Source organism: Candidatus Formimonas warabiya, from assembly GCF_002777255.1.
GTDB classification, from domain to species: domain Bacteria; phylum Bacillota; class Dehalobacteriia; order Dehalobacteriales; family Dehalobacteriaceae; genus Formimonas; species Formimonas warabiya.
In genome coordinates, this window is sequence record NZ_CP017634.1 from 4,786,310 (window position 1) to 4,843,980 (window position 57,671).

General features: G+C 47.1%; 54 protein-coding genes and 1 riboswitch (2 of these 55 running past the window's edge). Of the genes, 50 read left to right on the top strand and 4 right to left on the bottom strand.

Annotated features, from left to right (window positions below; translation table 11 throughout):
- From DCMF_RS21690 to lpdA, 18 genes are all read left to right on the top strand, one after another.
- Positions 1–239, top strand: partial view of a trimethylamine methyltransferase family protein gene (locus tag DCMF_RS21690; protein WP_148136361.1) — the final stretch only. It extends 1,225 nt beyond the left edge of the window; only the last 239 of its 1,464 coding nucleotides appear in the window; the start codon falls outside the window, past its left edge; it ends in the stop codon at positions 237–239.
- Positions 240–263: 24 nt separating this feature from the next.
- On the top strand, positions 264–1,724 hold the full coding sequence (locus DCMF_RS21695) for a trimethylamine methyltransferase family protein (RefSeq protein ID WP_148136362.1): 1,461 nt from the start codon (positions 264–266) through the stop codon (positions 1,722–1,724).
- A 14-nt stretch (positions 1,725–1,738) separates the two neighbouring features.
- Positions 1,739–2,797 (top strand): L-threonine 3-dehydrogenase, encoded by a 1,059-nt coding sequence (gene tdh, locus DCMF_RS21700; RefSeq protein ID WP_148136363.1) that lies wholly within the window; start codon positions 1,739–1,741, stop codon positions 2,795–2,797.
- Between the two features lie 59 nt (positions 2,798–2,856).
- Positions 2,857–3,483 carry a cobalamin B12-binding domain-containing protein gene (locus tag DCMF_RS21705; protein ID WP_148136364.1) on the top strand — a complete coding sequence of 209 codons (627 nt, stop codon included), beginning with the start codon at positions 2,857–2,859 and terminating at the stop codon, positions 3,481–3,483.
- A gap of 39 nt (positions 3,484–3,522) precedes the next feature.
- Positions 3,523–4,704: a glycine C-acetyltransferase gene (locus tag DCMF_RS21710; RefSeq protein WP_148136365.1), complete on the top strand. Its 1,182-nt coding sequence runs from the start codon at positions 3,523–3,525 to the stop codon at positions 4,702–4,704.
- A gap of 478 nt (positions 4,705–5,182) precedes the next feature.
- Positions 5,183–5,611 (top strand): GrdX family protein, encoded by a 429-nt coding sequence (locus DCMF_RS21715; protein ID WP_148136366.1) that lies wholly within the window; start codon positions 5,183–5,185, stop codon positions 5,609–5,611.
- 79 nt (positions 5,612–5,690) lie between these two features.
- Complete coding sequence (locus tag DCMF_RS21720) at positions 5,691–6,974, top strand: glycine/sarcosine/betaine reductase component B subunit (protein ID WP_148138023.1); 1,284 nt, start codon at positions 5,691–5,693, stop codon at positions 6,972–6,974.
- Between the two features lie 28 nt (positions 6,975–7,002).
- Positions 7,003–8,316, top strand: a complete 1,314-nt coding sequence (gene grdB / locus DCMF_RS21725; protein WP_148136367.1) for a glycine reductase complex selenoprotein B — start codon at positions 7,003–7,005, stop codon at positions 8,314–8,316.
- A gap of 176 nt (positions 8,317–8,492) precedes the next feature.
- Positions 8,493–8,759, top strand: coding sequence for a CRISPR-associated protein Cas2 (locus DCMF_RS21730; protein ID WP_148136368.1), 267 nt, complete (start codon positions 8,493–8,495; stop codon positions 8,757–8,759).
- A 549-nt stretch (positions 8,760–9,308) separates the two neighbouring features.
- On the top strand, positions 9,309–10,742 hold the full coding sequence (locus DCMF_RS21735; RefSeq protein ID WP_148136369.1) for a trimethylamine methyltransferase family protein: 1,434 nt from the start codon (positions 9,309–9,311) through the stop codon (positions 10,740–10,742).
- A 61-nt stretch (positions 10,743–10,803) separates the two neighbouring features.
- Positions 10,804–12,270, top strand: coding sequence for a trimethylamine methyltransferase family protein (locus DCMF_RS21740; RefSeq protein WP_148136370.1), 1,467 nt, complete (start codon positions 10,804–10,806; stop codon positions 12,268–12,270).
- 208 nt (positions 12,271–12,478) lie between these two features.
- Positions 12,479–12,568, top strand: a riboswitch (glycine riboswitch).
- Positions 12,569–12,628: 60 nt separating this feature from the next.
- Positions 12,629–13,315, top strand: coding sequence for a lipoyl(octanoyl) transferase LipB (gene lipB / locus DCMF_RS21745; protein ID WP_236860088.1), 687 nt, complete (start codon positions 12,629–12,631; stop codon positions 13,313–13,315).
- The gene (gene lipA, locus DCMF_RS21750; protein ID WP_148136371.1) at positions 13,315–14,256 is read left to right on the top strand and encodes a lipoyl synthase; all 942 of its coding nucleotides are present in this window, start codon (positions 13,315–13,317) and stop codon (positions 14,254–14,256) included. Before lipB ends, lipA begins: the two co-directional genes overlap by 1 nt.
- On the top strand, positions 14,253–14,933 hold the full coding sequence (locus tag DCMF_RS21755; protein ID WP_148136372.1) for an MBL fold metallo-hydrolase: 681 nt from the start codon (positions 14,253–14,255) through the stop codon (positions 14,931–14,933). The genes lipA and DCMF_RS21755 overlap by 4 nt, the downstream gene beginning before the upstream one ends.
- Before the next feature lie 26 nt (positions 14,934–14,959).
- A complete protein-coding gene (gene gcvH / locus DCMF_RS21760; protein WP_148136373.1) occupies positions 14,960–15,343 on the top strand; it encodes a glycine cleavage system protein GcvH in 384 nt (127 codons plus the stop codon).
- Positions 15,344–15,346: 3 nt separating this feature from the next.
- Positions 15,347–16,690, top strand: coding sequence for an aminomethyl-transferring glycine dehydrogenase subunit GcvPA (gene gcvPA, locus DCMF_RS21765; RefSeq protein WP_148136374.1), 1,344 nt, complete (start codon positions 15,347–15,349; stop codon positions 16,688–16,690).
- Positions 16,687–18,150: an aminomethyl-transferring glycine dehydrogenase subunit GcvPB gene (gene gcvPB, locus DCMF_RS21770; protein ID WP_148136375.1), complete on the top strand. Its 1,464-nt coding sequence runs from the start codon at positions 16,687–16,689 to the stop codon at positions 18,148–18,150. Before gcvPA ends, gcvPB begins: the two co-directional genes overlap by 4 nt.
- A 110-nt stretch (positions 18,151–18,260) precedes the next feature.
- The gene (gene lpdA / locus DCMF_RS21775; RefSeq protein ID WP_148136376.1) at positions 18,261–19,658 is read left to right on the top strand and encodes a dihydrolipoyl dehydrogenase; all 1,398 of its coding nucleotides are present in this window, start codon (positions 18,261–18,263) and stop codon (positions 19,656–19,658) included.
- 2 nt (positions 19,659–19,660) lie between these two features.
- Here lpdA and DCMF_RS21780 read toward each other — a convergent pair whose 3' ends face one another.
- The gene (locus DCMF_RS21780; RefSeq protein ID WP_148136377.1) at positions 19,661–21,244 is read right to left on the bottom strand and encodes a PucR family transcriptional regulator; all 1,584 of its coding nucleotides are present in this window, start codon (positions 21,242–21,244) and stop codon (positions 19,661–19,663) included.
- A gap of 463 nt (positions 21,245–21,707) precedes the next feature.
- Here DCMF_RS21780 and DCMF_RS21785 point away from each other — a divergent pair, with 463 nt between their 5' ends.
- The 18 genes from DCMF_RS21785 (at position 21,708) to panD (ending at position 41,911) form a co-directional block, all read left to right on the top strand.
- Entirely contained in the window at positions 21,708–22,892 is a 1,185-nt protein-coding gene (locus tag DCMF_RS21785) for a M20 metallopeptidase family protein (RefSeq protein WP_214658802.1), read from the top strand.
- Between the two features lie 134 nt (positions 22,893–23,026).
- Positions 23,027–23,959 (top strand): ectoine/hydroxyectoine ABC transporter substrate-binding protein EhuB, encoded by a 933-nt coding sequence (gene ehuB, locus DCMF_RS21790; protein ID WP_148136379.1) that lies wholly within the window; start codon positions 23,027–23,029, stop codon positions 23,957–23,959.
- Positions 23,960–24,083: 124 nt separating this feature from the next.
- On the top strand, positions 24,084–24,728 hold the full coding sequence (ehuC, locus tag DCMF_RS21795) for an ectoine/hydroxyectoine ABC transporter permease subunit EhuC (protein ID WP_148138025.1): 645 nt from the start codon (positions 24,084–24,086) through the stop codon (positions 24,726–24,728).
- 1 nt (position 24,729) lies between these two features.
- Entirely contained in the window at positions 24,730–25,380 is a 651-nt protein-coding gene (ehuD, locus tag DCMF_RS21800) for an ectoine/hydroxyectoine ABC transporter permease subunit EhuD (RefSeq protein ID WP_148136380.1), read from the top strand.
- A 64-nt stretch (positions 25,381–25,444) separates the two neighbouring features.
- Complete coding sequence (gene ehuA / locus DCMF_RS21805) at positions 25,445–26,296, top strand: ectoine/hydroxyectoine ABC transporter ATP-binding protein EhuA (protein WP_269467151.1); 852 nt, start codon at positions 25,445–25,447, stop codon at positions 26,294–26,296.
- A gap of 37 nt (positions 26,297–26,333) precedes the next feature.
- On the top strand, positions 26,334–27,506 hold the full coding sequence (locus tag DCMF_RS21810) for a M24 family metallopeptidase (RefSeq protein ID WP_148136381.1): 1,173 nt from the start codon (positions 26,334–26,336) through the stop codon (positions 27,504–27,506).
- Between the two features lie 34 nt (positions 27,507–27,540).
- Positions 27,541–28,998 (top strand): trimethylamine methyltransferase family protein, encoded by a 1,458-nt coding sequence (locus tag DCMF_RS21815; RefSeq protein WP_148136382.1) that lies wholly within the window; start codon positions 27,541–27,543, stop codon positions 28,996–28,998.
- Between the two features lie 27 nt (positions 28,999–29,025).
- Positions 29,026–30,120: a threonine aldolase family protein gene (locus DCMF_RS21820; protein WP_148136383.1), complete on the top strand. Its 1,095-nt coding sequence runs from the start codon at positions 29,026–29,028 to the stop codon at positions 30,118–30,120.
- Positions 30,121–30,219: 99 nt separating this feature from the next.
- Positions 30,220–33,069: a molybdopterin-dependent aldehyde oxidoreductase gene (locus DCMF_RS21825; RefSeq protein WP_148136384.1), complete on the top strand. Its 2,850-nt coding sequence runs from the start codon at positions 30,220–30,222 to the stop codon at positions 33,067–33,069.
- A 76-nt stretch (positions 33,070–33,145) separates the two neighbouring features.
- Complete coding sequence (locus tag DCMF_RS21830) at positions 33,146–35,392, top strand: pyridine nucleotide-disulfide oxidoreductase/dicluster-binding protein (protein ID WP_214658804.1); 2,247 nt, start codon at positions 33,146–33,148, stop codon at positions 35,390–35,392.
- 52 nt (positions 35,393–35,444) lie between these two features.
- Positions 35,445–37,277 (top strand): aldehyde ferredoxin oxidoreductase family protein, encoded by a 1,833-nt coding sequence (locus tag DCMF_RS21835; RefSeq protein WP_148136386.1) that lies wholly within the window; start codon positions 35,445–35,447, stop codon positions 37,275–37,277.
- Between the two features lie 3 nt (positions 37,278–37,280).
- Positions 37,281–37,553: a MoaD/ThiS family protein gene (locus DCMF_RS21840; protein ID WP_148136387.1), complete on the top strand. Its 273-nt coding sequence runs from the start codon at positions 37,281–37,283 to the stop codon at positions 37,551–37,553.
- A gap of 218 nt (positions 37,554–37,771) precedes the next feature.
- Complete coding sequence (locus DCMF_RS21845) at positions 37,772–38,287, top strand: HD domain-containing protein (RefSeq protein WP_148136388.1); 516 nt, start codon at positions 37,772–37,774, stop codon at positions 38,285–38,287.
- A gap of 93 nt (positions 38,288–38,380) precedes the next feature.
- Positions 38,381–39,565 carry a dihydropteroate synthase gene (gene folP, locus DCMF_RS21850; RefSeq protein ID WP_148136389.1) on the top strand — a complete coding sequence of 395 codons (1,185 nt, stop codon included), beginning with the start codon at positions 38,381–38,383 and terminating at the stop codon, positions 39,563–39,565.
- 4 nt (positions 39,566–39,569) lie between these two features.
- Complete coding sequence (gene folB / locus DCMF_RS21855; RefSeq protein WP_236860090.1) at positions 39,570–39,965, top strand: dihydroneopterin aldolase; 396 nt, start codon at positions 39,570–39,572, stop codon at positions 39,963–39,965.
- Positions 39,928–40,431, top strand: coding sequence for a 2-amino-4-hydroxy-6-hydroxymethyldihydropteridine diphosphokinase (gene folK / locus DCMF_RS21860; RefSeq protein WP_148136391.1), 504 nt, complete (start codon positions 39,928–39,930; stop codon positions 40,429–40,431). Before folB ends, folK begins: the two co-directional genes overlap by 38 nt.
- A 244-nt stretch (positions 40,432–40,675) precedes the next feature.
- Positions 40,676–41,521 (top strand): pantoate--beta-alanine ligase, encoded by an 846-nt coding sequence (gene panC, locus DCMF_RS21865; protein WP_148136392.1) that lies wholly within the window; start codon positions 40,676–40,678, stop codon positions 41,519–41,521.
- Between the two features lie 3 nt (positions 41,522–41,524).
- On the top strand, positions 41,525–41,911 hold the full coding sequence (gene panD / locus DCMF_RS21870; protein ID WP_148136393.1) for an aspartate 1-decarboxylase: 387 nt from the start codon (positions 41,525–41,527) through the stop codon (positions 41,909–41,911).
- Positions 41,912–41,975: 64 nt separating this feature from the next.
- Here panD and DCMF_RS21875 read toward each other — a convergent pair whose 3' ends face one another.
- Complete coding sequence (locus DCMF_RS21875) at positions 41,976–42,242, bottom strand: hypothetical protein (protein WP_148136394.1); 267 nt, start codon at positions 42,240–42,242, stop codon at positions 41,976–41,978.
- 289 nt (positions 42,243–42,531) lie between these two features.
- Between DCMF_RS21875 and DCMF_RS21880 the strand changes: the two genes are divergently transcribed.
- The 3 genes from DCMF_RS21880 (at position 42,532) to DCMF_RS21890 (ending at position 45,521) form a co-directional block, all read left to right on the top strand.
- Positions 42,532–43,734, top strand: a complete 1,203-nt coding sequence (locus DCMF_RS21880; protein ID WP_148136395.1) for an MFS transporter — start codon at positions 42,532–42,534, stop codon at positions 43,732–43,734.
- A 127-nt stretch (positions 43,735–43,861) separates the two neighbouring features.
- Entirely contained in the window at positions 43,862–44,056 is a 195-nt protein-coding gene (locus DCMF_RS21885) for a hypothetical protein (RefSeq protein WP_148136396.1), read from the top strand.
- Between the two features lie 67 nt (positions 44,057–44,123).
- Complete coding sequence (locus DCMF_RS21890) at positions 44,124–45,521, top strand: N-acyl-D-amino-acid deacylase family protein (protein WP_148136397.1); 1,398 nt, start codon at positions 44,124–44,126, stop codon at positions 45,519–45,521.
- A gap of 91 nt (positions 45,522–45,612) precedes the next feature.
- On the opposite strand, the gene DCMF_RS21895 is transcribed toward DCMF_RS21890, so the two are convergent.
- Positions 45,613–46,257: a hypothetical protein gene (locus tag DCMF_RS21895; RefSeq protein WP_148136398.1), complete on the bottom strand. Its 645-nt coding sequence runs from the start codon at positions 46,255–46,257 to the stop codon at positions 45,613–45,615.
- Between the two features lie 267 nt (positions 46,258–46,524).
- On the opposite strand from DCMF_RS21895, the gene DCMF_RS21900 reads away from it, so the two are divergent.
- The 4 genes from DCMF_RS21900 to DCMF_RS21915 all read left to right on the top strand — a co-directional run bounded on the left by DCMF_RS21900 (position 46,525) and on the right by DCMF_RS21915 (position 50,297).
- Positions 46,525–47,199: a response regulator transcription factor gene (locus DCMF_RS21900; protein ID WP_148136399.1), complete on the top strand. Its 675-nt coding sequence runs from the start codon at positions 46,525–46,527 to the stop codon at positions 47,197–47,199.
- Positions 47,189–48,553 carry a sensor histidine kinase gene (locus tag DCMF_RS29365; protein WP_214658805.1) on the top strand — a complete coding sequence of 455 codons (1,365 nt, stop codon included), beginning with the start codon at positions 47,189–47,191 and terminating at the stop codon, positions 48,551–48,553. Before DCMF_RS21900 ends, DCMF_RS29365 begins: the two co-directional genes overlap by 11 nt.
- A gap of 98 nt (positions 48,554–48,651) precedes the next feature.
- Positions 48,652–49,614: a biotin--[acetyl-CoA-carboxylase] ligase gene (locus DCMF_RS21910; protein WP_148138028.1), complete on the top strand. Its 963-nt coding sequence runs from the start codon at positions 48,652–48,654 to the stop codon at positions 49,612–49,614.
- A 140-nt stretch (positions 49,615–49,754) separates the two neighbouring features.
- Positions 49,755–50,297, top strand: coding sequence for a biotin transporter BioY (locus DCMF_RS21915; protein WP_148138029.1), 543 nt, complete (start codon positions 49,755–49,757; stop codon positions 50,295–50,297).
- A gap of 259 nt (positions 50,298–50,556) precedes the next feature.
- Here DCMF_RS21915 and DCMF_RS21920 read toward each other — a convergent pair whose 3' ends face one another.
- Positions 50,557–52,299, bottom strand: coding sequence for an IS1634 family transposase (locus tag DCMF_RS21920; protein ID WP_148132591.1), 1,743 nt, complete (start codon positions 52,297–52,299; stop codon positions 50,557–50,559).
- 333 nt (positions 52,300–52,632) lie between these two features.
- Here DCMF_RS21920 and DCMF_RS21925 point away from each other — a divergent pair, with 333 nt between their 5' ends.
- The 7 genes from DCMF_RS21925 to DCMF_RS21955 form a co-directional block, all read left to right on the top strand.
- On the top strand, positions 52,633–53,319 hold the full coding sequence (locus tag DCMF_RS21925) for an AzlC family ABC transporter permease (protein ID WP_214658807.1): 687 nt from the start codon (positions 52,633–52,635) through the stop codon (positions 53,317–53,319).
- Positions 53,301–53,627, top strand: a complete 327-nt coding sequence (locus DCMF_RS21930; RefSeq protein WP_148136401.1) for an AzlD domain-containing protein — start codon at positions 53,301–53,303, stop codon at positions 53,625–53,627. Before DCMF_RS21925 ends, DCMF_RS21930 begins: the two co-directional genes overlap by 19 nt.
- A gap of 147 nt (positions 53,628–53,774) precedes the next feature.
- Complete coding sequence (locus DCMF_RS21935) at positions 53,775–54,539, top strand: type III pantothenate kinase (RefSeq protein ID WP_148136402.1); 765 nt, start codon at positions 53,775–53,777, stop codon at positions 54,537–54,539.
- A gap of 31 nt (positions 54,540–54,570) precedes the next feature.
- A complete protein-coding gene (dusB, locus tag DCMF_RS21940; RefSeq protein ID WP_148136403.1) occupies positions 54,571–55,557 on the top strand; it encodes a tRNA dihydrouridine synthase DusB in 987 nt (328 codons plus the stop codon).
- A gap of 222 nt (positions 55,558–55,779) precedes the next feature.
- Positions 55,780–56,322 (top strand): transcriptional regulator, encoded by a 543-nt coding sequence (locus DCMF_RS21945; protein WP_148136404.1) that lies wholly within the window; start codon positions 55,780–55,782, stop codon positions 56,320–56,322.
- Between the two features lie 3 nt (positions 56,323–56,325).
- Positions 56,326–57,243 (top strand): quinate 5-dehydrogenase, encoded by a 918-nt coding sequence (locus DCMF_RS21950; RefSeq protein WP_148136405.1) that lies wholly within the window; start codon positions 56,326–56,328, stop codon positions 57,241–57,243.
- A 36-nt stretch (positions 57,244–57,279) separates the two neighbouring features.
- Positions 57,280–57,671 carry the 5' portion of a saccharopine dehydrogenase NADP-binding domain-containing protein gene (locus DCMF_RS21955; protein WP_148136406.1) on the top strand. 691 nt of this gene lie beyond the right edge of the window, so the window shows 392 of its 1,083 coding nt (coding positions 1–392); it begins with the start codon at positions 57,280–57,282; its stop codon lies off the right edge, out of view.

Below are 57,671 nucleotides of genomic sequence, written 5' to 3' on the forward strand. Positions count from 1 at the left end.
CGGAGGAGCATACCTTGAAATATTTCCGGGGAATTTATGCCCCCCAATTGTTGACCAGGCAGTCTTTCGATACCTGGAAAAACGAGGGAGGCAAAACCTTGGGAAATAAAGTTGAAGACAAAGTGCGGCAGATTCTCCAAGAATATGCTCCGAAGCAAGTCGCGCCAGATGTGGACGGGAAATTGAAGGATCTGTATCAAAGATATGTGGCAGAAGCAAAGAAGAGGCATGGTCACTAATAAAAAGGTAAAGGATGGAGTGAAATGATTCAGAGTAATTACACTGCCTTTCTCACCCCCCAACTCCGGGTATTAAGCGATGATCAGGTATATGAAATTCATTTGGCCACTTTAGAATTGTTGCAGCGTACCGGTGTGGACATCTATGAAGAACAGGCCAGAAGGATCCTGAAAGATGCGGGATGCCTGGTGAGAGGGCAGCGGGTGAGATTTCCCTCCGACTTAGTGGGAAAATGTATTACCAGTGCTCCTGAAAGAATTAGTATCTACAATCGGGAAGGATTGCCGGCAATGTGCCTGGAAGGCCGTAAAGTATATTTCGGCACCGGTTCGGATTGCCCCTATATTTTGGACCCATTTACCAATGTGCGCAGGAAAACAGTTAATGATGACATTGCCAAGTCCAACCGTTTAGCTGACTATTTGGAAAATGTAGACTTTGCCATGTCCCTAGGGATGGCTTCTGATTACCCCGTTCATTTAGTAGATACCGTCCAATTTCATACCCAGTTGACGAACACCAGGAAGCCGATTGTTTTTGTGGTCCAGGATACAGAAAATCTGGAATATTGCATGGAGATGGCTGCCGTGGTTGCAGGCGGCACAGAGGAACTGAGACTGAAGCCCTTTATTATTAGTTACTCCGAGCCAACAAGTCCCTTGAGCCATCCTAAAGAATCCATAGAAAGATTAATCATGTGTGCCGAGAAAGGGATTCCCTTAATTTATACGCCGGGAGCCCAGGCAGGGGCTACAGCTCCTGCAACCTTGGCCGGGGCCTTGGTCTGTGCCAATGCAGAAATATTAAGCGGCTTAGTGATCCACCAGTTAATTCGTCCGGGAGCTCCTTTTATTCACGGCGGAGTGGTCACGATCATGGACATGAAAACGGCTAATTATTCCCTGGGAGGAGCTCCGGAATGGTACTTGTGCAACGTGGCGTTAAAAGAAATCAGCAGTTTTTACAAATTACCCCTGTTTGGGACAGCCGGTTGCACGGATGCCAAAATTTTCGACCAGCAGGCAGCTATTGAAATTGGCCAAAACATTCTTATTGCAGCCATGTGCGGGGCGAATCTAGTTCATGACCTAGGCTATATGGAGTGCGGCTTGTGTGCTTCCTGGGAACAAGTGGTCGTAGCCAATGAAATCGTGGGACAGGTAAAAAGGTTCATGAGAGGAATCAGGATAGAAGCAGAGACTTTGGCTCTTGAGGTTTGTGACCGGGTTGGTCCGGGAGGACACTTTCTAGGTGATGAACACACCTTTAAATATTTTAAGGAAGAGCACTGGGCACCTTCTCTCTTTGACCGGCGCTACCACTCCATGTGGGCAGCTGAAGGTGGACTGACTTTAGGGGAAAAGGCTAAGCAGAAGGCGGAGCAAATATTGGAAGAACATATCGTGCCTGATTTGGCCCTAAACGTACGACAGGAGCTGGACCGGATCTTGTTAAAGGCAAAAAGTAAGTGGGGAGAAGAGTAAGGAGGCAAGGTGTTGTGAAAGGGACAATGAAAGCCATTATAAAAGCCGGGCCGGCACGGGGAGCGGAGTTACGCATGGTGGATATACCCTCTATAGGCACCAAAGACGTACTCATCAAAGTAAAAGTATGTTCCATCTGCGGTACAGATCTTCATATTTATCAGTGGAACGAATGGGCCAGTAACAGAATTAAACCTCCCCTGATTTTTGGACATGAGTTTGCCGGTGTGATCGTGGAAAAAGGCTGTGAAGTTCCGGAGGTATTTAGCATTGACGATTATGTTTCCGGTGAGTGCCATGTGACCTGCGGTGTTTGTGCTCAATGCCGTACTGGTCAGGGACACATCTGTCAGGACTATAAAATTCTTGGAGTGGACTTTAACGGAGCTTTTGCCGAGTATGTACGGGTTCCTTATAGCTGTTTATGGAAAAACAACCCCCAGGTTTCTCCTGAATTGGCTTCGATTCAGGATCCTTTTGGAAATGCTCTTATGACGGTTTCGGCATGCGATATTAGGGGCAAATCGGTGTTGGTTAACGGATGCGGGGCGATTGGACTCTTTGCCGTGATCATAGCCAGGTTTTACGGCGCCTCAGCGGTTTATGCCGTGGATGTTAACAAATATAAGCTGGACCTGGCGAAAAAATTGGGTGCCGGATATTGCCTTAATCCCCTTGAAACGGATGTTCATGCCAAAATAAAAGAATTGACAGAAGGTTTGGGTATTGATGTGGTTTTAGAGATGGCCGGGACGGAAAAGTCTTTTGATTTAGCCTTTAAAATTTTAAAAAATGGCGGCCACATTTCTATTTTAGGCATTCCTGATAAACCCTTGATGGTTGATTTTGCCGATAAAGTAGTCTTTAAAGGGGCCACCCTTCACGGCATTACGGGAAGAGAAATCTTTAAGACATGGTATCAAACAGCCGCTTTCCTGAACAATCCTGAAGTTGATATCACGCCGGTTCTCACCCACCGCTTTACTTTTGAAAATTTTCGAGAAGCTTTTGAATTGATGGAAAGCGGCAAGTCGGGAAAAATTGTGCTTTATCCTGACGCGATACCGAAGTAGTTTGACTAACTCATTCAACCCAAATTTAAATGAATAAGTAAATAGGAGGAGATTTTGTGATGTCAAGTTTTGAACAATTGTCTAAAAACGTTATTTCCGGAAACCAAACTCAGGTAAGAGATTATGTTAAAGCTCTGATAGACGCGGGTACCAATCCCTTAGATATCATCAACCAGGGTTTGATCGCCGGGATGAATGTAGTGGGAGCGCGCTTCAAAAACGGAGAAATGTTCGTTCCTGAAGTGCTTATGTCCGCAAAATCCATGGCTGCCGGCATCGAAATCGTCAAGCCTTTAATCGCTGACAAAGATATGCCCAGTAAAGGAAAAATCTTACTTGGAACCGTGAAAGGTGATCTCCATGATATTGGGAAGAACCTAGTCGGTATGATGATGGAAAGCGGCGGCTTTCATGTGGTTAACTTAGGGATTGACATTGCTCCTGAAAAATTCGTTGCCGCCATTAAAGAACATCACCCGGATATCGTTGCCTTGTCAGCACTCCTAACCACCACCATGCTGCACATGAAAGACACCATTGAATTAATTAAAGAAGAAGGATTAAGAGTAAAATGCATCGTGGGCGGCGCGCCCATTTCCCAGGACTTTGCTGATGAAATCGGTGCCGACGGGTTTGCTCCCGATGCCGCTTCTGCTGTAGAATTGTGCGCAAGACTGATTGGATAAAGTCCAATAGTTGGTGAAACGAAAGGGATGTTTAGCAAGATGAAAACGGCTTTTAATTATATAAGCAGGGAAATAGAAGCCATTAAAGAAGCAGGGACTTACAAAGAAGAACGTGTGATATTTTCACCGCAAAGCAGCAGAATAGATACTGCCAGCAAGAAGCAAGTTTTAAATATGTGTGCCAATAATTATTTGGGTTTAGCGGACCATCCTTATTTGATTGATGCGGCAAAAAAGAGTTTTGATCAGTGGGGCTTCGGGCTTTCTTCCGTTCGTTTTATTTGCGGCACCCAAGGGGTGCATAAGGAATTAGAGCATGCTCTTAGCAGCTTTTTGGGCATGGGGGACACCATATTATATTCTTCCTGTTTTGATGCCAACGGAGGTTTATTTGAAACCTTACTGGGAGAAGAAGACGTTATTATTAGCGATGAATTAAATCATGCCAGTATTATTGATGGAGTTCGTTTATGCAAAGCTAAACGTCTAAGATATCAAAATAATGATATGGAAGACTTAAGAGCTAAGCTCGAAGAAGCAGGAAACGCTAGAATTAAATTGATCGCAACAGATGGTGTTTTCTCTATGGATGGGTATATTGCCAACTTGTCCGGCATTTGTGATTTGGCAGAGGAATATGACGCATTGGTGATGGTGGATGACAGCCATGCGGTTGGTTTTATGGGAGATAAGGGCCGGGGCAGCCATGAATATTGTGGTGTCATGGGGCGTGTGGATATTATTACAGGTACTTTGGGGAAGGCGTTGGGTGGGGCGTCCGGTGGATATACCAGCAGTAAGAAAGAAATCATTCAACTACTTAGGCAGAGAAGCAGACCTTATCTTTTTTCCAATACTCTGGCTCCGGCTATTGCCGCCGCCGCCCTGGAAGCCTTGAATATGCTGGGCAGTTCAACGCAATATCGGGATAGACTACACGAGAATACACGTTATTTTCGAGAGGAGATTGCGAAGATAGGTTTTGATGTGCTGCCTGGTGTTCATCCGATTGTACCAATTATGCTGTATGATGCTAGTATAGCAGCAAAATTTGCCGGACGGATGCTGGAAAAAGGGGTATATGTAATCGGTTTTTCTTATCCAGTTGTAGCTCAGGGCAGAGCCAGAATCAGGACGCAGGTATCTGCGGGCCATAGCAAAGAAGATTTGGACTTTGCTGTGTCTTGCTTTAAACAAGTTAAGGAAGAAATGGGCCTGTAAGAGTGAAAGGCGATTCCCATGGATAAAATTTTCCGGAAACCGTACCGACGGGGCAAACCAGATAAACTGGTTAATCTTTTATGTTCAAGGACAGAGGCACAGCAGTTAAATACTGTTGTGCTTTTTAATTTTCTCCTGTCTCCAGATCATTTAGACGATTAAAAAGAATATTTTTGAGAATGCTAGACAGGAGAGAATTCCAACGGAGAGCGAAAAAGCAAACTTTGGCTGGCCGGGTCAAGAGTGAGCCTTTCAGGCGAAGAGACCGCATTCCGGACTCAACTCTGGAAAGTGATGGGACACCGGAGGAGTAAACTGGTCAACAGTTCATCCTTCGGGTGAATGGACAGAGGGGCGGCAGCTGAGGAGGCTGCTTAGCCCCTGTCTTATTTAGATATGAAATGCCCCGTTGAATATTTTGATTTAAATCCTTGATTTTAGTTGGGACAGAAAATAAAAATTTTAGCCGGGTGATGGGATGGAAAGGGCCTTTATTATCAGCAATAACCCTAAAGTATGGCAGGCCTATCCAGGCTCTCAAAAGATAGAGGGATCTTTACGGCAGGTTCTCGTGCACGCGAGAAACCTGATTCACCTGGGGTGCAGCGTGATCAATCATCCTTTGGCGGGAAGCGTGCAACTAAATGAAACTCCTTTTAAATCCCTTATTCTGACAGCTAAGAGTAAGACCGTTGATGACCGGTCGGTAAGATTAATGGAGTCGGCAATGGAAGTGCTGAATCATTCACCGGCCCTGGAAAGAAAATGGAGTGAAAGGGTGATCCGTGATTTTCAGCGGATGGACTTAAGCCTGCTCCAATCTGCCGTGGATAGTTTGCCTGCGGGATTTATTTTAGAAGGAGGATCCTTGCCCCTTCCGGAGCGGGAAGAGGAAAGAAATCTCTAAATTCGGGAAAGCTTTCTCTTGATGACGGGGAAGCAGAATTGGATCAATGAAGGGAAAATTTGAGCTGGGGGTGAAGCTGGTGCGTCTGGAACTGGGTGATATTTATATTACAGATGTTCAATTCGGCAGTCGGACTGAAGTTTTGAAGAATGTGCTCTACATCAACAAGGATGAGCTGGCTCAGGTGGCGGGAGATGATGAACGGATTGCCTCGATAGAGGTTGATTTGGCAAAGCCGGGGGAAAAAACCAGGATTATGCCGGTAAAAGATGTGATTGAGCCTCGGGTGAAAGTGTCCGGAAGGGGAGGAATATTGCCTGGATTCATTAGTGCTGTGGAAACTGTGGGCGAAGGAAGGACCCATGTTTTGAAAGGAGCGGCTGTCATTACTACGGGAAGAATTGCCGGTTTCCAGGAAGGAATTATTGATATGTCCGGGATCGGGGCCAGGTATACGCCTTTTTCCGAAACCCGGAATATTGTCCTTAAAGTGGAGCCCGGGGCAGGTATCCACCAGCACGAACATGAGCTGGTGGTAAGAATGGCGGGCTTTCGGGCTGCCGCTTACCTGGGAGAGGCAGGGCGGGGCGAGAAGCCTGATCAGGTTCAGGTCTATGAAACAAAACCGATCCTGGAACAGGTTCAGGAGTATCCCGGCCTTCCCAAGGTTGTCTATGTCTATATGCTCCAGAGCCAGGGATTACTCCATGACACCTACCTTTATGGGGTAGATGTGAAGAAAATAATCCCTACCTTCATCTATCCCACAGAGGTGATGGACGGAGCAATTGCCAGCGGAAACTGTGTATCGGCCTGTGATAAGAACCCTACTTATATTCATCAAAACAGTCCTGTGATCCATGAACTTTACGAACGCTATGGCAAGGATATCAATTTTCTGGGCGTAGTTGTGACCAACGAAAATGTGACGCTGGCGGATAAAGAACGCTCTTCCGACTATACCGCGAAGCTGGTGGAATTTCTGGGCGCGGATGCCGTCATTGTCTCAGAAGAAGGATTCGGCAATCCTGACGCCGACCTGGTGATGAATTGCGCGAAGCTGGAGAAGAAAGGGATTATCACCGTTTTGATTACCGACGAATATGCGGGACAGGACGGGGCTTCTCAGTCCCTGGCAGACTCTACCCCCCTTGGCAATGCCGTGGTGAGCGCAGGAAATGCCAATCAGGTGATCACCCTCCCCCCTATGGAAAAAGTGATCGGCTACCCGGAAGTGGCGGACAAAATTACCGGCGGCAGTGCAGGCAGCCTTTCCCAGGATGGCAGTATTACCGCGGAGATCCAGGTGATTACGGGGGCCACCAATGAATTGGGCTTTGGAAAACTGAGCGCCAGAGGTTAGAGGTTATTAATAGAAAGAGGGAAGCAGCGTGAGCAAAATTAAGGTTGTCCATTATCTAAACCAGTTTTTTGGACAGATGGGCGGGGAAGAAAAAGCGGATATCCCTCCCCAACTACGGGAAGGTGCGGTGGGGCCGGGTATGGCCTTGAACGGCGCCATGGGAGAAGGAGGGGAGATTGTCGCCACCGTCATTTGCGGGGATTCCTTTTTTAATGAAAATATGGATGCCGCAGGCGGGGATGTAGTGGCCATGATCAAGAAGTATCATCCGGATGTGGTGATCGCCGGCCCTGCCTTTAACGCCGGACGTTACGGGGTCGCCTGCGGTGCTGTAGCCAAAGCAGTTTCTGAAAAGCTTCAAGTGCCGGTAGTCTCCGGGATGTATCCGGAAAATCCCGGGGTGGATCTTTATCGCAGATATGCCTTTATTGTGGAAACAGGAAATACCGCAGCCGGCATGCGCAAAGCGATCCCCTCCATGGCGAAGCTGGCGCTAAAACTCGGTCAAGGATCCCCAGTGGGCAGCCCTTTGGAAGAAGGCTATATTCCCCGGGGGCTTCGGGTTAATTTTTTCGCAGCAGAGCGGGGGGCCAAAAGAGCCGTAGACATGCTGGTGAAGAAGATAAAAGGAGAAAACTTTGAGACCGAATATCCCATGCCCGTGTTCGACCGGGTGGCTCCCGGACCGCCTGTGAAAGACCTGGCCAAAGCAACCATTGCTCTTGTTACTTCCGGAGGGATTGTGCCGAAAGGAAATCCGGACCGCATTGAAGCCTCCAGTGCATCCAAATACGGCAAGTACAGCCTGGCAGGAGTAAGGGATTTAACGGCGGAAGCCTATGAAACTGCCCATGGCGGTTATGACCCGGTTTATGCCAATGAGGATGCGGACCGGGTCTTGCCTGTTGACGTGTTAAGAGAGCTGGAGGACCAAAGTGTTATCGGCAAACTCCATGAATATTGGTATGCGACGGTGGGGAATGGCACATCTGTGGCCAATTCCAAAAAATATGCGGCCGCTATTGCTCAGGATTTGCAGGCCGCCGGCGTGGACGCTGTAATTCTCACGTCCACCTGAGGAACCTGTACCCGTTGCGGGGCAACGATGGTGAAAGAGATTGAAAGTACAGGGGTGCCGGTGGTGCATATGTGTACCGTAGCACCGATTTCTCTCACGGTGGGGGCCAACCGGATTGTACCCACCGTCGCTATTCCCTATCCCCTGGGGAATCCTTCCTTGTCAAAAGAGGAGGAAAAATCCCTGCGCAGAAAGTTGGTTAAAAAAGCGCTCCACGCCCTTACCGTGCCGGTGGAGGGGCAGACGGTTTTTGATCAAGAATAGGGTATCTTTTGCTATATCTTCAACGTCCACATAAATTAATAAAGAAGTGAGTCTGAAACGGCGGCACTTCTTTCTTATTTCCCTGATTTTATCTGTAAAAAGGGTTGGTCTATACAGGAGATTCCATATTGTGGTAGAATGATATACATATATTTTTAGGAGGAGGTGAATATGCCATGGCTGCTGTAATTGTGACGTGTGACATTTGTCAGAAAGACAAGGATTGTTCCGGTTTAATCAAAGCCATTGAAAGTTATGGCATCCGGACCCGTGTTACAGATTCATCTTGGATCATTATTTCCGACTCTTCTGTTTTCGCCATGAGAAGGTATTTTCAAAAACATGCCGATGCAAATGACAGAATTTTTGTTGCCGGTCTTTCTAATGAAGCAGCTTGGGTGAATACGATTTGTGATCAGAACTGGCTCAAGTGCCACCTCTAGCGGGATCGCTTTGATAACAAAAATGGTCCAATGCTGGGCAGACTTTTTTATACTTTCAAAAATTATAAATTTCAAAAGGTTGAAAGTATAAGTGCAACTAGGGCTTCTGCTGTCGCCAGAGGCTTGGCGCAAGCCAAGTTTTCTAGAGCAAAAAAATCTATCCTTGGGTGTGTTTACATCATCTTGAATCGGGTTAAAATAAAAAAACCGGGTATATGGAAACCCGGTTTTTCTTATAATTGGCAAGTATGCCATCATCCACGGTCCGGGCAGTTGAAATTTTTATAATACTTGAAGGAAATTCCAAAAAAATGAAGAAATAACCAATGAATGTTAGTAATATACTTTTAGAACTTAAGAGAAAAAAATAGTGCTGTAGCGATTTGTTTTACAAGAATTCCCAAGGTATTTTTTGGCCTTAAACGGGGCCTTGACATCAGAGCATTGTGCGGAGCATCAAGAAAAAGGGGAGGTGGAGCCTTTATTATTGGATAATTGTATCTCGGAAAGCCGTGAAAAAAAGCGTGTTTAAGAAAGGAGAGACCGCAAGTGACCAATAAGAGTTTATATGTTCAAGCCAATTATGAAGTGAACCGGACACCCCAGTTTAAGGTGTTAAGCAATGACCAATGTGAGGAAGCCTACTTGGGTGCACTTGAGATTTTAGAGAGAACCGGAGTAGAGATAGATAGCGCAGAGGCGCTGAGATTATTCCAGGACAACGGGGGCTGGGTGGACGGGAACCGGGTTCGTTTTCCTTCGGCTGTAATCGAGAGGCTGGTGAAGAATGTGCCTTGCCGCCTGGTGATCAGCAACAGGACGGGAAAACGCACCTTGTTTTTAGAGGCACAGAATATTTATCTGGGTCCCGGTTCTGGCCAAAGCTTTGTGCTTGACCCCCTCACCGGAGAAAGAAGGGCTTTCCAAAATTCAGATGATGAAAAAACGGCTCTGGTTTGTGATGCGTTATCCAATATAGACTTTGCCGCGGGACAAGGCGTTTATGCATTTGCCGATTTAGTAAAAAATACCGTCAAGCCGATCATTGTGCAGGTTTCCACTGTGGAGCAATGCACCGATATCATGGATATTGCCGTTGCCGTGGCCGGCAGTAAGGAGGCAGTAGAGAGAAATCCCTTCTTCATGCTCCGGGTGGAATCAACCGCACCCCTAAAAGGTGCCGGAGGGGCTATAGATGCGGCAATCTTTGCCGGTAAAAACCAAATCCCTGTAATCTATTCCACACAAGCTTTTTCAGGGGATACGGCGCCCGGAACCATGGCCGGATCTCTGGTGCTGGTTTTAGCCGATTGCCTGGTGGGTTTGGCTGCCCATCAGTTGACGAAGCCGGGGGCCCCAATTGTGATGGGGGGACTCATCTCTGCTCTGGACAAGGGTACCAATACCCGGTCTTACGGGTCTCCTGAGCATGGCCTGCTCTCATCCGCTTTCGTGGATGTGTGCCGCTATTTACACATTCCCAGCTTTGTCATGGGCGGATGCACCGATGCCAAAGCCATTGATGCCCAAGGAAGTGTGGAGGCCGTATTTTCCCTGTTATCCGGGGGGCTAAGTGGGGCCAATCTGATCCAGGGATGTAATATAGTGGAGTCCGGAAATACCGCTTCTTTAGATTTACTGGTCATGAACAATGAAATTATCGGCATGGTGAAAAGAGTCTTAAAAGGGATCCCGGCAACGGATGAAACCATGGCGGTAGATGTCATTGACGAAGTAGGACCGGGAGGCCATTTTTTGGGCGCGGAACACACCCTTACGAATTTCCGTGGGGAAACATGGTGGCCTTCTTTGTTGAACAGAAACCGTTATGACGATTGGGTGGCCGGTGGAAAGAAGACACTGAGCAAACGGGTGAATGAAAAGACCCAAAACATTTTGCATACGCACCAACCGGAACCCCTGCCGGAAGATAGACTGGCCGGAATAAACAAAATTTTGGCTGCCCTGAAAAGCAGGGCTTAATTTGATAAATTCTTGCCGCCGCTTGTAACGAAGGCTTGTAACGAAGAAAGGAGAAATTCGGATGAAATCGAGAAGCAATTACAAGGCAAATGCCAGCACGGTGTTTAATATTCTCTCTCCCGGTCAATGCGGGGAAATCTATCTGGCCGCCCAAGAGGTGCTGGAACGCACCGGGGCTACTTATTATGATGAGGAAGCGCTGGGAATTTTAAAAAAAGCAGGCTGTTTTGTAGCGGGCAATCGGGTCAGGATTCCTTCTTACCTGGTGGACCGGGCCTTGGCCACGGTACCCCACCGGGTTACCTTGTGCAACAGCCGCACCGGTTCCCGGGATGTGCTTTTAGAAGGTAACAATGCCTACTTTGGGACAGGATCCGATACCCCTTTTTATATTGACCCCTTTACCGGGGAAAGAAAGCGGTCTACGGTAGAGTCGGTGGGGTGGGCGTGCAAAGTCATTGATGCTCTTCCCAACATTGATTTTGTCATGTCCCTGGGTATTGTGCAAAATGTGCCCCTCTTAATCTCAGACCGGTACCAATTTGAAGTCCAGGTATTAAATACGGGCAAGCCGATTGTGACCACGGCCCATGATATTTACGGATTTGCCGATATTATTGAGATGTGTGAAATCATTGCCGGCGGGGAAGAAGAACTGCGCAAAAATCCTTTTATGACGCTGTATGCGGAACCGATTTCTCCCCTGCAGCATGCTTGGGAAGCAGCGTCAAAATTGGTCCTGGCCGCTAAAAAAGCCCTTCCGGTGGTTTATACCCCCTGTGTGATGGCAGGAGGCACCGTTCCTTCCACCATGGCGGGAGTGTTGGTCCAAGGAATCGCGGAAAGTTTAAGCGGTTTAGTACTCAATCAATGTACCCGGGAAGGAGCTCCCTTTATTATGGGCGGGGTATTCACCGTGATGGATATGGGCACAACCATTTTCTCTTACGGTTCGCCTGAGTTTGACCTGCTCATGTCGGCCCTTGCCGATATGGCCCACTATCTGAGATTGCCCATGTTCGGTACGGCCGGTTGTACGGATTCTTGTATTCCGGATGAACAGGCCGGACTGGAGGCTGCTCTTTCTATTGCCATGACGGCCATGTCCGGACCAAACCTGAATCATGACGTGGGTTATGTAGAGTACGGAAGTACCGCGAGTTTGGAGCTTCTCACCATGGCGGACGATATCATCGGCATGGCCCGAAGGCTGGTGAAGGGTATTAAATTTGATGATGAAAGGCTGGCAGTGGACCTGATTGATCAGATTGGCCCGGGAGGCAGTTTCCGAGAGCAGGACCATACGGCAAAATTCTCTGAGGAGGAAAACTGGAAACCCGGTTTAATCAACCGCCAGGGCTATGAGGCCTGGAAAGAGGCGGGAGGCAAAAGCATGACGGAAGCGGCCAATGAAAAGGTCAAAGACATTATTCTCAACTACGAGCCGGAACCGCTGCCTGAGGGAATTCAGAAAAGAATTAAAGAGGTTGTGGAAAGAGCTAACCGCAACCTGAAAGCGAAAGCTTAGAAGCAAAAAAAGTCATGGGGCGATAGGGAAGGTGATAAGTTTTTATTGACGGTTTAATGGGATGGTAGTAAGATAGAAGTAATGAAAAAGGTTTTTATTTATCATCAGTAGAGAATGAGGGATACGGGAGAGCCAAAAGGCACCGAAGAAGTAAGCTTCTGATTTTGCCAAATCCGAAGTGAAACTTTCAGGTTTCAGGACCGGATCCGGACTCGACTCTGGAAAGTCAAATGACACCGAAGGAGCAAACCGTAGAAAAACGGGTTAATCTCTCAGGTCAGAAGACAGAGGCGCGGCAATAATATTTTGCTGCGCCTTTTATTTTTCTGAACTAGACCAGGGCCGGTAAGGAGGTTTGATGATGCTGCCGTTAACGGTATCCCTGCTGGGAACCATCGACTATCAAGAGGCTTTACATCTTCAAGAGCGCCTGTTAAAACTGCGGCAACAGGGAACAATCAACGATGTTTTGCTGCTTCTGGAGCACCCTCCCACCCTGACACTGGGCTTAAAGGCCGACGGCTCCAATATTATCGCTCCCCAAGAAGCCTTAAAAGCCCGTGGGGTTCAAGTATTTAAAGTAAACCGGGGCGGTGATGTCACCTACCATGGGCCCGGTCAAATCGTCGGGTACCCTATTCTAGATCTAAAGGGTTTTGGCAGAGATGTTCCGGGGTATTTCCGCAGGATTGAAGAGACCTTTATTCAGCTCATGCAAAAGGAATATGGCATTCAGGCGGGCAGAAATGCCAAGTATCCCGGCGTATGGGTGGGCGATGACAAAATTACGGCCATCGGCTGCTCCCTTAAACGCTGGGTCACCATGCATGGTTTTGCTTTTAATGTCAATACCGACCTGGACCATTTCCAGTGGATTCATCCTTGCGGCATTTCAGACAAAGGGGTGACATCTTTACATAAAATCGTGGGCTGCCCCCAGAATTTGGCTGTTGTTCATGAACAGGTGATCAAGTATTTCTGTGCGGCATTTGATGTGGAGCCCCAGATCATCGATACAGAAACTTTATTCCAGATGGCAGGTTAATGGGAAAGAGAAGGGAAAGGGAAAGGAAGGTTTCTATGCATACGCGTAAACCGGATTGGCTGAAGATCAAATTACTTGGGGCAGAAAAGGTACCCGAGACAGAAAGAATCCTGAGAAGGCTCTCTTTACATACCGTGTGTAAGGAAGCAAACTGCCCGAATCTCATGGAATGTTTCGCCAAAAAGACGGCCACTTTTATGATTTTGGGTCAGGTATGCACCAGAAACTGCACCTTTTGTAATGTGATAAAAGGAGAAGCACAACCTGTTGACCCCGACGAACCCGCTCATATCGCTGAGGCGGTAAAAGCACTCCAACTGAAACATGTGGTCATTACCTCCGTGACAAGAGACGATCTTGCCGACGGCGGGGCCGGTCATTTTGCCCAAGCTATTAGATGCATCAAAAGGATAAATGAAAGCATCCTGGTAGAAGTACTGATCCCCGATTTCCGGGGTGATCAAAAAGCATTATCCGTCGTGGTGAAAGCCAAACCGGATATCCTGAATCACAATGTGGAGACGGTGCCAAGATTATATCCGTCGGTACGCCCTCTAGCAAATTATCAGCGGTCACTGGAACTTCTCAGAGTAGTAAAGAAGCTGGACCCCGGTATTTATACGAAATCCGGGATCATGGTGGGGTTAGGGGAAGAGGAGCAAGAGATCAGAGATCTGATGCAAGATTTGCGTGCCGTTGATTGTGATCTGCTCACGATCGGCCAATATCTGGCCCCCTCGAAGCAGCATCATGCCGTCGTGGCCTATATTCATCCCGAAATTTTTGCCCAATACAAAAGCTTAGGGGAAGGCATGGGGTTCAAATATGTTGCTTCCGCCCCCTTTGTGCGCAGCTCTTACCATGCGGATGAAGCAGGGGAAATCCTGAAAGCAACTCCTATGGACCGGTACCGGTCCATCTCCTCAGGACAGGTGGAATGATGCCTGAAATTCGATCTTTGGTAACTCCAATTTCCTTAGGGCAGGTTTCCGTATTTGTCCTGAAAGGGACGAAATTGATCTTAATCGATACAGGTTTTTCGGGAACGGAAGATCTGCTTTGCCAAAAAATGATCCAAAAAGGGTTGGACCCTAAAGACCTGGCCCTGATTGTGCTTACCCACGGTCACGATGATCATTTTGGCGGCGCCGGGGGATTAAAAGAACGGACCGGGGCCCCGGTTGCCATTCATTCATGTGATGCCGATCATTTAAGAAAGGGTATCAACGGGAAACTTCAGCCCACACGCAGACTGGGCCGGTTGTTGACCGCTCTGGAAAACCGGGAACCCCTGGGCATGGGTTTGGAACCCGATATTCTTCTTGATGAGGAATTCAGTTTGGCTGCCTATGGGGTGCCCGGGAAAGTGATAGCGACTCCGGGCCATACGCCGGGATCTGTCTCTGTGATTCTAGAGAGCCGGGAGGTAATTGTGGGGGACTTAATGATGGGTTTTTTCCCCAAAACCAGACCGGAGCTGCCCCTTTTTGCCGATGATGTGGCACAGGTGGAAGAAAGCATCCGAAGGATTATGCACGATGAACCCCGGAAAATATTTGCCTCCCATGGAGGACCCTTTGAACCGGAAGCAGTAAGGGAGAGATTTGGCGTTAAATAACAAAAATAAACAAGGAGGGTTTAAACATGCAAGTTGTTCAGGGATTAAAGTATACTAAGACCCATGAATGGGTAAAGGTGGAAGGAAGTAAAGGGTTGGTCGGGCTCACTGATTATGCCCAGGGCCATTTGGGCGAAATTGTTTTCGTAGAACTGCCCCAGGTAGGTGACGAGTTAAGCGCCGGCAGCCCGTTAGGCGTAGTAGAATCGGTAAAAGCAGTTTCCGACGTTTATGCTCCCGTATCGGGAACCGTAAGAGAGATTAATGAAGAACTGCTGGATAACCCGGGAAACATCAACCAGGATCCCTATGGCAGCTGGCTTGCTTCCCTGGAATTAAGTGATCTGTCCCAGCTGGAGGCACTGTTGGATGCGGCGGAATATGAAAAGCTCTGCGCAGAGGAGGACTAAACCGTGTCCAGATACATTTCGAATACGGCGGAACAGCAGGGGGAAATGCTGAAAGAAATTGGCCTGGATACGACCGAGGATCTTTTCCAGGATGTTCCTCCGGAGGTACGCTTAAAGAGGAAGCTGGATCTCCCGGAAGAGCTGTCGGAAATGGAGCTGGTCAGACACATGAGGAACCTGGCCCAAAGAAATTGTAGCCTGGAAGAATATCCTTGTTTTCTCGGCGCCGGGGCTTATGACCATTTCGTGCCCAGCGTGATCGACCAGCTGATTTCCCGGCAGGAGTTTTATACCGCCTATACCCCTTACCAGCCGGAAATCAGCCAGGGCACCCTGCAGTCCATTTTTGAGTATCAGACTTTTGTGTGCGAGCTGACAGGAATGGATGTGGCCAATGCCTCCATGTATGACGGGGCCAGCGCCTTGGCGGAAGCGGCCTTGATGGCCTGCCAGTCTGTCCGGCGTCAGGAAATACTGGTGGCGAAAAGTGTCCACCCGGAAAGCAGGGAAGTGATCGATACCTATTGTAAGTTCCGGGGCATCCGGGTTCAGGAGGTGGGGTACCAGAACGGGCAGGTAGACCTGAAGGACTTGGAGAGCAAGATCACGGCCAATACGGCGGCGGTAATTGTGCAAAGCCCCAATTTCTTCGGCATTATGGAATCCTTAAAAGAAATAGCAGAATTAGCCCATGGCAATAAGAGCTTGTTTGTAGTTAGTGTGGATCCAGTTTCTCTGGCGGTCCTGAAATCTCCCGGCGAACTGGGCGCCGACATTGTGGTCGGCGAAGGGCAAGCATTGGGGAACCCGGTCAGTTTTGGCGGGCCTTATCTGGGCTTCTTTGCCGCCACGGAAAAACTGATGCGGAAAATGCCCGGCCGGATCGTGGGAGAAACGGTAGACAAATTTGGCAACAGGGGGTTTGTGCTGACGATTCAGACCCGGGAACAGCATATCCGCCGGGAAAAGGCCACATCCAATATCTGCTCCAATGAAGCACTCAATGCCTTAACGGCCACCATTTACTTAACCCTGCTGGGAAAGCAGGGCTTGAAAGAAGTGGCCCATTTATGCCTGCAAAAAGCCCATTATACTTTCGACCAACTGGTGAAAACGGGGAAATTTTCTCCGGCCTTTACTGCTCCCTTCTTTAAAGAATTTGTTCTGAGAACGGATACGCCCGTACAAGAATTGAATCAAAGGTTGTTGAGGGAAAAAATAATCGGCGGCTATGATTTGGGCCGGGACTACCCGGAACTTGCTCCGGGGTGGTTAATTGCCGTTACGGAAAAAAGAACCAGGTCAGAAATTGATGCTCTGGTACGAAAGGCAGGGGAAATGGCATGAAAGAGAAATCTTTAATCTTTGAAATCAGCAGGCCGGGACGCAAGGCCTATGGGCTGCCCCGGTGCGATGTCCCTGAAGCACCAGTGGCCCAAATGATTCCTTCGGAATACCTGCGCGCTGTTTCTCCGGAACTGCCTGAAGTAAGCGAGCTTGATGCCGTACGCCATTTTACCCGGCTGTCCCAGCGCAATCACGGGGTGGATTCCGGCTTTTATCCTTTAGGCAGTTGTACTATGAAATATAATCCTAAGATCAATGAGGCCCTTTCCCGTCTGGACGGTTTTACCAAATTGCATCCCTACCAGCCGGAAGAGACGGTTCAGGGAGCTTTGGAATTGATGTATCTGACGGATCAGATGCTGGCGGAAATTGCCGGCATGGACAGAGTTTCCCTCCAGCCCGCGGCAGGAGCCCACGGAGAAATGACCGGATTAATGATCATCAAAGCCTATCATCAATACCGGGGCGATCACAGGCGCACCAAAATAGTGGTGCCGGATGCCGCCCATGGGACCAACCCGGCGTCCGCGGCGGTAGCCGGATTTGATGTGATCGAGGTGAAATCCAGCGCCCGGGGCGGTGTGGATTTAGCGGCCCTCAGGAGCCTGATGAGTGAGGAAATAGCCGGCTTAATGCTAACCAACCCCAACACCTTGGGCCTGTTCGAGGAAAATATCCGGGAAATTGCGGAGATTGTGCACCAGGCGGGGGGGCTCCTCTATTATGACGGCGCAAACGCCAATGCCATTATGGGCATTACCCGCCCGGGAGATATGGGTTTTGATGTGGTGCACTTGAATCTGCATAAGACCTTTAGTACGCCCCACGGTGGAGGGGGGCCCGGTGCCGGGCCGGTAGGCGTGAAGAAAGATCTGGTGCCTTTCTTGCCCAAACCCCTAATTGAATGTAAGGACGGCAAGTATTATTTTGACTATGACCGGCCCCTTTCCATCGGTAAAGTGAAAGCCTTTTACGGTAATTTTAATGTCGTTGTCAAAGCCTATGCTTTTATCCGGAGTATGGGACCGGACGGCCTGAAGCAGGCATCCGAGGCGGCGGTGCTCAATGCCAACTATCTGGCCGCCAAACTCAAGGACGTCTATCAATTGCCTTATGACCGCATCTGTATGCATGAGTGTGTCCTGTCCGGGCAAAGCCAAAAAAACAAGGGCGTATCCACCTTGGATATTGCCAAGCGGCTGCTGGATTTCGGATTCCATCCCCCCACCATCTATTTTCCTCTCATTGTCCACGAGGCATTGATGATTGAACCTACGGAATCGGAGAGCAAGGAAACCCTGGACGAATTCATCCAAGTGCTCCGCCAGATTGCCGGAGAAGTTGATACGGATCCGGACATGGTTAGATCCGCTCCCCATCAGACGGTGGTAGGGCGTCTGGATGAGGCCGCCGCCGCCCGGAATCCGGTGGTGCGCTGGAAGCCGGGGAAACAAGGCTAGAATAATAGGGCAGTAAGTTGAGAAGTCCCTGACGGGGCTTCTCAATTTACGTAATTTCTCAAGAAATGCGTTTAAAGAGCCGTAAAGCCTAAAAGACAGGAGGTAACACGATGGAAAGAGATATCGTGATCATGGGGGGAGGGCCCGGAGGATATGTGGCGGCGATCCGGGCTGCCCATCTGGGCGCTAAGGTAGCCCTGGTAGAAGAGGACAAATTGGGCGGAACTTGTTTGAACCGGGGGTGCATTCCCACCAAGTCTTTGTATAAAAACGCCCAGGTGCTCAATACCTTAAAAAAAGCCGGAGAGTTCGGCATCCGGCTGCAGGGGTATGACCTGGATATGAAAAAAGTTCAGGACAGAAAAAAAGAGGCGGTCAGCCGCCTTTGTTCCGGGATTGGCCAATTGCTTAAAGGGTTTGGTGTAGAGGTGCTGCCCGGAAGAGGCAGCCTGATGGACAAATCTACGGTCTCTGTGGTCACTTCTTCCGGAAATAGAGAATGCGCAAAAGCAAAGAATATTATCATTGCCACCGGGTCCATACCGGCCCAAATCCCTGTCCCCGGTCTGGATCTTCCCGGGGTGATGACCAGCACGGAGGCTTTAGAGCTGGATCATGTGCCGAAAAGTATGGTGATTATTGGGGGAGGGGTTGTAGGCATTGAGTTTGCGGGAATATACCAGTCTTTTGGGACTGAAGTGACGGTGGTGGAATTTCTCCCCCGCATCCTCCCTGGGGTCGATGATGAAATTGTAAAAAGACTTACCATGCTGCTGAAGAGAAAAGGCATCAAAATTGAAACCGGCGTAAAAGTAAAAGAGATTCGCCGGGAAAGTGGCGGGCTGCAGGTTTTGGCCGAAGGGAAAAATGCCGAAGTGGCATGGAATGCAGAAATAGTACTGGTGTCTGCCGGCAGGTCGGTTAACACGGCAGGGCTGCACCTGGATGAAGTAGGAGTATCCTACAGCCGGGGCGGAATCACAGTGGACAGTCATTTTGCCACATCTGTGCCGGGAATTTACGCGATTGGTGATGTGATTGGAGGCCAAATGCTGGCCCATGTGGCCTCAGACGAAGGAAAGGCGGCGGTGGAAAACATTTTGGGGTTATCAGGGCATATCAACTATGATGCAGTTCCCTCCTGTGTCTTCACCTTCCCGGAAGTAGCCGCCGTAGGTTTGACGGAAGAGGCGGCTAAAAGCAGGGGCATTTCTTACCTGGTGAGCAAATTTATGTTTGCTGCGAACGGGAAGGCCTTAACCATGGGTGAGACCGACGGCCTGGTAAAGGTACTGGCGGATGGAAATACGAAAAAAATTATGGGCGTACATATCTTAGGCCCACATGCCAGTGATTTGATTCATGAAGGTGTTCTGGCCGTGGAACAAGGTCTGACTGCCGAAGAGATTGGCCGGGCCATCCATGCCCATCCCACATTAGCCGAGTCTTTTCTGGAAGCGGTTTTGGGCATTGAAGGCAAGGCTATTCACATGATGCCGCAAAAGTAGCATCAGTTTCTAAGTTTATATAATTTTAAACCCAGCATGATGTTGATGATTTCTTCCGAGTGTCTTAGTTTATAACCGATTAATTTTTCAATGGTATTTAGTCTGTACCGGATGGTATTATGGTGCACATACAGGGCTTTTGCCGTTTCCCGATAATTACACATTAAATTTACAAAGGAATCTAATGTTTTTAACAGTTCTGTGCCGTTTGTTTTGTCATAGCTCACAACAGGTAAAATATATCTTTTTAAAAACTCTTCCGTTTCCTGAGACTCAATGAGGGGAATGAATAATAAATAAGGTCCTAATTCCCCATACTTACAGATCTTTTTTAATAATTTACTGAGCTGACAGGCAATATTTGCTTCCCGAAAGGAAGCAGCAATTTTCTCTATTCCCTGATGGGTATCTCCTATGCCGATGGCAAGGGTAATGGACTTGTTTTTGGCCTGGATGTCTTCTTGAATATTCTCCATGTGCATCATCACACTATCCAGCTTATTTGACACTAAAAAAATCAGGGTATCGTCACTATCAATACCGGCCAATGTCTCTTTGGCGAAATAGAGGGTAATATTATTTTTTATCTTATTGAGAATCAGGTAATTCGTTTCCCAGGCATCGGTGCTGCTTTTTTGATCACGTATGATTTTGACCACAATCACGGTATTGGTTTGGGAAATATTCCAGCCAAACTTTTCCCCTTTTTGCTGCACATAACTATAACAAGATTCCCCTTGGATCAGTTCTCGGATAAATGCATCTTTGAAACGCTGATCGGTCTCGTTGATCGCTTTTAATTTTTGAATATATAATGCAGTCACCGTACTGGCATGCTCGATGGCGATTAAGTCTAATCCACTTAGTTCCTTGGTTTTCCAGACAATAATATACCCTTCAATATTCTTTGCCACTTCGATCGGGAAGATGATCCCCTCAACGTGATTAATGTTGCTGATTATTTTATCAAATGGTGCCTGGTGGGAAGCCCTGATTAAATCCCATAGTTGTCCCTGATTGATATGATGCCGGAAAAAATAGGGCCATGTAACCGAACCTTTATTAATTAACTCGATAATCGTAATCGGATTATGGGTCAATTCCGAAAGTAATTTGGCGATGGAAGAAATTTTTTTCCCTTCCAAAACCTGCTGGGTAAAAGAACGACGAAAAGCATTGGCTTTTTCTAATAAGACCAGCTGTTGATTAAGAATTTCCGCCATGATCGGATTTATCACATCGACCCAGGCTTTATCGTAGGGAATAATTAATAAAGGCAACCCCCTTTTGTTAGCCATATCAATCACATCCTGGCATAAACCGTTTACGTATCTTTTCAGTTTAATTCCTAAAGCGGAGACATTTTTTTCTGCCAGGTCACAAATCAGTTTGATTTGGTCACAAGACTCCTGAAATACGTAAAGAGTAGTAATGACAAACTCATGCCCTTTTACCCATTCTGCCGCATCCGGAGCATCGAAAACGGTCACATGATTAACCTGTTTATCTAAACCTTGCTGACCGGCAGCAACTTCAATTCCTTTTAAGACCTCCAGGTTAAGAATATCTCTCACGGTAAAATTCACCAGTATTTTTACCTCCTTTGCTCAATGCCGGAGTAACGGGGTAAATCGATTTAGATGAATCCGGATGCCAATACATAATTAAATCTACGACACATGACCACTATTTTCCTTTTCACTCTTTTTAAAAGTTGGAATATTTTTGATTTATAAATAAATTAGTAAAATAAAAATCACAAAACTTTTCGATAAATCACAATAATAGTTGTTATGATAAAAACATAGCGGCTATTATTATTTTTTATCTTTTCACCGGCATCGATAACAGAGAGAATGACAAATATTTTGTTGCTCTCTCTGTTTTTATTATCCAAAAATACAAAACCCTGCCATGATTCTTGTACAGGTGGATGACAGGATACCAGAAAATTTTGTCAAAATTTTTGCACAAAAGAGAATCATTCCAAGGGAATAAAAAGCCAGAGGAATTGGGAGACCCCCAAAATCATTGATGGAGGAGGGCATAATGAGCACCATAATGAGCGACAGAGTATGGGCGAATCGCTATGAACAAGAACTGGTCTTTTTAAGAAGACATTTTCATAAGTACCCGGAATTATCCAATGAAGAAGGGAAAACAGCAGAATTTATCAGCAAATATTTAGTTGATTGCGGACTGGAGATTCACGAGAGCCTGGCGGGGCATGGCGTGATCGGGATTTTAAAGGGTCTTGAAGGACCATCCATCGGTTTTCGCTTTGATATGGATGCCCTACCCATTGAAGAAGAGACGGACCGGGATTTTAAATCGGTTTATCGCAACAAAATGCATGCCTGCGGGCATGACGGTCATATGGCAGTAGGGTTAATTGCCGCTAAAATCCTATCCCAAATGAGAAGCCGGCTGAACGGAAATATCCTCTTCATTTTTCAGCCTGCGGAAGAAAACTTGCCGGAGGGCGGGGCCAAACGGCTGGTGCAGGACGGGAAAACGCTGTTGAGCGGTTTGACCGGAATATTTGGTTTTCATTTTTGGCCCGCTTTAAAAACGGGAGAAATTGCGGTGGTGCCCGGGGCCCTGATGGCGGCAGGAGATGTTTTTGAAGTAGAGTTCACCGGGAAGGGCGCCCACGGAGCTACACCGCAGCATTCTTCAGACGTATTGATGATGGCGAGCAACGCGGTAATAGCGCTAACCAGTGTGGTTTTAAGAAATATTGAGCCTGGTGTTCCGGCCACTTTGTCTGTGACGGTTCTGGAAGGAGGAAAGACCGCTAACGTATTGCCGGCTAATGCCCTGATCAGGGGGACAACGCGCTATTTGTGCCGTGATTTCAGAAATCTGTTTCCCGAAAAGATTAAAGCAGTGCTGGAAGGAATCTGTAAGGCCTATAACGGAAGTCACGTGCTTAATTATACGTACGGGTATCCACTACTGGAAAATGATTTCCGGATGACGCAGATTATCAAAGCGTGTGCTGGGGAAATGGAAAGTGGGATCGATGTGATCACGGAAGTGAAACCGTCGTTGGCGTCCGAGGACTTTTCCGTCTATCTTAAAACAACGCCTGGCTGTTACTACTGGGTAGGCTGCAGCAGAGAAGAGGGAAATTGGGAAAATTGTTTACACAGTCCCAAATTTGATTTGGATGAATCGGCTTTGAAAATAGCAACAGAAATGATTTTGACCATCTGCAAGAGGTTCATCTAAACAGAGGAGTATGATGGCAAAATATTCTTCATCCTGTAAAGCATCATCAACCACTAAAAGTAAGGAGGTGAACCGTTTATTCAGTATTTTGTTTTTGTGCCAGTTGGTATTTGAAGTTGAGGGAGGGGACGAAAATGAAGAAACGAGCAGCCCTAGTCATGTTGGTGTTCATTTTTCTTGTTGCCGTAGTTTGCTTGGCCGGGTGTGGTTCGAGTACGCCTGATGCGGGAACGACTGATGCGGGAACGTCGGACTCCACCGCTCAAGAAACAAAACAGACCACGTTGGAAAAGGCGAAAAGTCAGGGTTATGTCACGGTTGGATTTGCCAATGAAGCACCCTTTGCTTTTGCTACCCCGGAGGGCAAATTGACGGGACAAAATGTGGAAATTTGCCGGGCGGTACTAAAAAACCTGGGCATTAACGAAATGCAAGGCGTACTTACCGAATTTGGCTCCCTGATCCCGGGCTTAAAAGCTGGACGTTTTGACATGATTACGGCGGGAATGTATATTACCCCAGAAAGAGCCCAGGAAGTTGCTTTTGCCGATCCGGAATACACCATTGGCGGCGGTTTAGCCGTGAAGAAAGGAAATCCTTTAAATCTGCACAGTTATTCTGACATTGCCGCGAACCCCAATGTCAAGATTTCGGTCATGGGAGGCGTTTCTGAGATTGATCAGTTAAAAGCCTGTGGCGTGAAAGAAGATCAAATGGTTATTTCACCGGACAATCCGGCGGCCTTGGCGGCCCTGATTGCCGGTCGGGTAGACTGCTTTACCGCTACCTCACCCTCAGTTAAGAATGTAGTGGAAACAGCAAATAATCCGAATATTGAAATGGTCATGGACTTTAAAATTGCCGAAGTAAACGGGAAAAGACAGCAAGGATTTGGGTCATCCGCATTTCGTCAAGAAGACACCGACTTTGTAGAAGCATATAACGCAGAATTGAAAAAGCTGAAGGAATCAGGAAAAGTCTTAGAGATTCAAAAAGAATTTGGCTTTACTGAGGCTGAATTTGCCGCCCCGGAATTAACTGCGCAATTTGCCATTGATAACTGGTAATAGGGCATCCAAAGGTGCTTCTCACGAAGCACCTTTGGACCTGTTCTCATGTTAAGGGGAAGGCCCCTGATTAAGCATTTTAAAAGTTTTGCTTAAGACCAAGCTTGAAGAGGAGGTGGTCGAAATTAGCTATCTGGATATTATTCCGTTCCTATTGAATGGACTGGGTGTAACCATTCAACTTACGGTAATGGCGGCTATTTTAGCTTTTATGGTAGCATTTATTGTCGGACTGGCCCGGCTATCAAAATACCGGATCATGCGGATTGCGGCTAAGATCTATGTGGAGTTTTTTCGGGGTACTTCCTTACTGGTGCAATTATTTTGGGCATATTTTGTTTTGCCCTTATTTGGTTTGGAATTAACTGCCATGCAGGCCGGGGTAATGATTATGGGATTAAACTATGGCGCTTATTCTTCGGAAATAGTGCGCAGTGCCATCTTGGCGATACCAAAAGGACAAACTGAGGCAGGCGTGGCCTTGAATCTGTCTCCCCGCCAAATCATGTTTCAGATTATCCTGCCGCAGGCATTTTTAATTATGCTGCCCCCTTTTGGCAATAACCTGATTGAATTGTTAAAAGGGACAGCTTTGGTCTCCCTGATTACCCTATCGGATTTAATGTTTCAGGGAGTCAAGATGAATATGACAACGATGCGCACGACAGAGGTATTTACCTCCATCTTGCTGATCTACTTTGTGCTGGCTTACCCTCTTACTTTAGGTGTGCGTTGGTGTGAGAAAAAGTTATCTGCGGGGAGGGCATAAAATGTGGGATTGGCAATTTGTTTCTGACATATTACCTGAACTGGTCAAGACCCTAAAGATAACGATCAGTGCAACTTTCGCCGGTTTTTTCCTGGCTTGTATTTTAGGGATATTTCTCACCCTGGGCAGACGGGCAAAATTTAAACCGGTTTCTCTGGCAACAGGTGGGTTTGTAGAATTTGTACGGAGTACCCCCTTATTGGCGCAGCTCTATTTTATCTTTTACGTTTTCCCTTTGCATGGACTGACCCTTTCTCCTTTTGCCGCCGGGGTGCTTGGTCTGGGCATTCACTACAGTACTTACCTTTCCGAGGTTTACCGGTCCGGTATAGAAGCGATTCCCCGCGGACAATGGGAGGCTGCGGCTGCTTTGAATTTTTCCAAATTGCGCACCTGGATCAATATCATTCTGCCCCAAGCCATTCCCCCGGTAGTTCCGGTGATGGGTAATTACTTAATTGGCATGTTTAAAGACACCCCCCTGCTTTCGGCCATTACTTTGGTGGAACTTCTGCAGATGGCAAAAATAATTGGTTCCCGGACTTTCCGCTATATGGAGCCAATTACATTGGTCGGGGTATTTTTCTTAATCCTCAGTTATGTGTCCTCCTTAGGGGTACAGCATTTAGAAAGAAGATTAAATCGCAGGTAATTGTCTGTAATGAATGGTCAGCAGGGAACCCAGTATTTAAGACAAGGTGGAAAGGGCGTGCAATATGAGTATCGGTGCAATTCCAAACGGAGAGATAAAAGAAAGAGAAAAAAACCAGTATATGGTCAGGTATCAAAAGGTGAGCAAATCCTTTGGGAACCTAGAGGTCCTGCGGGAGATTGATCTTGATATCACGCCTACAGAGAAGGTTGCCGTCATCGGGCCAAGCGGTTCCGGCAAGACCACATTAATCCGGTTGCTCATGACTTTGGAAAAGCCTACTTCCGGTGTCATTGAGGTAGATGGCGAATTATTATGGCATGAAGAAGTGAAGGGAAAGCTGGTTTCCGCCGGTGAGAAACACTTGCACCGGGTACGCGGTAAAGTCGGTATGATTTTTCAGCAATTTAACCTTTTTCCCCATATGAAAGTGCTGAGAAATGTTACAGAGGGGCCGGTTCATGTGCTGGGGATGAAGAAGGAAGAGGCGGAAATTCAGGCTGTGGAAATGCTGAAAAAGGTGGGATTAGGAGAAAAAACAAACAATTATCCCTCCCAACTGTCCGGCGGGCAGCAGCAGCGGGTGGCCATTGCCCGGGCTCTGGTGATGCGCCCCAAGGTGATGTTGTTTGACGAAGTGACTTCCGCCTTAGACCCGGAACTGGTGGGGGAGGTGCTGGCCGTAATTAAGGAAATCGCCTCAGAAGGCGAAACTACCATGATTTTGGTAACTCATGAAATGGAATTTGCCCGGGATATCGCAGACCGCATTATTTTTATTGACGGGGGCTGCATTGCGGAGCAAGGCCCGCCGGAACAAGTTCTGGGAGATCCCCAGTGTGCCCGGACCCGTGAATTTCTAAGCAGGTTCAGACAGGCAGCAGGAAAGAGGAACCAAGGAATAGGCGTCTTATGACGACTTTAAAAAAATTAATCATGAGAGAGGGGTTAATATGTTAGCTTTTGAAAAAACAGAATACATGGCCAGGGTTAATCAGACAAAAGAGCAGATGGCAGCAAAAGGGATGGACGTATTGCTGGTAACGGACCCGGCTAATATGTGCTACCTGTCAGGCTATGATGCATTATCATTTTACACGCCCCAGGCTGTGGTGGTAAGCACCCAACAAGACCAGCCGGTTTGGATCGGCAGGTTTCAAGATTTGGTCTGCGCTCAGGAAACTTGCTGGATGGATCAAGGAAATTTCATTGCCTATCCGGACTATTATCTCTGGGAACCGACCGAGAAACATGTGATGGACTTTGTGGCGGATTTTCTGAAAGGTAAAGGCCTGGCCGGCTCCGTGATGGGAGTGGAGATGGACGCTTATTATTTTACCGCCTTTTGGTTTGAAAGGTTAAAAAAGGATTTACCCAACGCCGGCTTTTTAGATGCCACATTATTGGTGAACCGGATCAGGGCGGTTAAGTCGCCCCAGGAAATTGTTTATATGAAAAAGGCTGCCGCCATACTGGAAAAGGGCATGCAACGGGCTGTTGATGTCATTAATGAAGGAGTAAGAGAATGTGACGCCGCGGCGGAAATTTATCATGATTTAATCAGCGGGACGGCAAGCGCCGGGGGAGATTATCCCTCCCTTGCTCCGATTATGCCTTCCGGGAAAAGGACCGGAGGCGCTCATTTGACCTGGACGGAAGAGAAATATCAAAAAGATCAGATTGTTTATGTGGAGTTTGCCGGCTGTTATAAGCGTTATCACGCACCTATGGCCAGAACTATTTATATCGGCAATCCTCCTCCGGAAATCGAAGAGACGGCCAAAGTAGTGGTAGAAGGGCTGAATATGGCCATGGAAACGGCAAAACCGGGAGCAACCTGTGAAGAAATTGAAAGAGCCTGGAAAAGCGTCATCACCAAATATGGGATAGAAAAGGAATCCCGCATGGGATACGATATTGGGCTGAGTTATCCTCCGGTCTGGATGCAGCATACCATGCACATGAGGCCGGGGGATAAATCAGTGCTCAAACCCAATATGACCTTCCATTTAATGCCCGGAGTCTGGCGGGGGGATTTTGGGGTAGCCATTACGGAGTCGATCAGAATCACGGAAAACGGCTGTGAAACGTTGGCGGCTTTCCCCAGGAAGCTGTTTGTAAAGTAAGAGCATAAACATACAACTTGGAGGAGGAGAAAGGATGAGAATTACTAAATCGAATTTCCAGGAACAAACAACGCCGCGTTATATCTATCTTTCCGAAGACCAAATGTACGAGATTCATATGGCCACGCTGGAAGTGCTGGAACGCATTGGGCTCCGGGTAGATCATGAAGAGGCGCGTCGGTTATTGAAAGATGCCGGTGCTTATATGGGGGAAAATCATGTGGTGAGGTTTCCCGTGTTTTTAGTGGAGGAGGCTTTGCAGAGTGCTCCGTCCCGTGTCGTATTGTCTAACCGGGATGGGGAGCGGGTGATGTTCTGCGAAAAGAATCAGAGCTATTTCGGACCGGGATCGGACCTGCCCTGGACCATCGACCTCTACACGGGAGAAACCAGGAAGAGTGTGAAACAGGATATTGTTAATGCTTCCCGCATTGTCGATGCCTTAGAGAACCTTGATTTTATGATGTGTTATGCCATTGCCGGCGATGTGACCAACCAGCTTTCTTACGTGCATGAATTTCACGCCATGGTGGAAAACACCAGAAAGCCTATTGTGTTTACAGCCCGGGACGGGGAAGACTTTATGCAGATTGTGGAAATGGCGGCGGTTATAAGGGGCGGTTATGAGCAGTTGAAGCAGAACCCCTTTATTGCCTGCTATTCTGAACCGATCTCTCCTCTCATTCATGCCCGGGAAGGCCTGGATAAATTGTTGTTATGTGCTGAGTATGGGATTCCGGCCATCTATACTCCGGGTGCGGGAGCAGGCGCCACGGCTCCATGCTCCTTGGCCGGTCTCTTAACCCAGGTGAATGCGGAGATATTAAGCGGTCTTGTGATGCACCAGTTGAAATCAAAAGGGGCGCCCTATATATACGGAGCTGCCTGCGGGGCCATGGACATGAAAACCACCATTATTCCTCATGGTTCCCCGGAATTCCAAATCTATGGCACGGCACTGGCCCATCTGGCCCGGTTCTATAACCTGCCCTGCTGGAGCACGGCGGGAAACTCCGACGCTCCGGTTTTGGACCAGCAAGCAACCATGGAATGGGGGTTCAATATCTTTATGGCTCAGTGCAGCGGCGCCAACATTATCCATGATATCGGGTACCTTAACACCGGTCTGCTTGGGGCGCTGGAGGCGCTCGTAATCTGCAACGAAATTATCGGCCTGGCCCGGTTTGTTAATAGAGGTATTGTGGTGAACAAGGAAACATTGGCTGTAGAGGTCATGGAAAGAGTAGCGAAGGGCGGTAACTATTTCGAAGACGAGCATACATATAACCATTTCAGAGATTTCTGGAACCCAGATTTATTAAACCGGGTGAGACACGATACCTGGAGAGCAAACGGCGGGTTCACTTTGGGAGAAAAGGCCAACAAAAAAGCCAAAAAGCTCCTTGCGGAATATGCGCCTAGTCCTCTTTCCGGTGCAATGAAAGAAAAGTTAGGAGAGTTGATGGCAAAATACGAGGCCCAATATAAATAACTTTTAAATTAAGGGTGGGAACAAGAAATGAGTATCAGTTATGGGGCAGAGGGCCAAGGGGAAAGCACCGGTAACAAAGAAGTTACAGTGATCGACATGAGGAGTGATACCTTAACCACTCCGACCAAAGAAATGCGGGTAGCCATGGCCTATGCAGAGGTGGGTGATGATGTTTACGGGGAAGACCCTACGGTTAATGCGCTGGAGAAAAGTGCCGCCGCCCTGGTGGGGAAGAACGCAGCCCTGTTTGTCCCCAGCGGCACTATGGGAAATCAGATTGCCATTCTTACCCACACCAACCGGGGTGATGAAGTGATTGTGGATGCCGGTTCTCATATTGCCATTTTTGAAGTGGGCAGCGCCTGTATGTTTGCCGGCGTGCAATTGGCCCCGGTGCCAGACCTGATGGCCGGCGAGACGGCGGAAAAGATCAAAAATGCTTTCCGGGTGCCGAATATTCATTATCCTACGAGCAGACTGGTTTGCTTGGAAAACACCTTTAACCGGGGCGGAGGTACAGTCATGCTCCCGGAAGAGATGGAGACAGCTGCTGATGCCGCCAAAGAATTAGGCTTACGCGTGCACTTGGACGGGGCCAGGATTTTTAATGCGGCTGTAGCAAGCGGCCGGGATGTAAAGGAATTTACCTGCCATTGTGATTCGGTGCAGTTTTGTCTTTCCAAGGGATTGAGCGCTCCGGTGGGATCCATTTTGGCTGGAGAAAAAGAATTCATCGAAAAAGCGCGCAAGTATCGGAAGGCCCTGGGCGGAGGCATGCGTCAGGCTGGGGTGCTGGCTGCTGCCGGGTTAATGGCTTTGAAAATGACGGATCAGTTAAAAGAGGACCATGCCAACGCGAAAATATTGGCGGCAGGCTTTTCCCGGATCAAGGGCTTAAAAGTTGATCTGGAAAAGGTGCAGACAAACATGGTATTTCTTGATACTACAGGACTTACTCTGGATGGGGCAGGATTTGCGGAGGCGTTGGAGCGGGAAGGGGTGAGGTCAATCCCGGTGGGCGCACAATCGATCAGATTTGTCCTCCATAAAGAGGTTTCCCAAGAAGATGTTCTGGAGGCTGTCAGGAGAGCAGAAAAAATTGTTACAGATAAGTACCGGTGATCATTTACAAAGATTAATTCATATCAAGGACGGGCATGACCGGAACTTGTGCAAGTTGGCCTTTTTTGAAAGTATCGTAAAAGGAAAGGTAGATGAAAGATGGCGCTAAGAAAAATCTGGTTAAATCTGAATGGTGCGGATAGAATGACCATTTGTGATCCGGAAAAGGATACGCTGGCTGATGTCATCCGCCGGATGGGCCTGACTGGTACAAAATTAGGGTGCAAAGCAGGCCAGTGTGGGGCATGTTCGGTTTTGCTGGATGGAAAAGTAGTCCGTTCCTGCGCTAGAAAGATTAAAAACATTCCCGATTACAGTAAAATAGTTACCATCGAAGGAATTGGCACCCCTGCAAGCCTACACCCCCTACAATTGGCATGGATGGTCTATGGCGGTGTCCAGTGCGGTTTTTGCGCGCCGGGCTTCATTGTTTCCGCCAAGGGCCTTTTGGATGAAAACTCCCATCCCAGCCGTGAGGATGTGCGCAGCTGGTTTCAAAAGCACCGCAATGCATGCCGGTGCACCGGCTATAAGCCCCTTGTCGATGCGGTGATGGGGGCAGCCAAGGTACTGCGCGGCGGAATGACCATGGAGGAATTAGCGTTCAAAATTCCTGAAAACGGACGTATTTATGGCACGAATGTCCCCCGCCCGGCAGCATTGGCCAAGGTGTGCGGTGTTTGTGACTATGGTGATGATATTCAGCTGAAGATGCCGGCCGATACTTTACATCTGGCTGTTGTTCAGCCAGATCTGTCCCATGCCAAAATAATAAACCTGGATTATGCTGAAGCGGAAAAAATGCCTGGGGTAGTAAAAATTGTTACTTATAAGGATATCAAGGGAAGCAATAGGATTACCCTTGGGGCGCCTCATCCCCGGTCTAAAGTAAACGGCTTTGAAAGATGTATTTTGGCCGAGGACAAGATTTTTAGACGTGGTGATGTGGTTGCCGTAGCGGTTGCAGATAGCGAAGCGCATGCCCGTGCTGCGGCTAAAACAGTGAAAATCGAGTATGAGCAGCTTCCGGAATATCTGAATCTTCTGGATGCGATTGCACCTGATGCCCTGCAAATACACAAGGAAATGCCCAATTTATACATTGAGCTGCCCTTGTTGAAAGGAAAAGACACCAGACCGATCATGGAATCTGCCCAACATGTGGTGGAAGGGAGTTTTTATTCTACCCGCCAGCCCCATCTCGTTATCGAACCTGATGTGATCCAAGCGTACTGGGATGAAAACGGCTGCATAACGATCCACTGTAAGAATTTATTTATTCAGGTGCCCAAATTTACGATTGCTGACGGCATAGGGCTGCCGCCGGAGAAGATCAGGGGAATTCAGAATCCGACCGGCGCAAGCTTTGGTTACTCTTTTTCACCCGGCGGGCAAGCTATTGTGGCAGCCTGTGCCATGGCTGTGAACAAACCGGTAACACTCACCATGAGCTATGAAGAGCATCAGCATTTCACCGGCAAACGGGCACCATCCTATGCCAATGCGAAAATGGCATGTGATGACGACGGTAAAATTTTGGCTGTGGAATTTGATATCGCCTATGATCATGGAGCTTACTGCGAATTGGCTGAGGGTCTTGCTTCCAAGGGGATTCGGTTTTTCGGCTATCCGTATTTTATCCCAAATGCCAGAGGGCTCTCCCGCTGTGCGGCGACCAACCACAGCTTTGCCACTGCCTATCGCGGTTTTGGCAGTACCCAGGTATACACATCTTCCGAAGGGATGATCGATATGATGGCAGAAAAAATGGGCATGGACCCCTTTGAATTTAGATATAGGAATATTGCCCGCCCAGGTGATACCAACTTAAACAGCTATCCTTATAAAGACTATCCCATGGAAGCCATTATGGATAAGATGAAACCCATGTATGATGCTGCCAAGGAGCGGGCAAAGGCGGAAAGTACCCCGGAAAAAAGGCGGGGCGTCGGCATCGCTTTAGGTGGATACAATGTGACCGGCGGGCCGGACCATGCTGAGATTGCCCTTGAATTAAATGCTGACGGCACGATTACCCACTTTAATTCATGGTCGGACCAGGGTCAGGGAGCTGATGTCGGAACACTGGTGCACACCCATGAAGCTCTGAGGCCTCTTGGAATATCCATAGATCAGATTAAGCTGGTGCAGAATGACACTTTATTGTGTCCGGTGACAGGTCCTGCCGCATCCAGCCGTTCTCACTATATGGCAGGCAATGCTACCATTATTGCCGCAAATTTGTTGATGGATGCCATGCGTAAGGAAGATGGTTCTTTCCGTACTTATGATGAAATGAAGGCAGAAAATATTCCTACAAAGTATGTGGGTGTTTATGACACTTCCGGACAGTGCATTGATCTCGATCCCAATACCGGAGCAGGAGATCCCACCGTTGAATACACCTATGGCATGTTTCTGGCTGAAGTTGAGGTTGATGTGGCAACAGGCAAGACTAAGGTATTGGGTATGACATCCGTTGCCGATGTGGGAGTAGTTGGCAGCAAGCAAGCCGTAGATGGGCAGGCCTATGGCGGCATGATGCATGCGATCGGCTTTGCCCTTTCGGAAAATTATGAGGACCTGAAGAAGCATACCAGTCTAGCCGGGAGCGGATTCCCTTATATTGAGGATGTTCCGGACAAACTGGAATCTTATTATGTAGAAACGCCCAGGAAATACGGCCCGCAAGGGTCAAGCGGCTGTGCGGAGATGTTTCAATCTTCTCCCCATGTCGCTGTTATCAATGCCATTCATAACGCGGTAGGGGTAAGGATATATGAACTTCCCGCTACTCCCGAAAAAGTAAAAGAGGCTATTAAAGCAAAAGAACAGGGCAAAGAAATTAAACCGGTTAAATATTTCTTAGGCTCTGACCTGCACGAAACCCTTGATGAAATAGGGGAAAACCCGATCAAAATTACGGATTCTGCCTCATTAATCGTCTAAAGGAATTAAACAACAGACCTTATCCCCAGTCTGTTCGTTTTAATCTATGAAAAGGTATATGATGATGGATGCGAATATGTTTAAAAGGTTTATTGAGCCATGCGTACAGGGAGCTGACCCCTACTGCAGTGTTGTCTGCCCTTTGAATTTAGACATCCGCAGTATCATAGATAAGATACAACGCAAGGATTTTAACGGCGCCTATCGATTATATCGGAATCAAACTCTTTTTCCGGCAATCGTTTCGCGCATTTGCGATGCTCCCTGTACCGGCGTTTGTGTTAGAAGGAACATGGATGCTTCTGTTTCTCTTCCGGAATTGGAAAGGGCATGTATTGATCATGCCACGAATACCGCACCAACACGGTTCCATATTCCTTTAAAGCATAAGAAAATTGCCATTATTGGGGCAGGGTTAACCGGGTTAAGCGCTGGTCTTAAATTAGCGTCCCGGGGATATGATGTTGCCATCTATGAGCAACAGGAGCGTCTGGGAGGCCGGATGCATGATCTATTGCCTGGTGAAATCATCCAAAAGGAAATAGCTAATCAGTTTCAACATTTGGAATATAAGCTTTTTTCCCATAGGAAGGTAGACCGGCTGGAGGATTTGGAATTTGATGCCGCATTAATCGCTACGGGGGCAGGAGGGGAAGATTTTGGACTCTTAGCCAGCGTGAATAAAGGCTCTTTAGCTACCTCGAAGACAGGGGTGTTTATGGGGGGGAATATATTCGGCGTTTCCCCTCTTATGTCCGTGGAAAACGGAATTCGGGCGGCAAATGCGATGGAAAAGTTTTTAAAAGTAGGTTCCATGGAAGGATATGGGGAAACCTATGATCAAAAATCAACCTGTTTGAAGTTGCCTGTGGTTGATATTGGGAAAGCCGATTTAGTAAGGCCGGTTAATCAGATAGCTTATACGGCAGACGAGGCGGTGAAAGAGGCAAAAAGGTGCCTAAAATGTGATTGCAATTTTTGCAAAGCCTCCTGCGCTCTTTTGCACTATTTTGATAAATTTCCCGCCAAAGTAGCCAATGATGTGCTGGGAACGATTTACCCCGTCGATACGCTGACAAAGCGGGCGGCTACCCGGATGATCAATATGTGCAACCTGTGTGGATTATGTAAAGAAGTATGTCCGGAAAAAATTGATCTGGGTGAGCTTATGCTGACAAGCAGAAAAATCTTGCATCAGGATGGCGTGCTGCCCCCGGCTTTTCACGAATTTTGGCTTCAGGATATGGCGTTCAGTAATGGAGAGCATGCGCGCTTTGTTTCTAATGCTCCTGGTTCCGGCACCAGCGATTATCTGTTTTTTCCCGGATGCCAGTTGGGATCATCAGATCCGGCTTATGTGGAAAAATCCTATGCCTATTTAAGAGAAAAGATCCCTCATACCGGGATCATGGTAACCTGCTGCGGGGCTCCGGCTGAGTGGGCCGGCGATCAGAATTTGCATGGGCAGATGGTCCATAAAATTCGTGCTGATTGGGAAAAGATGGGCAGGCCCAGGGTTGTTTTTGCCTGCCCCACCTGTATGAAAATGTTTGCCGGACATTTGCCGGAGATACCTGGATTGTCGCTTTATGAGATCATCATGCAGCATGGGCTGCCGGAAGGTTTTACTGTGGGGCCATCAAAACTGAGTATATTTGATCCCTGCTCAAGCCGATACCAACCAGCCATGCAAAAGAGTGTTCGAGGTTTAGCGAAAGCAGCGGGTTTCGCTCTGGAAGAAATAAACCTACAGGCAAACTTTACTCAGTGCTGTGGCTGGGGGGGAAATATTTATGCCGCAAATCCCCAATATGCCTGGGAACTTGCCGCTGAAAGAACAGGTCTGGGTACCTATCCCTATCTCACCTATTGTGCAAATTGCCGTGATATTTTTGCTGCAACGGGAAAATCGAGCAGGCACATATTGGATATTGTCTTTGATATTCATGGCGAAAATAGAAAGCCCCCCTCCCTCACGGAAAGACGAAACAATAAGGTCATTCTGAAACAGAATTTATCTAAGGCAATCTATGGAGGGGAAGAGAAAGGAAAAAAGGTAGGTTTATCAGCCCTGAAATTAAAAATATCAGATGTATTAACCGAAAAAATGAACAAATGTTTGATACTGGAAGACGATGTAAGCAAAACAATTATGCATTGTGAACAGACCGGGAGAAAGCTGATCGATGCTGCAACTGGGTACTTTATCGGACACCTGCAATTAGGCGCCATTACTTATTGGGCCGTATACAAAGGGGAAGGAGATAGCTTCGAAGTGATCAATGTCTATTCCCACAGATTAAAAATTGTAGACGGGGGATAAGTTTCTCCAGGTTTTTGCCACTTCACTTGATTGTCAAAGGAGGAGTATTCTTATGGCCTGGGGCTATTGGTTAAAGCTATTGGTAGTAGATTTATCGGCAAAAAGCGTTTGGGTGGAAAACCTTTCAGAACAATTTTGCCGGGATTATTTGGGCGGAGCAGGATTTGGCACAAAACTGTTGTTTGACCAGGTCAAACCCGGGACAGACCCGCTGAGTGATGAAAACATCCTGATTTTTGCCACCGGGCCTTATCAAGGCACAACGGTCCCGGGAAGCGGAAAATGGGCTGTTGTTTCCAAATCCCCCCTGACAAAAACATTTGCCGTGGCGACAGCCGGGGCAGAATGGGGAAACAGGTTTAAAAAGACGGGATATGATGCTGTTTGTATCAAAGGCAGTTCGGATCGCCCGGTATATTTATCCATTGGGGATGATAAGGTGACGATTCAGGATGCTTCCCATATCTGGGGGCTGGATGCCGTGGCCGCCACGCAAAAGCTGAAGGCTCAAATGCCTGAACACACCAGTGTCGCAGCCATTGGCCCGGCGGGAGAAAATTTGGTTTCTATTGCTGCGATTGTGGCCGATGAACACAGCATAGCCGGGAGGTGCGGCATGGGAGCAGTGATGGGGTCCAAAAAACTGAAAGCCATTGCTGTAAAGGGAAACCAGGAAATTCCCGTCTTTAAGCCGCAGAAACTAAAAGAGTTATCGAGAAATACATTTAAGATGCTGAGCAATAATGCTAGAGAAACATTCCAGAAACACGGCACGGCGATTTTGGTTTCTTCTTGTGAAGCCGTGGGGGATTTGCCGATAAAAAATTGGCAGGAAGAAGTATGGACAGAAAAGGCCGGTAAAATCGGTGCTCCGGTTTATACTCAAAAGCTGAACGCAAAATCCTGGCCCTGTTGGAGTTGTCCCATCGGCTGCCACCGAAAGATCAGTTTTACGACCAGAAAGGGAGTCCCATTTGAAGGGGCAGGTCCCGAATACGAGACCTTAGGCATGCTGGGATCATGCTGCCTGGTTGATGACCTGGAGGCAATATGCCTGGCCAATGATATCTGCACTAGGCTGGGCATGGATACTATTTCCGCCGGTTCCTTTGTGGCATTTGCCATGGAATGCTTTGAAAAAGGCTGTTTAACTGAGCAGGATATAGGCTATAAGCTGGATTGGGGTAACCCGGAAGCATTAATTCGACTGGTTACCGAAATTGGTCAGAATACCGGTTTTGGGGCCATATTTTCTGGAGGAATTCTTCCGGCAGCGGAAAAAGTGGGCAAAGACTCTCGGCAGTATGCCATTCAAGTGAAGGGGTTAGACTTGCCGGCCCATGATCCCAGAAGTTATTTCAGTCTCGCCGTCAATTACGCCACAGGTACCCGGGGGGGTTGTCATTTAAGAGGTTTTCCCCACATAGGGGAATCAGGAATGACTGTTCCGGAGATCGGTATTACAAAAGCTCCGGAAAGATTTTCTATGGAGGGCCAGGCTTACCTGACCATTGTTTTCCAGGACCTGGCGGCAGTTTTGGATTCCTTGGTCTGCTGCCTGTTCATGCAGTGCTGCGGGATGGATCTCACCATCACCAATGATATCTTAAATGCCATTACAGGCTGGGAATTAAGCCCCGAGGAATTAATGGAGATTGGCGAACGGATTTCCAATTTACAAAGGGTCATCAATGTCGGCGATGGTTATGACCGAAGATCGGATCAATTACCTAAAAGAATGTTTGAACCGGCTTTAAAAGGGTTTCGGGCCAATAAGGCGCCATTTAATTTGGAGAGTACCTTAGATGAGTACTACAAGTTAAGAGGCTGGGATGAAAGCGGAATACCCACGGAACACAAAAAAGAAGCGCTAAAGTTGGTGTAAGCAATGGAAATTAGAGTTAACTATATGGCGGTGGTTAATCTTATTACCGGCAAAAACTCGGAAGTTTTGGAAATTGAAGACAATACGAGTATCGAAAAGCTGGTGGAAGAATTATGTACCAGGTACGGACATAGGTTTAAGGATATTGTCTGCATCAATGCCAGGAATAGAAAATATTTGGTTGATTTTTGGATCAATAAGGTATCGGTAAGCCCCGGCTATTTATTAAAGGACGGGGATGAACTGACCATTCTGCTTGCTTTAGGAGGAGGCTAATGCGCTCCTGTTTATCCGGACTTCGCCGCTGAAATTGGCACAGACAGATCTGCGTCACATGGGTTTTCGTCATAGAATTGGGCAAAAGGCTATTTAGGTGTGGGACCAGAAAACGAATAAAGAGCTATTTAACGGGAATATTTTTTCCCGTTTTTTTTCTCATTTACGAAACGGGTACAGGTATATTATAATGGTCTCGAACAAAGGAGGGCTGACCGATGCAACGTGTGCATGCCATCATGGCTCATCCGGATTTTCAAATATATATGGCTCTTAACGAACAGCAGGAAATCAACCGGGAATTCTGCTGCCACCAACTGCAACATGCATTGGACGTGGCTCGGATATACTATATATTATGTTTAGAGGCAAATAAGGAAAAACCCTTACCCGAATTAAGGGAGATGAATGGAGAACAGGTTAAAGAATTAGTTTATGCTGCAGGCCTGCTCCATGACATTGGCCGCTGGAAACAATATTTGGATAAAAGCTTGGACCACGCTGAAGAGGGAGCGGCACTTGCTAAACCTATTTTACAGGATGCCGGATTTACCCCTGAAGAAATAAAAATAGCCATAGATGCCATCCGTGCCCACCGAGATGCCCATGCGGCTGGGATGGGAAAAGTTTTGTACCGGGCAGACAAGCTGTCTCGAAACTGCACAGGATGCAAGGCAAAGGACAAATGCTACAAGTTGTCGGAAATGGAAACGTTGGAAAATATTTTGTATTAAAAGGGCAGGGGTCTGTTTTTGGGTTTTGTAAAATAATAGCTGACTTTTGACTTTATACTAAAAGTGATAATTATTTGTGGGAGTGAATTGGGTATGGAGTTTAACCCCAGGATCGTATCGATTCATAATTATGGGACGGCAAAAAAAATTTTCTCCGAGGTGGGCGCGAGTAGCGGGGGACAAGGCCTGATGCAGTCCAAATCCCTGTTTTACACGATCATGGTGGAAAATGTGTCTGATCCGGCCGCCAATATCATCAAGCAGGAAATGCTCTCTAAAGGCGGGGACGCCGCCATGCACCGGGATGCTTTGATCCATAAAACCGGAACCGCGCCTGTGCTCCTAATGGGCACGGTGAAACAATTCAAGGGGTTGATTGCCAAGCTGAAAGGCCAGCAGTTTCAGCTATCCCGGCTATCTCAAGAGCTGGAGATGCTGATCTCCCATTTAACCAAAGAAGCTTCCAGGGAGATGGACTGTGTCAACGGTCCCTTGGAATTGGGAAAAAGAACCCTGGTGATGGGGATTCTCAATGTCACGCCGGATTCTTTTTCCGACGGGGGAAAATTTCATCAAACCGATCTGGCCGTTGAGCATGCCCTCCAAATGATCGAAGAAGGGGCAGATATCATTGATGTGGGGGGAGAATCCACCCGGCCGGGTTTCGCGGAAGTATCCGCAGCAGAAGAAACGGCCCGGGTTTTGCCGGTGATCAAAGCCTTGGCTAAGAAGATCAAAGTACCTATTTCCGTGGATACCTACAAAGCCCAGGTGGGCAGAGAGGCAATGGAAGCCGGTGCCTCCATCCTTAACGATATCTGGGGATTTCAAAGGGAGCCGGAACTGGCCAAAGTAGGGGCGGAATACGATTGCCCCGTGGTATTGATGCATAACCAAAATGGCACCACATACAGAAATTTGATGGGAGATATTTTATCCTTTCTGAGGAAAAGTATCCAGATTGCAGAAAGCGCCGGTGTGAAACCGGAAAAAATCATCCTTGATCCGGGCATCGGCTTTGGCAAAGACCTGGAGCAAAACCTGGAGGTGATGAACCGCCTGGAAGAGTTTCAATCCTTAGGTAAACCGGTGCTTTTAGGAACTTCACGCAAATCCATGATCGGCAAAGTACTGGATTTGCCCGTTACGGACCGGGTGGAAGGGACCGCTGCCACCGTGGCCTTGGGCATAGCGAAGGGTGTGGATATTGTCCGGGTCCATGATATTAAAGAAATGGTCCGGGTGGTAAGAATGACCGATGCCATGGTGAGGAGGTAATCTGGTGGATAAAATCGTCCTTCCCCGCATGGAGTTTTACGGCTACCATGGCGTATTAGAGCAGGAAAAAAAAGTGGGGCAGCCTTTTATCATCTGTGTGGAAATGTATCTCGACCTGGCTCCGGCAGGTATGGCCGATGACCTGAGCCAGACCGTGAATTATGCGGAGGCTTATCAGGAGATTAAAAAGATTGTTCAGGAACAAAGGTTTGATTTGATTGAGGCATTGGCCCATGCCATTGCGATACTGGTGCTGAGCCGCTATGACATTGGGAAAGTAAGAGTGATAGTAGACAAACCGCTGGCCCCCCTTCCGGGAGGAAGTTTGGCCGCCAGAGTGGAAATCGAACGGGAGAAAAAAGATGCATGCAAACTCGGCCTACTTAAGCCTGGGCAGTAATCTTGGCGACAAGGAAGCTTACCTGAAAAAAGCGCTGGTGTACCTGGATGAAGTTCCCGAGATCAGGGTAGCTCAAAAATCCTCCTTATATCAAACGGATCCCGTAGGATATACGGAACAGGATTTCTTTCTCAATGCTGTGGTCCGGGTGGAAACAACCCTGAATCCGGATGAGCTGCTGAAAAACACCCAGGAAATTGAAAACCGTTTAGGGCGCAAACGGACGATCCATTGGGGACCCAGGACCATGGATATTGATATTTTATTATTTAATGAGGAAAAGGTCTCAAAGCCGGACCTGGTCATCCCCCACGCCGAGATGCTGCACCGGCGCTTTGTGCTGGTGCCCCTGGCGGAATTGGACCGGCAAATCCTCATTCCCGGTTTTGGGCAAGCAGGAAAAGCACTGGAAGATTGTCCGGACGGGGAGAGAGTTTTTCTTGTGAAAACAGCGGAACAGTGGTAAAATAAAGCCGCTGGGATGTGATCCGAAAAGGAAACATACTTGGCCGTTTTGTATCCTGTTCAGTTTTTCTCTTCCGCAGCATTGAAAGACTGAAATCCGCAGCTCCAGAGTTTTTTATACCGCTTGGATCACCGGACCGAGACGGGAGGAAGATAAACAAGACTGTTTCTATGCCTTCCCGTGCCCGGGAAGGCTTTTTTAATGGCACATAGATAGAGACTTGTGAAGGGAAGGGGTTACCGCAATGAAGATCATCAAGACCTTGAGCGAAATGAAGTCTTATACAGCCGAGAAAAGAAGAGAGCACCAGACCATCGGTTTTGTTCCTACCATGGGATATTTGCATCAGGGACATTTAGCCTTGATGCAGGCGGCAAGAAAAGACTGTGCCGTGGTGATTGCCAGCATCTTTGTGAATCCGATTCAGTTTGGCATTGGGGAAGATTATGAGGAGTATCCCAGGGATTTGACCCGGGATGGGGCCCTGGCGGAAAGTGTCGGTGTGGACGCCATCTTTGCTCCCTCCGTAGGGGAAATGTATCCCAAAGGATACCATACCTTTGTTCATGTGGAGTCCCTTACCGACTATCTATGCGGCGCTTCCCGGCCCGGACATTTCCGGGGGGTAACCACGGTGGTGGCCAAGCTTTTTAACATCATCCAGCCTGACTTGGCCTATTTTGGGCAGAAAGACGCCCAACAGGTCACGGTGATTGAGCGGATGGTGGAGGATCTAAACATGAATGTAAAAATTGTCCGGGTCCCCATTGTCCGGGAGGAAGACGGTTTGGCGATGAGTTCCCGAAATGTCTACCTGAACCCGGAAGAAAGAAAGCAAGCCCTGGTCCTGTCCCGCTCCCTGGCAGAAGCAAAATCCCTGGTGGAAAAGGGAGAAAGAGACGCAAAAGTAGCGAAAGATCGGATCAGGGACATGATTTCCCAGGCTCCCCTGGCCCGAATTGATTATATCGAAATTGTCGACGGCCGAACCATGGAACCGGTTGAGATATTAAGGGGCAAAGTGTTGATTGCCCTGGCCGTAAAATTTGGCAAGACCCGTTTAATTGACAACGTTTTATTGGAGGTGTAAAAGGTGTTTAGAACCATGATGAAATCGAAGATTCACCGGGCCCGGGTTACCGAGGCCAATTTAAACTATATCGGCAGCATTACCATTGACAGTGAGCTTCTGGAGGCGGCGGACATTTTGCCCAATGAAAAGGTAGCGGTGGTGAACAACAATAACGGGGCCCGGCTGGAGACCTATGTGATTCCCGGAGAGCCCGGGTCCGGTCAGATTTGTCTGAATGGGGCAGCAGCCCGTCTGGTGCAGCCGGGGGATATCGTCATTATCATTTCGTATGCCCTGATGGAAGACCGGGAAGCCAAAGCATACAAGCCGAAAATTCTTTTTATGGACGCCGCCACGAATCAGGTTAAGGAAAAAGCTGATCTGGAAGCAGCCAATACCATAAAATGACTGGGACCCGGCAACCGGCGCCGGATCCAGAAAGAAAGCGCGTCTTGAGACGCGCTTTCTGATCTTATTCACAGGAGCATGCCGGAAGATCCAGTTTAAGACATTCGGCTTTCACCGTGCCGATGGAATTCAGGTCCTCACACATTTTTTTCATTCTGTCATCGGAGCCGCAAAGTTCCAGGAAGATAAAGCCCGAGCCAGGGTCCTTGCTTCCCGGTTCCCGGTTGATGCCCAGCCTTGTTTTGATGATGTCGCCGTTTTGCGTGAGAATTTCCTGGACTTTTACTGCGCTGTCCACCCGTTTTCCAATCAATAATACCACGACATTCATATCATTTAGCCCCCTTCCCTCATTCCAATTTATTGGTAAGTTGATTATACCAGATTTTTCATCAAATCCAAAATAAAATAAGCGAATAGGTGCCCCAACCCCGCCAACTGGCCGCCGGATCCTGAGAAATCGGCGGTCCGGAGGTTTTTTCTCTTTTTTGCCTCTAGTATACAACCGGTAGTCTACAAAAAAAAATAAAAAATTATACTGGTCAATTAAGGAAGGGAAATGACCCGGGCCTGAAGAATTAGGAGAAGAGTAAAATTCTTTGCATAAGAGGTTCTGGGCTATGAACAGTGAACAGGCTGTTTTGACCACCGATCAGGCGGGTCAGCAAAAACACCGGGCGAATGTTTTCCTGTTTTTAACGGGGAGCGTTTTTTCTTTTGTCACATTTTATTCGTCGATGACCATCCTACCCCTTTATGTTTACGAGCTGGGGGGGACAGAATTTGACACCGGGGTGCAGACTACTTTATTTTATCTGGCATCGGTTCTGATGCGTTTCTATTTTGGCCCTCTGACCGACCGGAAAGGTAGGAAGATCCCTTTACTGATCGGCGCTTTTGCCTTTTCTACATCTTCTTTGCTATTTATTTTTTGCGATAGTGTTTGGACCTTGACCCTCGCCCGCATTTACAATGCCATCGGCTTGGCTTCGTTTTTTTCCAGCGGGGGATCTCTCATGGCGGATTTGGCGCCCCCGAACAGGGTGGGGACTTATATCGGACTCTACCGTCTCACCTATGTTTTGGCCTTGCTGGCAGGACCCTTGCTGGCTCTTTCCGTGATCAAAGCCCATAGTTTTCAGGCCTGGTTTTTGATCAGTTTCTTAATTGGCCTGGTTTCTTTGATTCTGGTCTGTTTGGTAAAAACACCGGGCAAAAGTACGGTCAGTGAATCAGGCTCCTTGAGCCGGTTTAAGACTGTTTTACAGGAAAAGGCCGCCTACCCGGTATTTATGGGGATTGCTTTAACTTCGATCGCTTACGGGGTGCTGCTCACCTTTGCCGTTTTGTATATCTCCAAGTATACCCAGATTGCCAATCCCGGCATTTATTTTACCTTTTTCAGCCTGGTAGGAATTGCGGGGAACCTTGGTTCCGGATACCTGTCCGACCGGTTCGGCAGAGAGGTCATCGTCTGGCCCTCCGTGATCCTGATCGGCATCGGCGTGGGGATTTTATTTTTCCTTCCCTGGGTGCCCATCATTTTTCTGATCAGCAGTATTGCCACGGGGATTGGTTTTTCGGGAGGATTAGCGGCATTAGCGGCATGGCTGGTGGATGTTACAAGCAAAGACAACAGGGGAACAGTGATTGCCCTGCAGGAGAGCACGATCGATACAAGCATCGGACTGGGTTCTTTTGTTTTTGGAGCGATGAGCGGATGGATGGGAATGGGAGGATCTTTTGCCATCATCGGTGGGGCGGTGTTTTTACTTGGTTTGGTGAAGATCATGGGCCGACGGCCGGTGCCAAAAACGGATTGAATCCCCTTTTCAGGCCAGGAAAATTTTTGGTGTCAAAAAGTGTGCGGAAGCACACTTTTTTTGTACTTTTGTGCAAGCATCTCTTCATAAGTAATAGGAGAGATTGCTGATACGAGGAGCGGGGGATATGAAATCTTATTTGCTGGTGGCTTTATTCTGTATGTTTATGGCCTTATCCTTGACGGTGAAGGGGACTTTTTTCGAGATCATCAAGAATGTATTCGCCTGGGGAGGATTGGTATTCTTCGCCTTATTGCTTAAGGAAATTTGGAAGGTGAAAGTATTATCAGGAAAAAGCAACAAATGGGATGAAGATCCCTAAAGGGGGAGGATATTGACAGCTTTATGTCGAATTTTTACGAAAACATCCTAAAGAACGAGGGACCGACATGAAGCTTTGGAAGCGCAGAGAATTTTTATGGGGCTTAGGGTTGGGTTCGCTGGGCCTTTTCAGCCTATTAAAATGGGATACCGTGTATGGTTATGTTACGTCCATATCCGCATCAACGGGTGCAAAACCTGAGGAACAGCCTTCGGAAGAGCCGGTGGTTCCGGAAATGGATTGTGACTATGTTCTGGAAAACGGCTTGATCGTTGATGGGACAGGCCAGGCGGGCTTTTTGGGTAATATCGGCATCAAGGGAGATACCATTGTTGCTGTGGGTGATTTCCTGGCGGGGGAAAACGCCAAAAAGATGAATGCTTCCGGACTGGTGATTACTCCCGGATTCATTGACCTGCACACCCATACGGAAGATTACTGGCTCGCCGGGGGCGACGGTGAAATGGTTTTAAAACAAGGGGTGACTACCCAGATCGGAGGAAACTGCGGGAGTTCCGTTTCCTCCATTGGAGACTATTTGGCATCCCTGCACCAGGCCCCCATCAATGTGGGGTTGTTTGTGGGATATAAAAATCTCCGGCGGTCAGTTGTCCCGGATCAGGTGAAAGAAGTAGGGGGAGCTGAGATCGGGAAAATGCAGATGATCCTGGCCAAAGGCCTGGAGGAAGGGGCCTTTGGCTTATCCGTCGGCTTGAGCTATGATCCCCAGATTAAAGCGACAAAAGATGAGTTGATCCAATTATGCCGGACGGTGAAAGAAGGGAACGGTTTTTATTCCACTCATATCCGAAACGAAAACGATGAGGTGATTCCTTCTGTCCAGGAGGCTATTTCTATCGGGCTTTCTGCCCAGGTTCCCGTGGAATATTCCCATGTCAAAACGGCCGGCCAACGCAACTGGGGGAAGATGGCGCAAGTACTGAAACTGGTTGAACAAGCCGCCAATGACGGGCTGGACATTACCGGTGATACTTATCCTTATACCTACTCCAGCTTGGATGTGGCACAGAACGACCAGGCTGAGTCCATGTGCGAAGAGGACATGAATATGGCTTTACAGCATCCTCTGATCATGGTGGGCAGTGATTCCGGGTTATCCCAAGAAGGGGTTGCCACCCATCCCCGGGCTTACGGCAATTACACCAGGGTCTTATCCCATTATGTAAGGGATACCAAATTATTAGGCCTGGAACAAGCCGTCCATAAAATGACTTTGATGCCGGCCCGGCGTTTAAAGCTGAAAGACCGGGGCATGATTGCCGTGGGTCATAAAGCGGATCTGGCTGTTTTTAATCTTTCCGGGGTGGCGGAGCAGGCTACCCGGGACAAGCCTAACCAAACCTCATTGGGCATGAAATACGTATTTGTCAATGGGGGACTGGCTCTGGACCAGGGCGCGATCACCGGCGTAAAGACAGGAAGACCGCTTAAAAATCAGCTTTAGCCGTAAAATTGAAAGAAGAAATCAAGGAAGTCAATCACGAGGGGGAGATGATATCTCCCCCTCAATTGTATTATACCGGAGCGGATTCTTCTCAGCCGAGAGAATCTAAAGTACCTGTTCCCATGGATGACCTCTTTTCCGCGTGTTCTTTCATTTTGGTAGCCAGTTCTTGAATATCCTCCTCCGAGGCGGAACCATCGGTAATTTTGCTGATTAAATCCTCTATTTCCGAGGTAGCCGAATCAGAGTCTTTGCCAGGAGGAGCAGGCATCTTTTCCGCGTGTTCTTTCATTTTGGTGGCCAGTTCTTTAATATCCTCCTCCGAGGCGGAATCATCGACAACTTTATTGATCAAATCCTCTATTTCGGAGCTGTCAGAATCAGCATCCTGGGCGGGAGGCGGAGGGGCCGGCATCTTCTCGAATCCTTCTTTGATGAGGGAAGTGAATTCTTCAATTTCCTCGTCGGAGGCGGAGCCGTCGGCAATCTTATTAATCAAATCCTCCATGTTATTTTCCTCTGAAACAGATGCGCTGTTCATATTTATTGCCTGAGTGCTTAACTGCACGGTATCACCGTCGGTATTGGATAACAATACGCTGCTTTGCTGATCCGTGCTGGATATCAGTTGTGTCAGTGCGCTTACATTTATGGAAGCGCTAGTTTTGTTTGTCTTGCTGGTGTAATTTGTCAGGTAACTTAACCAGGAATTATTGTTTACCGATGAAATACTCATTCTTTTTCCTCCTTTTTTAATCTCGTTCCTTTCCTATTTGTGAAATATTTTCGGCACAATTTCTTTGAATTATCTTTGAAATAAAGAAAATTCAAAGAATATTTTAGTATGATAGTATTTGACAGGATTTCACCACCATGACCTCCCTTTTGACATTTTTTTACCTGATTTATCTCTATTATCGGTATGCTATCTTTGAAATCTCTTTGAGAATCAAGGAAATGAGAAATATTTCATAAAAACTTTTGTCACAATGAGGGGATGAAGATGTTATTGCTATTAATTGAGGATGAAAAAAAACTGACGGACGCCCTTTCCTATATCTTAAAGAAAAACGGTTATACAGTCGATGTGGCTTTGGATGGTGAGACAGGCCTGGAAATGGTTTTGACCGGGATTTATGATGTGATTGTCCTTGATCGGATGCTTCCCGGCCGGGACGGCCTTTCGATTTTGAAGCGGATGCGCAGTAACCATATTCAGACGCCGGTGATCTTTTTAACGGCCAAAGATACCGTTAAAGACCGGATTGAAGGATTGGATTCCGGCGCCGATGATTATCTGGTCAAACCCTTTTCCATGGAAGAATTGCTGGCAAGATTGCGGGCACTGATGCGCAGAAAGGAGAAAGACCTGGCCGAAGATACTTTAAGTGCCAGGGGTTTTACTTTTAATCCCAAAATGGGAGAGGTTAAAATGGGTGATCAAGTAATTAGATTAACCGTGAAAGAATCTCTTCTTTTAGAACTTCTGATGAGAAATTATGGAAAGGTGCAGTCGAAGATATGCATCCTGGAAAAGGTTTGGGGTTTTAATGCCGATATCGATGAGGGTAATATCGATTTGTATATTCACTATTTAAGAAAAAAGTTAAATTCAACCTGTATTAAAACAGTGAGAGGATTGGGGTATTGTTTCAAGGAGGATGATTATGTTTCGTAAATTGAGGTGGCAGTTGACATTTTTTAACGCAGGAATTATTGCCCTTCTGTTCGTCTTATTGATCATGGGTACATACCTGTTATCCCAAAACCAAATGGAAAGAATGACCAGGCAAATGGCTCAGTCTTTGGCCCGGGATATTGTGACGGGAAAAATCACTGATTTGCCCCCCGCATGGGAGGAAGACAAACATCCGGGTCAAGAGCCGGAGATCATGGTGCCCCCTTTCACGCATGAGGGGAATCCCCCAGGGGAAGGCCGGGATAATTTTCCCGGTTCGGCGGTTGATTTGCCCCCTCGGCCCGGGCTTTATCCTCTTGCCTTTTTTGTGGAAATATCTGCCCAAGGTGAAATCATTAAGACATCTTCCTTCTTTCCCCTTAAACAAACCGATTTAAAAACTCTTGTCCAAGATATGCTCAAAATGCCTGATCAAGAAGGGCGTCTCTCTATTAACCAAACAGGATATTATTATTTGAAGACGAACTTGCCGGAGCGTAAAGGCATGCTCTTTGTCTTTCAGGATCTGAGCCCGGAAAGGAATGCCCGCATGTCCGTGATGACCGCTTTAAGTTTAGCAGGAATTACATGTTTGTTATTATCCCTGGCGGGGAGCCTCTTTATGGCCAATCGGGCCATCATCCCGATCCAAAAGTCCTGGGAGCAGCAAAAAGGTTTTTTAGCGGATGCTTCCCATGAACTGCGCAATCCTTTGACGGTGATGCAGACCAATTTGGAGGCTGTCCTGTCGGATCCCAAAGAAATGGTGGGCAACCAGGAAAAATGGCTCCATAATATCGGAGAGGAAATTTCTTATATGGCAAAGATGGTGGATTCTCTTTTATTCTTGGCCCGGGTTGATTCCCAGCAGCAATTCCTAAGTAAAGATTATTTTTCTCTTCATGACATGGTGAATATGGTTGTAGAATCATTCCAAACCATTGCCGCCGCCCAGGAAAAAAGTTTGGATTATGAGGGTAGAGACAAAGTAAGCTGTTATGGGGATGAATTTAGGATGAAACAAGTTATCAGCATCCTGGTGGATAATGCCATCAAATACTCCCCCGCCGGCGGAAGGATCCGTGTAGGTTTAGAACAGATCGGTCATGTAGCCGTGATCAGTGTGGCAGACAACGGATACGGCATGGAGCCTGAGCATTTGGATAAAATATTCCAGCGTTTTTACCAGATTGATAAGTCCCGGTCAAAAGGAGGGGCAGGACTGGGGCTGGCTATCGCTAAACTGATCGTTGAAAAGCACCGGGGGATCATTCGTGTGTCAAGTGTACCTGTCCAGGGAACGATTTTTCGGATTCACTTGCCTTTAAGCAATCCCGTGACTGTTGTTAATTAGATCAATTTTGAACCTGAGTGACGCTACTTTTTGCTTGGCACTTTTTTGATAAAATGGTATAATGTTAACCATACGTAAAGATGGGGTTGACAGATGCGATGAAAGAAAAAATTCTCAGGCTCCTGAAAAGTGAAGACCAATATCTATCCGGAGAGGAAATCAGCAATCTCCTGGGGGTTTCCCGTACTGCCGTGTGGAAACATATCAATACTTTAAAAACAGAGGGATATGTGATTGAATCACAAACCAAACTGGGCTATCGTTTGCTTGGGGCACCTGACCGGTTGTACCCGGAGGAAATAAAAGACGGTTTAAACACAGAATATATCGGGCGAAATATTGATTATCATGAGGCTGTTGATTCCACCAACCAGACGGCCAAGGAAATGGCGGAAAGAGAGTTTGCAGAAGGAACTGTGGTGGTGGCAGAAATGCAGACGGCAGGTAAAGGGAGATTAGGCCGCAAGTGGAATTCACCTTTTGGAACGGGGATTTGGATGTCACTGATTGTTCGTCCGCCCATTGCTCCGCCCGATGCTCCCAAAATAACCTTGTTGACGGCTGTGGCAGTGGCAGAGGGGATCGTCCATGAAACCGGCATGAAACCCGGAATCAAATGGCCTAACGATGTTTTGGTAAATGGGAAAAAAGTATGTGGCATTTTGACAGAGATGAAGGCGGATATGGACCGGATTCATTATGTGGTGGTAGGCATGGGGATCAACGTCAATGATCAGAATTTTCCTGAGGAGATCCGGGAGACTGCCACCTCCTTACAGATAGAAACCGGCAGCCGGATGAACAGGGCCAGGATTGCCGCATCTATTCTGAATGATTGGGAAAAGAATTATCAAAATTTTTTAAGTCAGGGGTTTGCTCCCGTAAAAGACGGGTGGAAAAATTATGCGGTGAACCTGGGGAAGGAGGTATCGGTAACCACTTTCAAGGAAACGATTTCGGGAAGGGCTATGGATATTGACGAAGATGGCATGCTTCTTGTAAAAGACGCCACCGGGAAAATCCATAGAATTGTTGCAGGCGATGTTAGCTTAAGAAAATAGCAGATCGTACTTATTTATTTTTATTGTTAACCATTTATCGCTTAATAGTTAACAATAACTAGGCTGAAGAGATAGCCTAAGGCTTTAGCCAGGATCATGGGCTTGTTTTTATCAAACAAAAGGAGAGGATTAGATTGAAAATGAAAGATATGACCGCAATTGCCATGTTTGCTGCTTTGACCGCTGTACTGTCCCAAATCGCTGTTCCCCTGCCCTTTTCCCCTGTCCCTGTCACTTTACAGACTTTTGCCGTTGTTTTCACCGGAATAGTGCTGGGCAGCCGGAAAGGTACCGGTGCGCTAATCGTCTATACCCTCATGGGGCTTTTTGGCTTACCTGTTTTTTCCCAGGCAAAATCAGGGCTGTCTGTGTTGGTAGGGCCAACGGGAGGGTATCTATTCGGGTTTATCATTGCCGCTTTCTTGATTGGAAAAATAGTGGAAAGGTCGGCTCAAGTAACCTATTTCAGAGCCCTTGTTGCTTTGGTGATCGGTGTGACGGTAATTTATGCGGCCGGTGTCATCCAATTAAAATTTGTCATGAATGTGACTTTCCCGGAGGCTTTTGCCATGGGCGCTGCTCCCTATTTGCCTTTGGAAGTAGTTAAAGTACTGGTGGGAGCATATCTGGGATGCGCCGTCCGAAGAGCGGTGCTAAAAGCTTTACCGGAATTTGGAGCATGAGAGCATAGGCCAGGTCTATGTCAGGGGAAGACTGTCAGGGGGACAGGTCCCTTGACATAATTTTTTTGCATGTCAAGGGACCTGTCCCCCTGACAGTCTCCTGACATGCCGGGTAAATAATCAAGGAAAATGATCCCGAATTCGGGATTTTTGTGCTATAATCCCGTATTTGACACTTGATCAAAATAAAAATCCTGCAAAGCCTTGATTTGAAAGGTTTTGCAGGATTTAATGTATGTGTAAAAAGTGCGTACTTTTTTTACTTTTTCGTTTCTTTAAAAATTTTTTTCATGATGCTTGTTGCAACAATCTGATAGTCCGTGCGAAAGCCAAAAGCATCATGAAGCGCATCGGTAAAATCTGTTCTTGTGTAGGTTGGAACATACCCTTCGTTTTTAACTTCTAGAAAATCCATATCTCTCAGCCCGCCAATAATCTCGTGGCATGTGAAATTTTCGTTGAGCCTCTTTTCAAGTAGCCTAAAAATAATTAGCGATATAAAGCAAGTGGTAAAATGCGCTTCAATCCTGTCATCATTGCTTAAGTACACAGGTCTTGCTTTGAATTCGCTTTTCATAATCCTAAAGCATTCTTCGATCTCCCATCTCCTGTGATTTACCTTGATGATTTCAGATACATCATCCTCAAGGTTTGTGCAAATTCCATAAAAACCATCAAAGGCTTCTTCTTTCTGGATGAGAGTAGAATCAATGCTGTAGATCTCTTTTTCTGCGACTTCTCCATCAGGAGTACAGCTTGTTTTATGAATAAACCTTTTGTAATCGTTAGGATTGCATTTCTTAATTTTTATTGGGTTTGCATCTATAACCTTTTGGGCACGTTCTATTTGAGAGTTACGGATTTTACGCTGATAATCCCTGTATTTGATAGAGTAGGTTACAATAAGCCTTTGTTCAAAACCGTTTTCTTTGATCCAACGTTCCTTGTAAAAAACTTTAGCTCGTATTTTGGCTTTATCTTCAGTAGTGGCTTTATCTATCATTTCATCAAGCTTGGAAATGTCATAGGTTTTTTCGCTATCTGGAAGTTTCCAGCCATCTGGAGCAAGAGCCCATTTTTTTAGGTGCTCTTTTAATTTTTTAATAGACTGAGTTGTAATAAACGCCCGTCCATCTTTGTCGTTAAACTTTCGATTATCTTCGGAAGCAAGGCCTGCATCAGTACAGACGATGAATTTGGAAAGTTCAAAATCGGATAAAATCTTTTTTTCCAATGGCTTTAAAGTCAGCTGCTCGTTCATATTACCCCTGTTAATGCTAAAAGCCAGAGGAATGCCATCCCCGTCCATGAATAGTCCCATTTGGACTATTGGGTTTGGTCTGTGTTCTTTTGACGGACCGTATTGTTTACTGCCGTCTTCCTGTTCTATTTCAAAAAAGTAATTGGTGCAATCATAGTAAAGTACACTGGTGTTTCTTTTGGAAACCTTAAGGCTGTTTTCATACAAAGAGGACTGAATAAAACCTGTTTCCTTGGAAAGCACTTCAAGAGCTCTGTATATTTGATGTAAATCAAAATTAGGCTGCTCAATAAACCTTTTAGAAAGCTCGTATGTTGCAAGTTTTGAGGAAGGGAAGATAACTCTGCCGTAAATTAACCTTGAGAGAATTGAATCCAGGTCAAAATCAAATTTGTACCTTTGGGAAATATCTTTACAGATCTTATGAATTCCGAGTTCGTGATAAATCTTTTGCAGAAATAGATATCCGCCGTTGAAGGAACGCTGTTCGTCTTTCGAAATAATTTTAGATTGCTCGAAAGGAACAAGTATTTTCCGTATTTGTTCCTTTTCTTTTTCATTCAATTTTCTTATATATTCTTTAGCCCACTCATATGGATCTGCACCATTAAGTTTTTCCCTGAGTTCAGTTTCGGTTCCAAGTTTCTCAACAGTAATTGTGCGTTCTTTCTTATTCATATAAACAGTTTTTGTAACATAAAGTGAAGCTGAATTTTTTGAACGTGATACCTTTAATCTCATAAGCAATCCTCCAAACTACTTATATTATAACATATCACGCGTTATCACGCAATTGGAAGTGCGAAAATTTGACAAAAAAATAAGCCTATCTCAAGGCTTTCAGGGATTCTTTCTTTATTCAACTGTCAAAGGCCCGAGCATAGGCCAGGTCTATGTCAGGGGAAGACTGTCAGGGGGACAGGTCCCTTGACATAATTTTTTTGCATGTCAAGGGACCTGTCCCCCTGACAGTCTCCTGACATGCCGGGTAAATAATCAAGGAAAATGATCCCGAATTCGGGATTTTTGTGCTATAATGTACAGCGAATGACAAGATGTTTGGAGGAAAACCGGGTGATCCTGAATGCTGTAAAACAGGGAATGCAGAAAGCGTTGCCCATCGGCATGGGGTATTTTCCCCTGGGACTGGCCTTTGGTGTGATTGCCCAAAACGCAGGCCTGTCTGTCGGGGAAGTGGGCTTCATGTCTCTTCTTCTGTTTTCCGGATCCGGCCAGTTTATTACGGTAGCGCTTCTCAGTATGGGGACTGGTTTTTGGACGATTGTTTTGACCATTCTATTAGTGAATTCTCGCTACATGTTATTCAGTGCCACTCTTTCCCGTTATGTGAAAAAGCTGTCTTACTGGGTTACCGCCTTGATTTGTCAGGGACTGACCGATGAGACATTTGTCGTCTCTACCACCCATTTTCAGCAAAACGACGTAGACCCCAAATTCTGGTTGTCCTTGAATCTTACGTCCCATGCTGTTTGGATTTCCAGTACTATGTTGGGGGCGGCGGTAGGCAATTTTATTCCCCATATGGAAAAACTGGGCTTGAATTTTGCCCTTCCCGCCATGTTTATTGCCTTATTTTTTATGACGGCAGCCAATTTCAAAGCAGTTTTGTCCGGAGTTACGGCGGGGATATTTTCTTTAATGCTGCTATCTTGGGGATTCTCGGATGCCAGCGTGATTATGGCAACTGTTTTGGCTGCGACAGCGGGGGTGGTGATGAACAAATGGATTCCCGGATCATAATTTTAATTATCGTCGTGGGGGGAACGAATTTTCTCATCCGTTTTTTGCCTGCGGTATTGTTAAACAAATTTGCCTTGCCCAAAGTGGTGGAAGAGTGGTTATCTTTTGTTCCTGTGGCGACGATGGCGGCAATTGTGGTACCGGAGCTTTTTAAGGGAGAAGGCAAAATAGTCTATCTTTCCTGGCATAATTTAAATCTGCTCAGTGCCCTGCCCACCATTGCCGTGGCGGCAAAAACAAAAAGTTTAGGCTATTCTTTGGCTACAGGGATGGTTACCATGGCCTTACTGCAAATGTTTATCCGTTAGCTGGCCGCCGCCCGGTACCGGATGGTGTACCCTGCCTGAATTCGGAATCTTGTTTATGCCATGATGGAATGGGGAATGCTGAATAGAACAAGGGAGAGTTTATGGGTTTTATGGTTTCGAGATGGGATGAGAAAGGGGTGTTTCGCTATGCTGTTGGCGATTGATGCAGGTAATACAAACATTGTATTGGGAATATATCGGGATAGTACGCTGATATCGCATTGGCGTGTTTCTACGGATCGCCAGAAAACGGCTGATGAGTACGGGATTTTGTTAAAAAATCTTTTTGATTTTCAAGGTCATCGCTTTGAAGATATTAGCGCCATCGCCATGGCGTCTGTTGTGCCGCCGCTGATGTCGGCATTGGCGAATATGTCCCTGGAGTATTTTGGCATCCATCCCTTAATTGTGGGACCTGGAGTAAAAACGGGGATGCCTTTAAAATTCGACAACCCTAAGGAGATCGGGGCAGATAGAATTGTCAATGCGGTTGCCGCCTATGAAACTTATGGGGGCCCGCTCATTGTAGTAGATTTTGGCACCGCCACCACCTTTGATGTGGTGACCCGGCAAGGAGAATATATTGGCGGGGCAATTGCTCCGGGAATTGGCATTTCTACGGAAGCCTTGTTTGCCCGGGCAGCTAAGCTTCCCAGGGTGGAACTGGTGAAACCGCCCTGTGTGATTACGAAAAATACCATTAACGGCATGCAGGCAGGGATTATTTTTGGTTTTACCGGCCAAGTGGACGGCATTGTAAACCGCATGAAGAAGGAACTGGGCGAAGAACTTTTTGTGGTTGCTACGGGAGGTTTGGCCGAATTAATCGCCTCTGAATCGGAAACCATTCAGCGGGTAGACCCATGGCTCACTCTGGAAGGACTGCGCATGATTTATTTAAAAAATCAGTAACCTGATCCTCTAAGAAGTGGTGATAAACTCTGTGAACATTGGTCATGTAATCTTGACAAATCCCGTCATCACCGCCCCTATGGCAGGAATTACGGATAAGGCATTCAGAGAAATCCTGAAGTCGATGGGGGCCGGCCTGGTTTGTACGGAAATGATAAGCGATAAAGCATTAACTTATGCCAACAAGAATACGCTGGAACTTCTTGATATAGAGGGCGAGGAATGTCCGGTTTGTGTGCAGATTTTCGGTTCAGAACCCCATGTGATGTCGGAAGCGGCAAAAATAGCCGAAAATAAAGGAGCCCATCTTATTGATATCAATATGGGTTGTCCAGCCCCGAAAATTGTCCGTAATGGGGAGGGCTGCGCGCTGATGCGGACGCCCAATTTAGCCGGGGAAATCGTCAAAGCTGTGGTAAATGCCGTAAAAGTACCCGTCACCGTAAAGATGCGTAAAGGGTGGGACGGAGATTCCGTGAATGCGGTCCAATTGGCTCAAATTGTTCAGGATAACGGGGCTGCTGCGGTCACTGTCCACGGGCGTACCAGGGACCAGTTTTATTCCGGTAAAGCGGATTGGCATATGATTGCTGAAGTGAAACGTGTTTTGCGCATCCCGGTGGTGGGAAACGGTGATATTTGGACCCCGGAGGATGCCGTGCGGATGATGGAACTGACCGGCTGTGACGGGGTGATGCTTGCCCGGGGCATGCTGGGCAATCCCTGGCTGGTCAAAAAAACAAGGGAAATGCTTCAGGGCGCACCTCTGTCAGAGATACCTGATTTGGGGGAGAAAATACGCGTGGCCAGGGTTCATTTATCCCGCGTGGTAGAACTGAAGGGGGAAACCAAGGGCGTGCGGCAAATGAGAAAACATCTGGCCTGGTACATAAAAGGGTTGAGAGAGGCGGCCCGGGTCCGTGCTGAGATCAATACTCTCGCCAGGCATGAAGAGATTGATCGGCTGCTGGAATCCTTATTATCTTCACCACCCCTGATCAATATCTCAGGTAAATAAATGAGTCTTCAATGAAGAGATCACAACCCCCAAAAAAGCGCGTCGCGCTTTTTTTCATTATACCCGGAAAAACGCGAGAAACCGCAAGTTAAAAGACTTTTTGCGAAAATAGACGATAAAAAAATTTGATTCTACAAGAAAATTTTGGTAATATAATGGTGTGCACATAATTGTGCACATAAATTTGCCCCAACTTGCGTATTTTATGGAGTGAGATCAAAGATGGATTTTATCCGCATTGGTGACAAGATCATCAATAAGGCAAAACTATGGGCCCAAATTGAAAAAATTCTGGATTTGCGGGTGAAGGGAGTATCCCAACAAGAGGCGGCCAGGCAGATGTCTTTGGACCGGGCCTTTATTTCCCGCCTGGAAAGCTTAGGTGAGGTGAGAAAAGGACATCGCATTGCCGTGATCGGCTTTCCTATTAAGAATAGAGAAGAATTGCTCAAAATGTTGGAAAAGGAAGGCGTGGAATTCTCTCTTATTCTCTCAGAAGAAGAAAGATGGGCTTTCGTCAGGGAGCCCAGCGGTCTGGATTTGTTTAATAAAGTGATGGAATTAACAGCAGAGCTGCACAGGTTTGACTGTTTGGTTGTGCTGGCTTCCAACAAACGGATTAAACTGTTCCAAAGCCTTTTCAACAATGAGGTGGTTGGTGTCGAGATCGGACAATCTCCCATCGAAGAAGATAAGATAGTAGAGATCGAACAAGTACAGAAACTTATTCAAACATTGAAAGAAGTAGGAAAGCAAGGAGGTTAAACCATGAAACGTGTCGTCAGCGTATCATTAGGTTCATCCAAGAGAAATCATACCGTAAGGGTAGACATTCTGGGGGAAGAGTTTTCTGTTGAACGTATTGGTACGGATGGGGATGTCAAAAAAGCCATGGAAATGATTGCTTCTCTGGACGGAAAAGTAAATGCCATCGGCTTAGGAGGCACAGATTTATACATTTATGCCGGAGGGAGAAGATATACTTTTAAAGAGTCCCTGCGCTTGAAAAACTGTGCTCCCCATACCCCGGTGGTTGATGGCAGCAGCCTAAAAAACACCCTGGAAAGAAGGGTGATTGAGTACCTGCAAAAAGAAAAGGGATTTTCCTTTGCGGGAACCAACGTATTGATGGTTTCCGCCGTAGATCGTTTTGGCATGGCAGAAGCTTTGCATGAAAGCGGAGCCCATTTGGTCTTCGGGGATTTGATTTTTGGCCTGGGTATACCGGTACCCCTTTATTCGCTAAAGGCTTTAAGCAGAGTCGCCCGGATCGTCGCCCCCATTATTGTGAATCTGCCCATCAAATATTTGTATCCTACAGGAGCCAAGCAGGATATTTCTTCTCCTAAGTTTGAGCGCTATTATCAGGAAGCGCAAATCATTGCGGGAGATTTTCACTTTATCAAAAAGCATATGCCTCCCCTCCTAAAAGGAAAAACCATTCTCACAAATACGGTGACTCCGGCTGATGTGGAGGACCTGCGCCGGCGGCAGGTGAAACTTTTAATTACCACAACGCCTGAATTGGAGGGGCGATCTTTTGGCACCAATGTGATGGAAGGGGTTTTGGTTTCTTTGGCGGAAAAAGACCCGGACCAATTAACGGCGCAAGATTATGAAAAATTATTGGATCAGATTGGTTTTAACCCGCGTGTGGAATACCTGCAGGACCAGAAATATGCTTGATGGCTTAACCAGTCTTGTCAAAGGAGTGGATACCTGTTGAATGAATTTGCCTTTATGATTCATCCTTTGGATTTGAGCGACGTGTATCGAAAATTTCCTTTTACCAAAAAACTGCCCCAAAAACTGGTAGAGAGAGTGATGTGTTTTAGCCCCCCGCTGTATGTGTCCCACGTGACCGGGATTGAATCCAAATATAAGAAAACGGAAGGCTACTTGGTCGCTTGCCCCCTCACCGCCCGAAAGATGGTGGAATTACCGGAAAAATATGTGCTCAGTAAAATTATCCAAACCGGAAAATATGCGGAAAAACTGGGCGTAAAAATTTTAGGGCTGGGGGCTATGACTTCCGTAGTTGGGGATGCAGGCATTACTGTGGCCAAGAATCTCAGCATTCCGGTGACCACAGGCAACAGTTATACTGTATTTAC

What these genes read in the sequence shown, in the direction of transcription:
- DCMF_RS21695 (WP_148136362.1), top strand. Translation starts at nt 264, where the DNA reads ATGATTCAGAGTAATTACACTGCCTTTCTCACCCCCCAACTCCGGGTA.
- DCMF_RS21705 (WP_148136364.1), top strand. Translation starts at nt 2,857, where the DNA reads ATGTCAAGTTTTGAACAATTGTCTAAAAACGTTATTTCCGGAAACCAA.
- DCMF_RS21710 (WP_148136365.1), top strand. Translation starts at nt 3,523, where the DNA reads ATGAAAACGGCTTTTAATTATATAAGCAGGGAAATAGAAGCCATTAAA.
- DCMF_RS21715 (WP_148136366.1), top strand. Translation starts at nt 5,183, where the DNA reads ATGGAAAGGGCCTTTATTATCAGCAATAACCCTAAAGTATGGCAGGCC.
- DCMF_RS21730 (WP_148136368.1), top strand. Translation starts at nt 8,493, where the DNA reads ATGGCTGCTGTAATTGTGACGTGTGACATTTGTCAGAAAGACAAGGAT.
- DCMF_RS21740 (WP_148136370.1), top strand. Translation starts at nt 10,804, where the DNA reads ATGAAATCGAGAAGCAATTACAAGGCAAATGCCAGCACGGTGTTTAAT.
- lipB (WP_236860088.1), top strand. Translation starts at nt 12,629, where the DNA reads ATGATGCTGCCGTTAACGGTATCCCTGCTGGGAACCATCGACTATCAA.
- lipA (WP_148136371.1), top strand. Translation starts at nt 13,315, where the DNA reads ATGGGAAAGAGAAGGGAAAGGGAAAGGAAGGTTTCTATGCATACGCGT.
- DCMF_RS21755 (WP_148136372.1), top strand. Translation starts at nt 14,253, where the DNA reads ATGATGCCTGAAATTCGATCTTTGGTAACTCCAATTTCCTTAGGGCAG.
- gcvH (WP_148136373.1), top strand. Translation starts at nt 14,960, where the DNA reads ATGCAAGTTGTTCAGGGATTAAAGTATACTAAGACCCATGAATGGGTA.
- gcvPB (WP_148136375.1), top strand. Translation starts at nt 16,687, where the DNA reads ATGAAAGAGAAATCTTTAATCTTTGAAATCAGCAGGCCGGGACGCAAG.
- lpdA (WP_148136376.1), top strand. Translation starts at nt 18,261, where the DNA reads ATGGAAAGAGATATCGTGATCATGGGGGGAGGGCCCGGAGGATATGTG.
- DCMF_RS21785 (WP_214658802.1), top strand. Translation starts at nt 21,708, where the DNA reads ATGAGCACCATAATGAGCGACAGAGTATGGGCGAATCGCTATGAACAA.
- ehuB (WP_148136379.1), top strand. Translation starts at nt 23,027, where the DNA reads ATGAAGAAACGAGCAGCCCTAGTCATGTTGGTGTTCATTTTTCTTGTT.
- ehuD (WP_148136380.1), top strand. Translation starts at nt 24,730, where the DNA reads ATGTGGGATTGGCAATTTGTTTCTGACATATTACCTGAACTGGTCAAG.
- ehuA (WP_269467151.1), top strand. Translation starts at nt 25,445, where the DNA reads ATGAGTATCGGTGCAATTCCAAACGGAGAGATAAAAGAAAGAGAAAAA.
- DCMF_RS21810 (WP_148136381.1), top strand. Translation starts at nt 26,334, where the DNA reads ATGTTAGCTTTTGAAAAAACAGAATACATGGCCAGGGTTAATCAGACA.
- DCMF_RS21815 (WP_148136382.1), top strand. Translation starts at nt 27,541, where the DNA reads ATGAGAATTACTAAATCGAATTTCCAGGAACAAACAACGCCGCGTTAT.
- DCMF_RS21820 (WP_148136383.1), top strand. Translation starts at nt 29,026, where the DNA reads ATGAGTATCAGTTATGGGGCAGAGGGCCAAGGGGAAAGCACCGGTAAC.
- DCMF_RS21825 (WP_148136384.1), top strand. Translation starts at nt 30,220, where the DNA reads ATGGCGCTAAGAAAAATCTGGTTAAATCTGAATGGTGCGGATAGAATG.
- DCMF_RS21830 (WP_214658804.1), top strand. Translation starts at nt 33,146, where the DNA reads ATGTTTAAAAGGTTTATTGAGCCATGCGTACAGGGAGCTGACCCCTAC.
- DCMF_RS21835 (WP_148136386.1), top strand. Translation starts at nt 35,445, where the DNA reads ATGGCCTGGGGCTATTGGTTAAAGCTATTGGTAGTAGATTTATCGGCA.
- DCMF_RS21840 (WP_148136387.1), top strand. Translation starts at nt 37,281, where the DNA reads ATGGAAATTAGAGTTAACTATATGGCGGTGGTTAATCTTATTACCGGC.
- DCMF_RS21845 (WP_148136388.1), top strand. Translation starts at nt 37,772, where the DNA reads ATGCAACGTGTGCATGCCATCATGGCTCATCCGGATTTTCAAATATAT.
- folP (WP_148136389.1), top strand. Translation starts at nt 38,381, where the DNA reads ATGGAGTTTAACCCCAGGATCGTATCGATTCATAATTATGGGACGGCA.
- folK (WP_148136391.1), top strand. Translation starts at nt 39,928, where the DNA reads ATGCATGCAAACTCGGCCTACTTAAGCCTGGGCAGTAATCTTGGCGAC.
- panC (WP_148136392.1), top strand. Translation starts at nt 40,676, where the DNA reads ATGAAGATCATCAAGACCTTGAGCGAAATGAAGTCTTATACAGCCGAG.
- DCMF_RS21875 (WP_148136394.1), bottom strand. Translation starts at nt 42,242, where the DNA reads ATGAATGTCGTGGTATTATTGATTGGAAAACGGGTGGACAGCGCAGTA.
- DCMF_RS21880 (WP_148136395.1), top strand. Translation starts at nt 42,532, where the DNA reads ATGAACAGTGAACAGGCTGTTTTGACCACCGATCAGGCGGGTCAGCAA.
- DCMF_RS21885 (WP_148136396.1), top strand. Translation starts at nt 43,862, where the DNA reads ATGAAATCTTATTTGCTGGTGGCTTTATTCTGTATGTTTATGGCCTTA.
- DCMF_RS21890 (WP_148136397.1), top strand. Translation starts at nt 44,124, where the DNA reads ATGAAGCTTTGGAAGCGCAGAGAATTTTTATGGGGCTTAGGGTTGGGT.
- DCMF_RS21895 (WP_148136398.1), bottom strand. Translation starts at nt 46,257, where the DNA reads ATGAGTATTTCATCGGTAAACAATAATTCCTGGTTAAGTTACCTGACA.
- DCMF_RS21900 (WP_148136399.1), top strand. Translation starts at nt 46,525, where the DNA reads ATGTTATTGCTATTAATTGAGGATGAAAAAAAACTGACGGACGCCCTT.
- DCMF_RS29365 (WP_214658805.1), top strand. Translation starts at nt 47,189, where the DNA reads ATGTTTCGTAAATTGAGGTGGCAGTTGACATTTTTTAACGCAGGAATT.
- DCMF_RS21910 (WP_148138028.1), top strand. Translation starts at nt 48,652, where the DNA reads ATGAAAGAAAAAATTCTCAGGCTCCTGAAAAGTGAAGACCAATATCTA.
- DCMF_RS21915 (WP_148138029.1), top strand. Translation starts at nt 49,755, where the DNA reads ATGAAAGATATGACCGCAATTGCCATGTTTGCTGCTTTGACCGCTGTA.
- DCMF_RS21920 (WP_148132591.1), bottom strand. Translation starts at nt 52,299, where the DNA reads ATGAGATTAAAGGTATCACGTTCAAAAAATTCAGCTTCACTTTATGTT.
- DCMF_RS21930 (WP_148136401.1), top strand. Translation starts at nt 53,301, where the DNA reads ATGGATTCCCGGATCATAATTTTAATTATCGTCGTGGGGGGAACGAAT.
- DCMF_RS21935 (WP_148136402.1), top strand. Translation starts at nt 53,775, where the DNA reads ATGCTGTTGGCGATTGATGCAGGTAATACAAACATTGTATTGGGAATA.
- DCMF_RS21945 (WP_148136404.1), top strand. Translation starts at nt 55,780, where the DNA reads ATGGATTTTATCCGCATTGGTGACAAGATCATCAATAAGGCAAAACTA.
- DCMF_RS21950 (WP_148136405.1), top strand. Translation starts at nt 56,326, where the DNA reads ATGAAACGTGTCGTCAGCGTATCATTAGGTTCATCCAAGAGAAATCAT.